This window comes from Streptomyces sp. NPDC050997 (assembly GCF_040660135.1).
Lineage (GTDB): Bacteria > Actinomycetota > Actinomycetes > Streptomycetales > Streptomycetaceae > Streptomyces.
In genome coordinates this window covers 1-45,910 of the sequence record NZ_JBFAGK010000037.1, presented here as the reverse complement: position 1 = coordinate 45,910, position 45,910 = coordinate 1, and the positions used below count along the sequence as shown (strand labels likewise).

49 protein-coding genes, 2 tRNA genes and 2 pseudogenes are annotated in these 45,910 nt (G+C 71.3%); 33 read left to right on the top strand and 20 right to left on the bottom strand.

Translation table 11 applies throughout. The annotated features are described in order from the left end of the window. Positions 1 to 408 precede the first annotated feature (408 nt). From AB0H86_RS42620 to AB0H86_RS42595, 6 genes are all read left to right on the top strand, one after another. Positions 409 to 2,847, top strand: a complete 2,439-nt coding sequence (locus tag AB0H86_RS42620; protein ID WP_362451469.1) for an ATP-binding protein — start codon at positions 409 to 411, stop codon at positions 2,845 to 2,847. 68 nt (positions 2,848 to 2,915) lie between these two features. Beyond that, entirely contained in the window at positions 2,916 to 3,350 is a 435-nt protein-coding gene (locus AB0H86_RS42615) for a roadblock/LC7 domain-containing protein (protein WP_362451467.1), read from the top strand. Positions 3,351 to 3,352: 2 nt separating this feature from the next. Then, positions 3,353 to 3,724, top strand: a complete 372-nt coding sequence (locus AB0H86_RS42610; RefSeq protein ID WP_362451465.1) for a DUF742 domain-containing protein — start codon at positions 3,353 to 3,355, stop codon at positions 3,722 to 3,724. After that, a complete protein-coding gene (locus AB0H86_RS42605; RefSeq protein ID WP_362451462.1) occupies positions 3,702 to 4,301 on the top strand; it encodes an ATP/GTP-binding protein in 600 nt (199 codons plus the stop codon). Before AB0H86_RS42610 ends, AB0H86_RS42605 begins: the two co-directional genes overlap by 23 nt. Positions 4,302 to 4,363: 62 nt before the next feature. Further along, positions 4,364 to 4,945, top strand: coding sequence for a GAF domain-containing protein (locus tag AB0H86_RS42600; protein ID WP_362451460.1), 582 nt, complete (start codon positions 4,364 to 4,366; stop codon positions 4,943 to 4,945). Between the two features lie 57 nt (positions 4,946 to 5,002). After that, positions 5,003 to 5,602 (top strand): TetR/AcrR family transcriptional regulator, encoded by a 600-nt coding sequence (locus tag AB0H86_RS42595; RefSeq protein WP_362451458.1) that lies wholly within the window; start codon positions 5,003 to 5,005, stop codon positions 5,600 to 5,602. 95 nt (positions 5,603 to 5,697) lie between these two features. Here AB0H86_RS42595 and AB0H86_RS42590 read toward each other — a convergent pair whose 3' ends face one another. Genes AB0H86_RS42590 through AB0H86_RS42580 form a run of 3 tightly spaced genes read right to left on the bottom strand, consistent with a single transcriptional unit; the run spans position 5,698 to position 7,857 of the window. After that, a complete protein-coding gene (locus AB0H86_RS42590) occupies positions 5,698 to 6,300 on the bottom strand; it encodes a GPP34 family phosphoprotein (protein WP_362451456.1) in 603 nt (200 codons plus the stop codon). Between the two features lie 13 nt (positions 6,301 to 6,313). After that, positions 6,314 to 7,495, bottom strand: coding sequence for a YbfB/YjiJ family MFS transporter (locus AB0H86_RS42585; RefSeq protein ID WP_362451480.1), 1,182 nt, complete (start codon positions 7,493 to 7,495; stop codon positions 6,314 to 6,316). 59 nt (positions 7,496 to 7,554) lie between these two features. Beyond that, positions 7,555 to 7,857, bottom strand: coding sequence for a muconolactone Delta-isomerase family protein (locus AB0H86_RS42580; RefSeq protein ID WP_362451453.1), 303 nt, complete (start codon positions 7,855 to 7,857; stop codon positions 7,555 to 7,557). Positions 7,858 to 7,982: 125 nt separating this feature from the next. Between AB0H86_RS42580 and AB0H86_RS42575 the strand changes: the two genes are divergently transcribed. From AB0H86_RS42575 to ugpC, 14 genes are all read left to right on the top strand, one after another. Then, positions 7,983 to 8,921, top strand: coding sequence for a LysR family transcriptional regulator (locus tag AB0H86_RS42575; RefSeq protein ID WP_362451451.1), 939 nt, complete (start codon positions 7,983 to 7,985; stop codon positions 8,919 to 8,921). A gap of 152 nt (positions 8,922 to 9,073) precedes the next feature. After that, positions 9,074 to 9,787, top strand: a complete 714-nt coding sequence (locus tag AB0H86_RS42570; protein ID WP_362451449.1) for an SDR family oxidoreductase — start codon at positions 9,074 to 9,076, stop codon at positions 9,785 to 9,787. 39 nt (positions 9,788 to 9,826) lie between these two features. After that, positions 9,827 to 10,204 (top strand): SgcJ/EcaC family oxidoreductase, encoded by a 378-nt coding sequence (locus AB0H86_RS42565; RefSeq protein WP_362451446.1) that lies wholly within the window; start codon positions 9,827 to 9,829, stop codon positions 10,202 to 10,204. A gap of 204 nt (positions 10,205 to 10,408) precedes the next feature. Beyond that, positions 10,409 to 11,437 (top strand): L-threonine 3-dehydrogenase, encoded by a 1,029-nt coding sequence (gene tdh / locus AB0H86_RS42560; protein ID WP_362451443.1) that lies wholly within the window; start codon positions 10,409 to 10,411, stop codon positions 11,435 to 11,437. Between the two features lie 56 nt (positions 11,438 to 11,493). Continuing rightward, positions 11,494 to 12,717 carry a glycine C-acetyltransferase gene (locus AB0H86_RS42555; protein ID WP_362451441.1) on the top strand — a complete coding sequence of 408 codons (1,224 nt, stop codon included), beginning with the start codon at positions 11,494 to 11,496 and terminating at the stop codon, positions 12,715 to 12,717. Positions 12,718 to 12,757: 40 nt separating this feature from the next. Next, on the top strand, positions 12,758 to 13,660 hold the full coding sequence (locus AB0H86_RS42550) for a LysR family transcriptional regulator (protein WP_362451439.1): 903 nt from the start codon (positions 12,758 to 12,760) through the stop codon (positions 13,658 to 13,660). 50 nt (positions 13,661 to 13,710) lie between these two features. Next, positions 13,711 to 14,325 carry an XRE family transcriptional regulator gene (locus tag AB0H86_RS42545; RefSeq protein WP_362451437.1) on the top strand — a complete coding sequence of 205 codons (615 nt, stop codon included), beginning with the start codon at positions 13,711 to 13,713 and terminating at the stop codon, positions 14,323 to 14,325. A gap of 2 nt (positions 14,326 to 14,327) precedes the next feature. Then, entirely contained in the window at positions 14,328 to 14,888 is a 561-nt protein-coding gene (locus AB0H86_RS42540) for a GNAT family N-acetyltransferase (protein ID WP_362451478.1), read from the top strand. Between the two features lie 30 nt (positions 14,889 to 14,918). Next, complete coding sequence (locus AB0H86_RS42535; RefSeq protein WP_362451434.1) at positions 14,919 to 15,275, top strand: MmcQ/YjbR family DNA-binding protein; 357 nt, start codon at positions 14,919 to 14,921, stop codon at positions 15,273 to 15,275. A 206-nt stretch (positions 15,276 to 15,481) separates the two neighbouring features. After that, positions 15,482 to 15,555: transfer RNA gene (locus tag AB0H86_RS42530), tRNA-Pro, on the top strand. Positions 15,556 to 15,895: 340 nt separating this feature from the next. Continuing rightward, a complete protein-coding gene (locus tag AB0H86_RS42525; protein WP_362451432.1) occupies positions 15,896 to 17,206 on the top strand; it encodes an ABC transporter substrate-binding protein in 1,311 nt (436 codons plus the stop codon). Between the two features lie 70 nt (positions 17,207 to 17,276). Further along, complete coding sequence (locus tag AB0H86_RS42520) at positions 17,277 to 18,236, top strand: sugar ABC transporter permease (protein ID WP_362451430.1); 960 nt, start codon at positions 17,277 to 17,279, stop codon at positions 18,234 to 18,236. Beyond that, the gene (locus tag AB0H86_RS42515) at positions 18,236 to 19,069 is read left to right on the top strand and encodes a carbohydrate ABC transporter permease (protein ID WP_362451428.1); all 834 of its coding nucleotides are present in this window, start codon (positions 18,236 to 18,238) and stop codon (positions 19,067 to 19,069) included. The genes AB0H86_RS42520 and AB0H86_RS42515 overlap by 1 nt, the downstream gene beginning before the upstream one ends. A 90-nt stretch (positions 19,070 to 19,159) precedes the next feature. After that, entirely contained in the window at positions 19,160 to 20,347 is a 1,188-nt protein-coding gene (gene ugpC / locus AB0H86_RS42510; protein WP_362451426.1) for a sn-glycerol-3-phosphate ABC transporter ATP-binding protein UgpC, read from the top strand. 171 nt (positions 20,348 to 20,518) lie between these two features. Here the strand turns inward: ugpC and AB0H86_RS42505 are convergent, their stop codons facing one another. Then, entirely contained in the window at positions 20,519 to 20,788 is a 270-nt protein-coding gene (locus AB0H86_RS42505; protein ID WP_362451424.1) for a hypothetical protein, read from the bottom strand. Between the two features lie 366 nt (positions 20,789 to 21,154). Here AB0H86_RS42505 and pdxA point away from each other — a divergent pair, with 366 nt between their 5' ends. The 4 genes and pseudogenes from pdxA to AB0H86_RS42485 all read left to right on the top strand — a co-directional run bounded on the left by pdxA (position 21,155) and on the right by AB0H86_RS42485 (position 24,894). Beyond that, positions 21,155 to 23,464: a 4-hydroxythreonine-4-phosphate dehydrogenase PdxA gene (gene pdxA / locus AB0H86_RS42500; protein ID WP_362451422.1), complete on the top strand. Its 2,310-nt coding sequence runs from the start codon at positions 21,155 to 21,157 to the stop codon at positions 23,462 to 23,464. A 43-nt stretch (positions 23,465 to 23,507) separates the two neighbouring features. Then, positions 23,508 to 24,326, top strand: a complete 819-nt coding sequence (locus AB0H86_RS42495) for a DeoR/GlpR family DNA-binding transcription regulator (RefSeq protein ID WP_362451420.1) — start codon at positions 23,508 to 23,510, stop codon at positions 24,324 to 24,326. A gap of 24 nt (positions 24,327 to 24,350) precedes the next feature. Next, positions 24,351 to 24,557, top strand: a pseudogene (locus tag AB0H86_RS42490) (NAD-dependent epimerase/dehydratase family protein); the annotation flags it as partial. A gap of 82 nt (positions 24,558 to 24,639) precedes the next feature. Next, positions 24,640 to 24,894, top strand: a complete 255-nt coding sequence (locus AB0H86_RS42485; protein WP_362451476.1) for an SDR family oxidoreductase — start codon at positions 24,640 to 24,642, stop codon at positions 24,892 to 24,894. A 159-nt stretch (positions 24,895 to 25,053) separates the two neighbouring features. On the opposite strand, the gene AB0H86_RS42480 is transcribed toward AB0H86_RS42485, so the two are convergent. The 5 genes from AB0H86_RS42480 to AB0H86_RS42460 all read right to left on the bottom strand — a co-directional run bounded on the left by AB0H86_RS42480 (position 25,054) and on the right by AB0H86_RS42460 (position 30,018). Then, on the bottom strand, positions 25,054 to 25,581 hold the full coding sequence (locus AB0H86_RS42480; protein ID WP_362451474.1) for an NUDIX hydrolase family protein: 528 nt from the start codon (positions 25,579 to 25,581) through the stop codon (positions 25,054 to 25,056). Between the two features lie 24 nt (positions 25,582 to 25,605). Then, a complete protein-coding gene (locus AB0H86_RS42475) occupies positions 25,606 to 26,739 on the bottom strand; it encodes an amidohydrolase family protein (protein WP_362451418.1) in 1,134 nt (377 codons plus the stop codon). 1 nt (position 26,740) lies between these two features. Continuing rightward, positions 26,741 to 28,141 carry a glutamine synthetase family protein gene (locus AB0H86_RS42470; protein WP_362451415.1) on the bottom strand — a complete coding sequence of 467 codons (1,401 nt, stop codon included), beginning with the start codon at positions 28,139 to 28,141 and terminating at the stop codon, positions 26,741 to 26,743. A gap of 51 nt (positions 28,142 to 28,192) precedes the next feature. After that, positions 28,193 to 29,023 (bottom strand): SAM-dependent methyltransferase, encoded by an 831-nt coding sequence (locus AB0H86_RS42465; protein WP_362451413.1) that lies wholly within the window; start codon positions 29,021 to 29,023, stop codon positions 28,193 to 28,195. 116 nt (positions 29,024 to 29,139) lie between these two features. After that, entirely contained in the window at positions 29,140 to 30,018 is an 879-nt protein-coding gene (locus AB0H86_RS42460; protein ID WP_362451411.1) for a hypothetical protein, read from the bottom strand. A 258-nt stretch (positions 30,019 to 30,276) separates the two neighbouring features. Between AB0H86_RS42460 and AB0H86_RS42455 the strand changes: the two genes are divergently transcribed. After that, positions 30,277 to 30,732 (top strand): potassium channel family protein, encoded by a 456-nt coding sequence (locus AB0H86_RS42455; RefSeq protein ID WP_362451408.1) that lies wholly within the window; start codon positions 30,277 to 30,279, stop codon positions 30,730 to 30,732. Positions 30,733 to 30,821: 89 nt separating this feature from the next. On the opposite strand, the gene AB0H86_RS42450 is transcribed toward AB0H86_RS42455, so the two are convergent. The 4 genes from AB0H86_RS42450 to AB0H86_RS42435 all read right to left on the bottom strand — a co-directional run bounded on the left by AB0H86_RS42450 (position 30,822) and on the right by AB0H86_RS42435 (position 32,819). After that, entirely contained in the window at positions 30,822 to 31,154 is a 333-nt protein-coding gene (locus tag AB0H86_RS42450; protein WP_362451406.1) for a DUF3140 domain-containing protein, read from the bottom strand. Positions 31,155 to 31,207: 53 nt separating this feature from the next. Continuing rightward, positions 31,208 to 31,690, bottom strand: coding sequence for a DNA starvation/stationary phase protection protein (locus AB0H86_RS42445; RefSeq protein WP_362451404.1), 483 nt, complete (start codon positions 31,688 to 31,690; stop codon positions 31,208 to 31,210). Further along, the gene (locus AB0H86_RS42440; RefSeq protein WP_362451472.1) at positions 31,687 to 31,944 is read right to left on the bottom strand and encodes a WhiB family transcriptional regulator; all 258 of its coding nucleotides are present in this window, start codon (positions 31,942 to 31,944) and stop codon (positions 31,687 to 31,689) included. The genes AB0H86_RS42445 and AB0H86_RS42440 overlap by 4 nt, the downstream gene beginning before the upstream one ends. Before the next feature lie 65 nt (positions 31,945 to 32,009). Next, positions 32,010 to 32,819 (bottom strand): lysophospholipase, encoded by an 810-nt coding sequence (locus AB0H86_RS42435; RefSeq protein WP_362451402.1) that lies wholly within the window; start codon positions 32,817 to 32,819, stop codon positions 32,010 to 32,012. A 279-nt stretch (positions 32,820 to 33,098) separates the two neighbouring features. On the opposite strand from AB0H86_RS42435, the gene AB0H86_RS42430 reads away from it, so the two are divergent. Both AB0H86_RS42430 and AB0H86_RS42425 read left to right on the top strand, forming a co-directional pair. Further along, positions 33,099 to 33,872 carry a sulfite exporter TauE/SafE family protein gene (locus tag AB0H86_RS42430; protein WP_362451399.1) on the top strand — a complete coding sequence of 258 codons (774 nt, stop codon included), beginning with the start codon at positions 33,099 to 33,101 and terminating at the stop codon, positions 33,870 to 33,872. A gap of 52 nt (positions 33,873 to 33,924) precedes the next feature. Further along, a complete protein-coding gene (locus tag AB0H86_RS42425) occupies positions 33,925 to 34,671 on the top strand; it encodes a cobalt-precorrin-6A reductase (protein ID WP_362451396.1) in 747 nt (248 codons plus the stop codon). Positions 34,672 to 34,707: 36 nt separating this feature from the next. Here AB0H86_RS42425 and cobF read toward each other — a convergent pair whose 3' ends face one another. Then, a complete protein-coding gene (gene cobF, locus AB0H86_RS42420; RefSeq protein ID WP_362451394.1) occupies positions 34,708 to 35,478 on the bottom strand; it encodes a precorrin-6A synthase (deacetylating) in 771 nt (256 codons plus the stop codon). A 159-nt stretch (positions 35,479 to 35,637) separates the two neighbouring features. After that, positions 35,638 to 36,159 carry a DUF309 domain-containing protein gene (locus AB0H86_RS42415; protein WP_362451392.1) on the bottom strand — a complete coding sequence of 174 codons (522 nt, stop codon included), beginning with the start codon at positions 36,157 to 36,159 and terminating at the stop codon, positions 35,638 to 35,640. A 125-nt stretch (positions 36,160 to 36,284) separates the two neighbouring features. On the opposite strand from AB0H86_RS42415, the gene AB0H86_RS42410 reads away from it, so the two are divergent. After that, a tRNA-Pro gene (locus AB0H86_RS42410) sits at positions 36,285 to 36,358 on the top strand. Positions 36,359 to 36,522: 164 nt separating this feature from the next. After that, the gene (locus AB0H86_RS42405) at positions 36,523 to 37,257 is read left to right on the top strand and encodes a DinB family protein (protein ID WP_362451390.1); all 735 of its coding nucleotides are present in this window, start codon (positions 36,523 to 36,525) and stop codon (positions 37,255 to 37,257) included. On the opposite strand, the gene AB0H86_RS42400 is transcribed toward AB0H86_RS42405, so the two are convergent. Next, positions 37,251 to 37,901 (bottom strand): TetR/AcrR family transcriptional regulator, encoded by a 651-nt coding sequence (locus AB0H86_RS42400; RefSeq protein WP_362451388.1) that lies wholly within the window; start codon positions 37,899 to 37,901, stop codon positions 37,251 to 37,253. The two genes, AB0H86_RS42405 and AB0H86_RS42400, sit on opposite strands and share 7 nt — an antisense overlap. 60 nt (positions 37,902 to 37,961) lie before the next feature. Here AB0H86_RS42400 and AB0H86_RS42395 point away from each other — a divergent pair, with 60 nt between their 5' ends. From AB0H86_RS42395 to AB0H86_RS42385, 3 genes are all read left to right on the top strand, one after another. Next, positions 37,962 to 38,648 (top strand): class II aldolase/adducin family protein, encoded by a 687-nt coding sequence (locus AB0H86_RS42395; RefSeq protein WP_362451386.1) that lies wholly within the window; start codon positions 37,962 to 37,964, stop codon positions 38,646 to 38,648. Further along, positions 38,645 to 39,598, top strand: coding sequence for a carbohydrate kinase family protein (locus AB0H86_RS42390; RefSeq protein WP_362451383.1), 954 nt, complete (start codon positions 38,645 to 38,647; stop codon positions 39,596 to 39,598). The genes AB0H86_RS42395 and AB0H86_RS42390 overlap by 4 nt, the downstream gene beginning before the upstream one ends. A gap of 124 nt (positions 39,599 to 39,722) precedes the next feature. After that, positions 39,723 to 40,385 (top strand): NUDIX domain-containing protein, encoded by a 663-nt coding sequence (locus tag AB0H86_RS42385; RefSeq protein WP_362451380.1) that lies wholly within the window; start codon positions 39,723 to 39,725, stop codon positions 40,383 to 40,385. 214 nt (positions 40,386 to 40,599) lie between these two features. On the opposite strand, the gene AB0H86_RS42380 is transcribed toward AB0H86_RS42385, so the two are convergent. The 4 genes and pseudogenes from AB0H86_RS42380 to iolC all read right to left on the bottom strand — a co-directional run bounded on the left by AB0H86_RS42380 (position 40,600) and on the right by iolC (position 44,523). Further along, positions 40,600 to 41,385: a GntR family transcriptional regulator gene (locus AB0H86_RS42380; protein ID WP_362451378.1), complete on the bottom strand. Its 786-nt coding sequence runs from the start codon at positions 41,383 to 41,385 to the stop codon at positions 40,600 to 40,602. A gap of 35 nt (positions 41,386 to 41,420) precedes the next feature. After that, positions 41,421 to 43,301: a 3D-(3,5/4)-trihydroxycyclohexane-1,2-dione acylhydrolase (decyclizing) gene (gene iolD / locus AB0H86_RS42375; protein WP_362451375.1), complete on the bottom strand. Its 1,881-nt coding sequence runs from the start codon at positions 43,299 to 43,301 to the stop codon at positions 41,421 to 41,423. Positions 43,302 to 43,309: 8 nt separating this feature from the next. After that, positions 43,310 to 43,441, bottom strand: a pseudogene (locus AB0H86_RS42370) (5-deoxy-glucuronate isomerase); the annotation flags it as partial. A gap of 29 nt (positions 43,442 to 43,470) precedes the next feature. After that, positions 43,471 to 44,523, bottom strand: coding sequence for a 5-dehydro-2-deoxygluconokinase (iolC, locus tag AB0H86_RS42365; protein ID WP_362451372.1), 1,053 nt, complete (start codon positions 44,521 to 44,523; stop codon positions 43,471 to 43,473). 297 nt (positions 44,524 to 44,820) lie between these two features. Here iolC and AB0H86_RS42360 point away from each other — a divergent pair, with 297 nt between their 5' ends. Beyond that, on the top strand, positions 44,821 to 45,840 hold the full coding sequence (locus AB0H86_RS42360) for a sugar ABC transporter substrate-binding protein (protein WP_362451369.1): 1,020 nt from the start codon (positions 44,821 to 44,823) through the stop codon (positions 45,838 to 45,840). Positions 45,841 to 45,910: the final 70 nt, after the last annotated feature.

Genomic DNA, 45,910 nt, shown 5'->3' with positions numbered 1-45,910 from the left:
GGGCCCGCCCCCCGGACCCCCGGACACGGGGGTCCCGGGCTCACGGCGCCCGGGCAACGACCACGCGGCGAGGGCCGGGGAGCACAGCGCTCCCCGGCCCTCGCCGCTTGCTCGTGACCGCTTCTGGCCAGGTGTGATCGAACACTTATCGCTCATCGACCCGTCCTCGCGGAACTTTTCGGTCTGTCGTACGAGGCCTCATACCAGAGCGGGACGCTCCGCGTACGAGTTTGTCAACTGCCCATCGCACATGATGCGCTGCCGACTACTGTCAGTGTCCGTCGGGCGACGCAGGGCCGAAAAGTTCGGTTCTCCCGACTGACGCCCGCATGCGCGTGCCCACGGCACGCATACCGGCATGCGCACCCTGGCAATCAGGACCGACGGACCCGTACGACGAGGACACCGATGTCTCACCTCCGCGCACCGGCCGCCCGCGCAGACCGCCGTGAGGGCGGGCGGCACGGTCGGCCGGCCGCCCGCGCCGTTCCCGCGCTGCCCGAGACCCACATACGGCCTCAGTTGCTGCGTCTTGCCGTGCTGCCGCCCGTCGCCGCCGCCCTCAGCGGCTGCGCCGCGGTCCTGTTCACCGTGCGCTCCACCGGAGCGCGGCCCAGCCTCACCCTGTGGGGCGTGCTCGGCGGCGCGGTCTCGGTGACCTGCGCCGGCATCCTGATCGCCGCCGTGGCCGCCGACCGCGCGGCCCGGTCCGTCAGCGACCGGATCGGCGCGTTGCGCCGCAGCAGCGCGCGCGGCGAGGCCGATCTGCGTGCCCTGGTCGAGGCCCTGCGCCGGGGCGAGGCCCCGCCCCCGCGCAAGCCGCGCGGCGGCCCGCCCGAGGACGCCGACGACTTCGAACTCCTCGCCGCCGATCTGACCCGTGCTCACGACGGGGCCGTCACCGCCGTCGTCCAGGCCGCCCAGCTCTCCAGCCAGGCGGGCAGCGAACAGAAGTTGGAGGTCTTCCTCAACCTCGCTCGCCGACTGCAGTCGCTGGTGCACCGCGAGATCTCGATCCTCGACGAGCTGGAGAACGAGATCGAGGACCCCGACCTCCTCAAGGGCCTCTTCCACGTCGACCACCTCGCCACCCGCATCCGCCGCCACGCCGAGAACCTCGCCGTGCTCGGCGGTGCCGTCTCGCGCCGGCAGTGGAGCAACCCGGTCTCCATGACCGAGGTACTGCGCTCGGCCATCGCCGAGGTCGAGCAGTACTCCCGGGTCAAGCTCGTGCCGCCGATCGACGGGGAGCTGCGCGGTCACGCCGTCGCCGACGTGATCCACCTGCTGGCCGAACTCGTCGAGAACGCCACGGTGTTCTCCGCCCCGCACACCCAGGTGCTGTTGCGCGCCAACCTCGTCACCTCCGGACTCGCCGTCGAGGTCGAGGACCGCGGACTCGGCATGCCCGTGGGCGAGCAGAGCCGGATGAACGCCCTGCTCGCAGACCCCGACCAGGTCAACGTGGCCAGCCTGCTGGCGGACGGCCGCATCGGCCTCTTCGTCGTCTCGCAACTCGCCAAGCGGCACGGCATCCACGTCCGGCTGCAGACCAACATCTACGGCGGGGTCCAGGCCGTCCTCGTCGTGCCGCAGGCCCTTCTGGGCACGATGCCGGGCACGTCCGGAGCCGTACCTCAGCCGCTGGACGGCCCGCCGGGCCCGACCGAGGCCGCGGGCCCGGCGCTGCCGCCGCGGCCCTCCGGGCCCGAGGGGACGCATCGGGGGGCTCCGCACGCAGGGGACGGTATTCCGCCCGCACCGTCCTCGCGGCCGTCCGCGGGGCAGCGCCCGCAGCAGTCCGCCTCGGCGGGGGAGCGGGGGGTGGCCGGGCGGGCCGTGGGGGCGGGCTCGGGCTCGACCTTGGGCGCGGCTTCGGGGGTAGCTTCGGGGCCCGGGACACGATCGGCATCCGGTGCGGGTGCGGGTGCGGCTGCGGGTTCGGGTGCTGGTGGCGGTTCGGTTCCGGGCTCAGGTTCCCTTCCCGTTCCGCGTTCGGGTTCGAACGGCACTAAGCCTGCCCCGCTTCCCGTGCGCGGGGCCCGCAGGGAGCGGCCGACGCCCGCGGAGGCCGTGCCCGGCATCAGGCCCGACGACCGGCCGCTCGTCGCGGAACACACGGCCGCGCCGCCAACTCCGCGTGTCAGCGCGGTACGCGGCACCATGGGCAAGCCCCAACTGCCGCGACGTCGGGCCCAGGAGCACATCGTGCCCCAGCTGCGCGGCGGCCCGGCGCCGCGCCAGGACTCGGAGCACCCGGCCGGCCACGACCCCGGCCTGATGGCGGCCTTCCAGCGCGGTATCGGCCTCGCCGAGGCGCAGCAGCATCTGGAGGCGGCACCCGGCGACACGACGACTTCCATGGCGTCGACCCACATGGCGTCGACCCACATGGCGTCGAGCCACACGGCGTCTAGCTACACGGCGTCTAGCTACATGGGGCCGGTCGACACGGGCACGGCCCACATGGCGCCGACCGACAGACGGCTGACCGAAGTGGGGCTGACCGACGTGGGGCCGGCCCTCAACGAGCTTTCAGGTATGCGGTCCTCCGATATGGGGGCCACCGACATGGGGCCCTCCGACATGGAGTTCGGCCACATGGGTCCAGCCGATGTGGAGCCCCCGCACCACACGGACGGCACCAACATGACTCCGGCGCCCTCCATGGACGTACGGCCCCTGCATCCGCTCCCCACGGACCGGGCCCGCATAGCCGAGGCGCGCCACCCGCACGCGCCGGTGTCCCGCGAGGCGCTTGGCGCACGGGACACCGGGGCCGTGCCCCGTCTCGACCTCGACCTCGATCACCACACCCGGAACGACGGGAGCGCACCCGCCGGATGACCACCCCCGCGTTCACCCCACCCCCCAGCGCTCCCGCAGACCTTCGTACCTCAAGGAGTCGATCCACCATGGCGAGCGAAGCGCCGACCGGCCATGTATCCGATCTCGACTGGCTGATGAGCGGCCTCGTGCAGCGCGTACCGCACACCACCAGCGCGGTACTCCTCTCCTGCGACGGGCTCGTGAAGTCGGTCCACGGCCTCGACCCCGACAGCGCCGACCACATGGCGGCCCTGGCCTCCGGCCTCTACTCCCTGGGCCGCAGCGCCGGAGTCCGCTTCGGCGACGGCGGAGAAGTCCGACAGGTCGTCGTCGAACTCGACTCGACCCTGCTGTTCGTGACCACCGCCGGCTCCGGTACCTGTCTCGCCGTGCTGGCCGGTCGCGAGGCCGACGCGGCGGTGCTCGGCTACGAGATGGCGATGCTGGTCAAGAGCGTCCGCCCCTATCTGATGACCGCACCCCGACAGTACGCCGTCGAACCCACGGCGATGAGGCCTTGAGGGTGGCGGCGGTCGGCGACGGGCCCTGGCTCGACGACGCGGCCGGGCGGCTGGTGCGCCCCTTCACGGTCAGCAACGGCCGTACCCGGCCCAGCATCGCGCTCGACCTCCTGTCGCAGGTGATGGCCACCGGAGCCACCCCCCTCGGTTACCTCGGCCCCGAACACGCCCAGGTACTCGACATGTGCCGCGCACCCGTCTCGGTCGCCGAGGTCGCCGCCCACCTCAAGCTGCCGGCGGTGGTCACCAAGGTGCTGCTGTCGGACCTCGTCGACTGCGGGGCGCTGACCACCAAGCCCCCCGAGTTCCACCACAACCCGACTGACCGGGCCCTTCTGGAGGCAGTGCTCGATGGACTACGACGACAGCTCTGACCCCTTCCCCACCGCACTGAAGATCCTGGTGGCGGGAGGGTTCGGAGTAGGCAAGACGACCTTCGTGGGCGCGGTCAGCGAGATCGCCCCGCTCAGCACGGAGGAACTGCTCACCACGGTCAGCGCCGCGACCGACAGCCTCGACGGCATCGAGAACAAGGTCGAGACGACGGTGGCCATGGACTTCGGCCGCATCACCCTCGACCCGGAACACGTTCTGTATCTGTTCGGCACACCCGGACAGGAGCGGTTCTGGTTCATGTGGGACGAGTTGTCGGAGGGTGCGCTGGGGGCGGTGATCCTCGCCGACACCCGGAGACTGGAGGAATGCTTTGCCGCCGTCGACTTCTTCGAACAACGTGGCCTCGGCTTCATCGTCGCGATCAACGAGTTCGACGGCTCGTACCGCTACGACCCGGAAGAGGTCCGCGCCGCCATCGACCTCGCCCCGGAGATCCCGGTCGTCCGCTGCGACGCCCGGATCTCCAGTTCGGGGGTGCAGACCCTGCTCACCCTGGTACGGCACCTCATCGCCCACAGCCCGGCGCCCGCGCCGAGCCACGGCGCCCACATGTGATCCCCGCACACCCGCCCTGGGAGCCCATATATGCCCTGCGTCCACAGTGACGGAGCCCGCCCATGAGGTACGACCCGTCGCGCCCGGCCGGTCGTCTGCTTCTCACCCCCGAGGACGAGGAGGCCCCCGCTCGGGCCCGGCGCCTGAGCCGACTGGGCCTGGGAGAACACCCGGACCCCGCCCTCGACGCCTACGCGGACCACCTCGCCGAGCTCACCGGGGCGCCGTACGCCATGGTCAACTTCATCGACGAGAACCGGCAGTTCTTCGCGGGCCTGCACCTCCCCGAGGTGGCACCGCGCGTCGTGAAGGCCGACGGCAGCACGCCGGTGCTGGGGCGTCAGCTGGCCCGCGACCACGGCTTCTGCCCCCATGTGGTCGTCCGGCGCAAGGCGCTGGTCCTGGAGGACGTCTGCGACTACCCGCGGTTCGCGGGCAACGCGGTCGTCGACGAGTTCGGCATCCGCTCCTATCTGGGCGCACCGCTGATCGACAGCACACAGATGGTGCTCGGCACCGTGTGCGTCGTCGACGTGGAGCCGCGGCCCTGGGGGAGGGCCGGCCTGGAGGCCATCAAGGCGTCGGCGGCGGAGCTGGTGGCCCGGCTGGAGCGACGCGAGGCCGACGGACTCCCGCTGCTGTGACGGCGGGCACGGCCTCCTCGCCAGCCGACCGGTCTAGTACCGACGTACAGTTGCCTCGTGGGACGAACCAGTGACGCCAGGCAGAAGATCCTCGGTGCCGCACGCTCGCTCATCGAGGGGCGCGGCTACACGGCCCTGGGTGTCGCCGAGATCTGCAAGGCGGCCGGCGTGCCGAAGGGCAGCTTCTACTACTTCTTCGAGTCGAAGGAGGCCCTCGCGCTCACCGTCGTCGACGAGCACTGGGTGGCCCAACAGCGCGACTGGGCGCGGATCCTGGGCGGCGACGCGCAGCCGCTGCAGCGGTTGCGGCAGCTCTTCGAGGAGACGGAGGCCGGCCTGCTCGCCGGCCAGCAGGGCTGCGGCACCGTGGCGGGCTGTCTGTTCGGGAACCTCAGCCTGGAGCTGAGCAACCAGACGGAGGCCGTCCGCGGGCGCCTCCAGGAGATCTTCGACGCGCAGGTCGACATGGTCGAGGCGGTCGTCGCCGAGGCCCAGGACCGCGGCGACGTCACCGTGACCGACAGCGGGGAGGCGGCACGAGCGGTGGTGGCCCAGCTCGAGGGCCAGGTGCTGTTCGCCAAGCTGTACAACAGCACCCAGCGGCTGAGCCCCCTGTGGAACAACTGCCGGGCCCTGCTCGGCGCCACCGGCCCCTGAGAGGTGTCGTTCGGATCACCTCGGGTCCGCGACACCTGGCACGGCACCTCGCCGCGTTGTCGCATCAGCCGAGTACTTCCCCCTAGTACGCCCCCCTAGTAGCCCCGCCACACGTTGTCGAACGCGGCGTCCTCGATCGCCTTTCGCCGGCGTACGGCTTCCAGCTCCATCACCGCGTCGCCGACGGCGGCCAGCACGGTCGTGACCGCGTCGCCCGGGATGTCCTCGGCGCCGTCGGCCGACTCGTCACCGATCCCGGCCGCGGCAGCCAGGGCGGTGAGGACGGGTTCGCCCGCCGCCCAGCGCTCCTCGGCCTCGCGCCGGGCCGTCGAGTCGACCAGTTCCGTCCGCCCGGTCCGCAGCCGGATCCGGCCCCGCGGCCGGGTCGTCAGACTGATCCGCTCCAGGTCGTCGACGTAGGCCGAGGACAGCCCGCGACCCCGGCGCCACAGCCAGTCCTCGACCGACTCGTACGGTTCCTGCCGTACGAGCGCCGAGGCCGCCTCGTCCAGGAGGCGGTCGCCCGTGGGTGCCTGGGCGTTCGGCAGGATGCGATCGCCGTCCAGGACGAGGGCCTGCGCCTCGATGAGGTCGAACACCTCGGCTCCCGCGAGCACGAGCGACAGATCGCCCTGCTCCACCGGCTTGTCGGTCGCCGCGTTCAGGGCGACGATCGCGAGGTCCCGTGCGGTGGTCATGAGCAACTCCACGTCAGTTGGCCGAGTTCGGGGCGAGAGCGTCGGGGCCGGCCGATGCGGTCCGGGCCTCCCCGGTCGATTCTCGCTGCCCTTCCGGGGCTGTGTGTCCTACTACGACCATGTGGTGCGGGAAGCCGATCCGCAGCACGGCGGCGGCCCCGGCCGCGGCGAGGACCACGAGGGCGGCAAGGAGCAGGGCCTGGTGGTAGCCGTGGCGCAGCAGCGGGGCGACGGCCAGTGGGCCGAGGATCTGGCCGACCGAGTACCCGGCGGTCAGCAGGGCGACCGAGCGGGGGAAACGCAGGTGCGCTCCAGCGGCGAGGGCGAGCGTGCTCACGCCGATGAACGTGGCGCCGAACAGTACCGCCGAGCCGAGGGCGGCGGCGGTTCCGCCGACCAGGGCGGGCAGGGCGATGCCGGCCGCCTGGACCACGAGGGCGGTGAGCAGCAGTCCCGGGCGTGACCAGCGGCGCCCCAGCCGGGCCCACAGCGCCGAGGACGGTACGGCGGCCAGCCCCACGAGCACCCAGGCGCCGCTGCCGACCCAGCCGGGGGAGCCCTGCCCGATCGCCGCGACCAGGAAGGTCCCGGCGACGATGTAGCCGACGCCCTCCAGCGTGTAGCTGACGAACAGCGCACCGAACCAGCGGTGTGTGCGGGCCTTCGCCTTGCTCCTGGCCGCCGGGGCGAAAGGCGCGTCCTCCGGCCGCAGGTTCCACGAGGCGCCGGCGAGCACGGCGGCGAGCGCGGCCGCGGCCCACCAGGCCGCCCGCCAGTCGGCGGCGGAGCGCAGGACCAGCACCAGCAGGCCGGACAGCGCGATGCCGCCGCCCACCCCGCCGAACGCCCAGCCGGACAGGTGCGGCGGATGTTCCCGCAGGTGATGGAGGAGGGAGCCGACCGCGACGACGAACACCAGGGCGCTCGCCACCCCGGCCAGCAGCCGCAGCAGGCCCCATACGGTGGTGCTGTGGGTGAGGGGCATCGCGGCGAGCGTCCCGGTCAGCAGGATCAGGGACCCGCGCAGTACGACACGCGACCGGACCAGCGCCGGGAGGAGGATGCCCGCGAGCGCCCCGACGAGATAGCCGACGTAGTTGGCCGTGGCCAGGTCCGCGCCGGCGTCGGCGGACAGGCCCGCCTGGGTGTGCATCAGGGGCAGGATCGGGGTGTAGACGAAGCGGCCGACGCCCATGCCGGCCGCGAGCGCGGCCGCGGCCTGGGCGACATGGGTCCAGGGGGAGGGGGATGCGCTCACCGGGTGCCGTCGGCCCGGCCCGGGTCGCTGGGGTGGGACTCGAGCGGGGTGACGGCGACGGTCATCCACGGGCGCAGCGGCAGCGTGCCGAGCACCTTCTCGTGCAGTTCCTCCTCGTCGGCGGCCCGCCACACGCCGATGCTGCGCAACTCGCCCACGGGGCGCCACAGCCGGGCCAGGTTGCCGGCGGCGGCCAGTTCCCCGGCGCGCACGGCCTCGGCGGCCCGCCGCCGGTCGACCTCGTCCTGGCCGGTGCCCTCGGGGATGGTGGTGGTGATCTCGACCAGGAACTCTCGCATGATCTCTCCGTTGCTCGGTGGCATTCGGAAGTCCGCTACGCACCTCATCCTGCGCCCACCACCAGGACCGATGCCACGACCGGCTTCCTAGCTACTGAGAGGCGCAGCCTCCCAGCGCGCGTACCATGGCGCGCGTGGAACTGCGCCAGCTTCGGTATTTCGTCGCGGTCGCCGAGGAGCTGAACTTCGGCCGGGCCGCCGAGCGGCTCCTGATCGCGGGCCCCTCGCTCTCCCAGCAGATCAAGTCCCTCGAACGGGACCTGGGCGTCCGGCTGTTCGACCGGGACCGTCGCTCGGTCTCCCTCACCCCGGCCGGCGCCGCCCTGCTCCCGCACACCCGCGCGCTGCTGGAGCGGGCCGACGACCTCCAGCGCCGGGCCGGCCGCCTGTCGGGTTCGGAGTCGGTACGGCTCGGCTACGTCAACTGGCTTCCGCCGGACCTGACTTCGCGGACGGCCGCAGTGGCCCAGGTGCATCTCGACGCATGGGTCGCGCCCTCCCACACGCAGGCCGCCCGGGTCGCCGACGGCAGTCTGGACCTCGCCGTGTGCTGGGTGCGGACCGAGGACCTCGACCGGCTCGGGCTGCGGGCCCGGCTGATCGGCGCCGACCGGCTCTACGCCGTCGCCAAGGGCGGCGACACCCATGACGTACCTGAGGTGGCGGCCCAGGACACCGACGTCCTGGTCGACGACGACATCACCTCCTGGGCGTCCTGGAACGTGTACGCCGAAGAGCTGGCGCGGGTCACGGGGGCCCGTACGGTACGCATCTCGGACGGGGCCATCACCGGCCCCGCCTTCTTCGACCACGTACGCCGGTGCCGCCGCCCGGTCCTCAACTCGCCCAAGGGGCAGACCACTCCGCTCCCGCCCGACCTGGTCCGGCGCGAGATCGTCACGCCGAAGCCGTACTGGACCTGGTCCCTGGTCCGGCGTGAGAGCGAGGACCGCGCGGGGGTCCTCGCCACCGTCGACGCCCTGTGCGACGGCGTCGGCGACCTCGGGATCCACACCCCGGACGCCTGGCTGCCCGCCGACGACCCGCACGCCCTCCCGCGCTGATCTGTGCTGCGAGCCTGAGCCTCGCAGGCGGGAGGAAACGAGTCCCGCGAAAACCCCTTCCGGCCTTTGACGGTGCCCTTTCTCCGACCTACGTTTCCAATTAGTCGACCGGTCGGCTAGTAACCGGTCACCTCCTTTCGGAAAAGGTCATCATGAGCACTCAGAACCAGAAGGTCGCGGTCATCACCGGCGCATCGCAGGGCATCGGCGCCGCCCTCGTCGAGGGCTACCGCAAGCTCGGATACGCGGTCGTCGCCACCTCGCGCACGATCGCCCCGGTCGACGACGCCGACGTCCTCACCGTGCGGGGCGACATCGCCGACCCGGCCACCGCGGAGCGCGTGATCACCGCCGCCGTCGAGCGGTACGGCCGTATCGACACCCTGGTCAACAACGCGGGCGTCTTCGTCGCCAAGCCGTTCACCGACTACACGGCCGAGGACTACGCCGCCGTGACGGGCATCAACGTCGCCGGCTTCTTCCACATCACCCAGTCGGCAGTCCCGCATCTGCTCGCCCAGGGCGGCGGGCACATCGTCAACATCACCACCAGCCTGGTCGACAACGCGAACGCCAACGTCCCTTCCGTGCTGGCCTCGTTGACCAAGGGCGGCCTGCAGTCCGCCACCAAGTCCCTCGCCGTCGAGTACGCCACCCGGGGCGTACGCGTCAACGCCGTGTCGCCCGGCACCATCAAGACCCCCATGCACGCCGAGGAGACCCACGAGTTCCTCGCCGCCCTGCACCCGGTGGGCCGTATGGGCGAAGTGAGCGACATCGTCGACGCCGTGCTCTACCTGGAGACGGCCCCGTTCGTCACCGGCGAGATCCTGCACGTCGACGGCGGCATGAGCGCCGGTCACTGAGCGGCCGCCGGACAACCGGAGAAGGATAGGGATGAGGTCATGAACAGCACGACGAAGGACGACGAACTGGTCCTGCGTGACGTCCTCGACCGCTGGAAGGCGGCCGTCGACGCCCACGAGCCGCAGGAGGTCGCGCGGCTCTTCACGGAGGACGCCGTCTTCCAGGGGCTCCACCCCTACAGCGTCGGCAGGCCGGGAGTCGCCGAGTACTACGCCTCCCAGCCGCTCGGAATGACGGCGGCCTACCGCATCCTCGAGACCCGTCGGCTCGCCGGCGACCTCGTACTCGGTTACCTGGACGCCGAGTTCACGTTCACCGACCGGGCCCCGGTGGTCGTCAAGATCTCCGTCCTGGCGAAGCGGCTGGAGGACGGCTGGCACCTCGCCCACTACCAGGTCTCGCGCCTGGAGCAGTGAACAGGGGCGAGGCGGGGACAGGTGTGAGGTGGGGGCAGGGGTGAAGCGGGGACAGGTGTGAAGCGCAGCTGCGGCGCGGCTTAAGAAACTCTCGATGGACGGGAGTGGCGGCGTACGGCAGATTGCTACGCGATTCCCCCTCTCCCCGGCTGCGGGTGCCTTCGGCATGCCAGAACCGGGGTCACACCCACAGGAGCCGTAGCGTTGAAGGCACTGGTCAAGGAGAAGGCGGAGCCGGGGCTGTGGCTCGTGGACGTGCCGGAGCCCGCCGTCGGACCCGGCGACGTACTGATCAAGGTGCTGCGCACCGGCATCTGCGGCACCGACCTGCACATCCGGGCCTGGGACGGCTGGGCGCGGCAGGCGATCCGCACCCCGCTGGTGGTCGGGCACGAGTTCGTCGGCGAGGTCGTCGAGACCGGGCGGGACGTCACCGACATCACGGCGGGCGACCGGGTCAGCGGCGAGGGCCACCTGGTGTGCGGCAAGTGCCGTAACTGCCTCGCCGGTCGGCGGCATCTGTGCCGGGCCACGGTCGGCCTCGGCGTCGGCCGCGACGGGGCGTTCGCCGAGTACGTGGTGCTGCCCGCCGCCAACGTGTGGGTGCACCGCGTCCCGGTCGACCTCGACATCGCCGCGATCTTCGACCCGTTCGGCAACGCCGTGCACACCGCGCTGTCGTTCCCGCTGGTCGGCGAGGACGTCCTGATCACCGGCGCGGGTCCGATCGGGCTGATGGCCGCCGCGGTGGCCCGGCACGCGGGTGCGCGCAACGTGGTGGTCACCGACGTGAGCGAGCGGCGGCTGGAGCTCGCCCGCAAGATCGGCGTGAGTCTCGCGCTCGACGTCTCGCGGGCGACGATCGCCGACGGGCAGCAGGAACTCGGCCTGCGCGAGGGCTTCGACATCGGACTGGAGATGTCGGGCCGCCCCGAGGCCCTGCGCGACATGATCGCCAACATGACGCACGGCGGCCGGATCGCGATGCTGGGCCTGCCGTCCGAGGAGTTCCCGGTCGACTGGGCCCGGATCGTCACCTCGATGATCACCGTCAAGGGGATCTACGGCCGGGAGATGTTCGAGACCTGGTACGCGATGTCGGTCCTGCTCGAAGGCGGGCTGGACCTCGCTCCCGTCATCACGGGCCGGTACGGCCACCGCGACTTCGAGGCGGCGTTCGCCGACGCGGCGAGCGGACGCGGCGGCAAGGTCATCCTCGACTGGACCGCCTGAACGACCTGACGCCCTTCCCGACTCCCCTCCAGCGCGAGCACCCCAGGAGCTTCCCGATGTTCGACTCCGTGCGCGACGATCTGCGCGCCACCCTCGACGAGATCCGCGCCGCCGGTCTGCACAAGCCCGAGCGCGTCATCGACACCCCGCAGTCCGCGACCGTCGGCGTGTCCGGGGGCGGCCGACCCGGCGAGGTCCTCAACTTCTGCGCCAACAACTACCTCGGCCTCGCCGACCACCCCGAGGTGATCGCCGCCGCCCACGCGGCCCTGGACCGCTGGGGCTACGGCATGGCCTCCGTACGGTTCATCTGCGGTACGCAGGAGGTGCACAAGGAACTGGAGGCCCGCCTGGCGTCCTTCCTCGGGCAGGAGGACACGATCCTGTACTCCTCCTGCTTCGACGCCAACGGCGGCGTGTTCGAGACGCTGTTGGGTCCTGAGGACGCGGTCGTCTCCGACGCGTTGAACCACGCGTCGATCATCGACGGCATCCGTCTGTCCAAGGCCCGCCGTTTCCGTTACGCCAACCGCGATCTCGCGGACCTGGAGCGGCAGTTGAAGGAGGCGCAGTCCGCTCGGCGCCGGCTGATCGTCACCGACGGCGTCTTCTCGATGGACGGCTATGTGGCCCCGCTCCGCGAGATCTGCGACCTCGCCGACCGCTACGACGCGATGGTCATGGTCGACGACTCCCATGCCGTCGGTTTCGTCGGCCCCGGCGGGCGTGGCACTCCCGAACTGCACGGGGTGATGGACCGTGTCGACATCATCACCGGCACCCTCGGCAAGGCGCTCGGCGGAGCCTCCGGCGGGTACGTCGCCGCCCGCGCAGAGATCGTCGCGCTGCTGCGCCAGCGCTCTCGGCCGTACCTCTTCTCGAACACCCTGGCCCCGGTGATCGCCGCGGCCTCCCTGAAGGTGCTCGACCTGCTGGAGTCGGCGGACGACCTGCGCGTGCGGCTCGCCGAGAACACCGCGCTGTTCCGCCGCCGGATGGCCGAGGAGGGCTTCGACGTGCTGCCCGGCGACCACGCGATCGCACCCGTGATGATCGGGGACGCGGCGCGGGCCGGACGCCTGGCGGAGCTGCTGCTGGAGCGCGGTGTGTACGTGATCGGCTTCTCCTACCCGGTCGTACCGCACGGGCAGGCCCGCATTCGCGTGCAGTTGTCCGCCGCGCACTCCACGCGGGACGTGAACCGAGCGGTCGACGCGTTCGTGGCGGCGCGGGCGGAGCTGACGGGGGAGCAGGCGGGGGAGAGCGACGGGGAGAGCTGACCGGCGTCGACCGGCCGGACATATTGCGATAATCGTTCGCATGATCGAAGCGCGGCGGCTCCACATCCTTCGTGCGGTGGCCGACCACCGCACGGTGACGGCGGCTGCCGCCGCGCTGTACCTCACCCCGTCGGCGGTCTCGCAGCAGCTGGCGGCCCTGGAGCAGGAGACGGGCCACCGGCTGGTCGAGCGCGGCGCCAAGGGTGTACGGCTGACTCCGCCCGGCGAGATCCTGCTCAGCCACACCCATGCCGTCCTCGCCCAGCTGGAGCGGGCCGAGGCCGAGCTCGCGGCCTACGGCTCGGGTGAGGCCGGCACCGTCACGGTCGCCTCGTTCGCCACCGGCATCGCCCTGGTGGTCGCCCCCGCGCTGGCCCGCCTCGCCGCGACCGCGCCCGGCATCCGTATCCGCGTCCAGGACGCCGAGGGCGACGCCAGCCTGCCGATGGTTCTCGACCGGCAGGTCGATGTCGCCGTCGCGGTCGAGTACCGCGGGGCGCCGCCCGCCGACGACCCCCGCCTGGTCCATGTCCCGCTGTACGCCGAGCCCTTCGACGCCGTCGTCCCGGTCGGCCACCGTCTCGCCGACGCCGAGGAGGTACCCCTCGCCGAACTGGCGAAGGACCCCTGGATCGGCCCCTACCCGGGCAACCCCTGTCACGACGTCGTGGTCCTCGCCTGTGAGAGCGCGGGCTTCCAGCCCCGTCTCGAACACTCCTCGGACGACTTCCGCGCGGTGGTGGCCCTGGCGTCGGCGGACGCGGGCGTCGCCCTCGTCCCCCGCTCCGCGCTGCGCGGCACGGACCTCACGGGCGTGGTGGTACGCCCCGTCGACGGAGTCGCGCCCACCCGCCGGGTGTTCGCGGCGGTACGACAGGGAGCGGAGGGGCATCCGCTGATCCGTCCCGTGCTGGACGCGCTGGCGGACGTGGCTCCGATGTAACCGGCCCGTTTGTAACCTGGTCGTTTCATTTTCGGGATAGCGTCCCTGATATGAAACAAGACGTCGTGGGGAACGGCCCGATCGTGAACCCGGCCGCAGACGCTGCCGCAGACCCGGTCGACACCCGGCTCGGCGCCCGCCTCGCCGAGCTGCGGGCCGAACGCGGCTGGACGCTGGGGGAGTTGGCGGAGCGCAGCGGAGTGAGCCGGTCGACCCTGTCACGGGCCGAGCGGGCGGAGATCAGCCCCACCGCCTCGCTCCTGAACCGGCTGTGCCATGTGTACGGCCGGACCATGTCCCAGCTGCTCAGCGAGGTCGAGGCGGAGCCGGCGCTGCTGGTGCGGGCCGCCGAGCAACCGCTGTGGGAGGACCGGGCCTCCGGGTTCGTACGACGGTCCGTGTCCCCACCGCACTCCGGGCTGCGCGGCGAACTCGTGGAGGGACGGCTAGCCGCGGGCGCCGACATCGGCTACGACCGCCCGCCCGTACCCGGCCTCGAACAGCACATCTGGGTGCTGTCCGGCGAGCTGGACGTGACCACGCGGGACGTCGACCACCACCTCAACACGGGGGACTGCCTGCGGATGCGGGTCTGGGGCCCGACACGCTTCCGATGCGCCGGCCCGGACGAGGCGCGGTACGTGCTGGCGGTGGTGCTGCCGTGATCGTGACCCGGCTGGAGGTGGACCGGCCGAACACGCACCGACTGGACGCGGTCATAGACGAGTTGGCCGACCTGCTGGTCGACACCGTCGACGGCGGTGCCTCGATCGGATTCCTCGCCCCGCTCGACCGGGCGGCCGCCGTCGCCTGGTGGAAGGAGCGCGCCGCCGCGGCCGCCACCGGGCGACTCGCCGTGTGGACGGCACACGACGGGGACCGCGTCGTCGGCACGGTCACGCTGGCGTATCCGGACAAACCCAACAGCCGCTACCGCGCCGAGCTGGTCAAGCTGATGGTGCACCGGGACGCCCGCGGTCAGGGCCTGGGCCGCGCACTGCTGACCGTCGCCGAGCAGGCCGCGATCGAGGAGGGTGTCACCCTCCTCCACCTGGACACCGAGACCGACAGCCCGGCTGAGCGCCTGTACCGTTCGGCGGGCTGGACGAAGGCCGGCGTGATCCCCGACTACGCGGCGAACCCGTCCGGGGCGCTGCGGCCGACGACGCTCTACTACAAGCACGTCGGAGTTCGTCCCGAAGCCTTGGCGACCGTTCTCACCAGGTGATTGTCGGTGGGAGCCGCTACGGTGCCTGTCATGCCGGATGCCGAAGACGTACGACGGATCGCCCTGTCCCTGCCGGACACGACGGAGAAGGTCGCTTGGAACATGCCCACGTTCCGGGTCGCGGGGAAGATGTTCGTCACGCTGCCCGAGGACGAGACCTCCCTCGCGGTGCGCTGCCCCAAGGAGGAGCGCGACGAACTGGTCCTGGCGGAGCCGGAGAAGTTCTGGATTGCCGATCACGAGGCGCAGTTCGCCTGGGTGCGGGCCCGCCTCTCGGCCCTGGACGAGGACGAGCTACGGGACATCCTCGCCGACTCCTGGCGCCAGGCGGCGCCCTCCCGACTCCTGGACGCCTACCCCGAGTTGGGGCTGCCGGCCGGGGGCTGAAGACTCCTCGGGCGTTGTCAGTGCCGCGTGGCATGCTCCGGGACGAGCGTGGTAGCCGGGGCGGAGGGGGCTTCGGCTACCACGGCCGTATCAAGCGGGATTCAGGTCAAGAGTGTCGCGGACAAACGGGTGCGCGACCACGGACCCGAGTGCGGTATTGTTTCCATGCACGCTCGACCAGGGGAAACCCCAGGTCAGACGGGCATCGGGACGTGGCGCAGCTTGGTAGCGCACTTGACTGGGGGTCAAGGGGTCGCAGGTTCAAATCCTGTCGTCCCGACTTGCGAAGTAGCAGGTCGGAGGTCATTTCCGGTTCATCGGAAGTGGCCTCTTCGTCGTTCTCGGGGCCAGATGGGGATCGAGCGCTATCGGGCGGTTGTATAACGCCCTTGACTCGGTCGAGGTGCGTCACCGGGGCGATCGTCAAAGGTTCTGACCTGCACGAACATTTCCCTTCCATGCCTGCGGGTTCGCCGAGTCGGCCCCACTCATGGGACGAAACGGGCGATTAGATGCGATATGTGCTTGATCTTGCCTTATGTGGTCTTTAGTGTTCGGCGGGAGGGAACGCTGTGAGGTCCTAGTCCCGTGCCACCGTCCGGAAGCGAGGTGTGGAGCGCATGCACGCGAGGTGCGGCTACCGGCCCGTTTCGGGTCAGAAGGGACGTCCCAGAGGGACGCGATGGCTGCGGGCGTTCGCCGTACTGCCGTTGCTGGCGTCGGCGCTGTCAGCTTGTGGCAGTGACGAGGGCTCCGGTACGCCCACCCTCAACTGGTACAACTTCCCCGACGACTCCGGTGCGCTCCAGAAGGCGGCCGACCGGTGCAGCAAGGCGTCGGGCGGCCGCTACAAGATCAGCTACAACAAGCTCCCGCGAGCCGCGGACGGCCAGCGCCAGCAGATGGTCCGCAGGCTCGCCGCCGAGGACGACTCGCTCGACATCCTGGGCCTGGACGTCACCTGGGCGGCGGAGTTCGCCGAGGCACGCTGGATCCGGGAGTGGACGGGGGCGGCGAAGCGGCGGGCCGTAGCGGGCACCCTGCGCGTACCTCTGCAGACCTCGATCTGGAAAGGCAAGCTGTACGCCGTTCCGTACAACACCAACACCCAGCTCATGTGGTACCGCAAGGACCTGGTGCCCACTCCACCCAGGACCTGGTCCGAGATGCTGGCCATGGCCGGCGCCCTCGCCCGGCAGGGCAAACCGCACTTCGTGGAGATCCAGGGCGCCCAGTACGAGGGCCTGACCGTCTGGTTCAACACGCTGATCAACAGCGCGGGCGGCTCCATCCTCAACGCGAGCGCGACCGAGCCTTCCCTCGGTGCTCCTGCCGTGCGGGCCGCCGGAGTCATGCGTGAGCTGGCGAACTCCCCGGCCGCGGACCCCTCCCTGCCCAACCAGATGGAGGACCAGAACCGCCTCGCCATGGAGTCGGGGACGGCGGCGTTCGAGCTCAACTACCCGTTCGTCTATCCGTCGATGAAGGCGAACAACCCCGCACTGTTCAAGAGCTTCCGCTGGGCTCCGTACCCCCGGGTCGACCCGAACCGCCCGGCGCGGCCCACCATCGGCGGCATCGATCTGGCCGTGAGCGCCTTCTCCCGCCACCCGGACCTGGCCTTCGAGGCGGCCCTGTGCCTGCGCAACCGGGAGAACCAGCTCACCGCGGCGATCGAGGGCGGTCTGCCGCCCACTCTGCGCGCCCTGTACGACGAGCCCGCCTTCATGAAGGCGTACCCCTTCTCCCGGGAGGTGCTGGCCGCCCTGCAGTCGGCGAGCGTGCGCCCGATCACTCCGGCCTACCAGAACGTGTCGATCGCGGTCTCCCACACGCTGTCTCCGCCGTCCGGGATCAAACCGGTGAGCTCGGTCAACACCATCAGGGACCAGATCGACGATGCCCTGCGATCCGAGGGTGTGATCCCGTGAACCACCACCTCCCGCACCACTTGGTCAGCCGGCGCCGCAGCGCGCGGGCCTCGTCCCCGGGCGGTCCGCGATGAGCACGCAGGCGCAACCGGCCGGAGCCCCTCCGCCCCCCGACGCGGAGACGGAACAGGCAGCGCCGGACCGGGCGGCGCTCTCGGCGGGCGCCAGGCAGGAGCGGCGGCTCGGCTGGCTGCTCTGCGCGCCCGCCGTCGTCGTCATGATCGCCGTGACCGCCTACCCCATCGGGTACGCCATCTATCTGTCCCTCCAGCGGTACGACCTTCGCTTCCCCGGACAGGCGAAGTTCGTGGGCCTGAGCAACTACGGGTCGGTGCTGTCCTCCCCGTTCTGGTGGGACGCCTTCTGGGTCACGCTGTTCATCACCGCCGTGTCCGTGGCGATCGAACTGGTCCTCGGCATGGCGCTAGCCCTGGTGATGCACCGCACGATCTTCTGGCGCGGCACCGTACGCACCTCGGTCCTCATTCCGTACGGCATCGTCACCGTCGTCGCCGCCTTCTCCTGGCAGTACGCCTGGACCCCGGAACTCGGATACCTCGCCGGGCTGCTGCCCAGCGGAGACGCCCCCCTGACCGAGCAATGGCCCGCCCTCTGGCTGATCATCCTCGCCGAGGTGTGGAAAACGACGCCGTTCATGGCGCTGCTCCTGCTCGCGGGCCTCGCGCTCGTCCCCGAGGAGACTCTGAAGGCGGCCATGGTGGACGGTGCCACTTCCTGGCAGCGCTTCACCAAGATCATGCTGCCGCTCATGAAACCGGCCGTCCTGGTGGCACTGCTCTTCCGCACACTGGACGCGTTCCGGATCTTCGACAACATCTACATCCTGACCGCCGGCGCCCAGGACACGGGCTCCCTGTCGATCCTCGGGTACGACAACCTGTTCACCGCGCTGAACCTGGGCATCGGGTCGGCGATCTCGGTCCTGATCTTCATCTGCGTCGCGATCATCGCCTTCGCCTTCGTCAAACTGTTCGGTGCCGCCGCACCCGGAGCGGAGGTGAAGCGCTGATGGCCGAGGTAGGAAAGACGCATGCCGCCCGCTGGGGCATCGTGAACGTGGTGGTGGTGTTGTACGCCCTGTTCCCGGTGTGGTGGATCGCCGCGCTGTCGTTCAAGGACCCCAGCACCCTCACGGACGGCGACTACATCCCCAGGGACTGGACCCTGGAGAACTACCGGGGCATCTTCGAGACATCCGAGTTCACCCGCGCACTGATCAACTCGATCGGTATCGCCCTGATCGCCACGGTGATCGCGGTGGCACTGGGCACCATGGCCGCCTACGCGGTGGCCAGGCTGCGCTTCCCCGGCAAGCGGGTGCTCATCGGGATGTCACTGCTGATCGCCATGTTCCCCCCGATTTCCCTGGTGTCACCGCTGTTCAACATCGAGCGGATCATCGGGATCTTCGACACCTGGGTCGGGCTGATCATCCCGTACATGACCTTCTCCCTGCCGCTCGCGATCTACACCCTGTCGGCCTTCTTCCGGGAGATCCCCTGGGATCTGGAGAAGGCCGCCAAGGTCGACGGGGCGACGCCCGCACAGGCCTTCCAAAGAGTCATCGTGCCGCTGGCCGCGCCGGGCGTGTTCACCACGGCCATTCTCGTGTTCATCTTCTGCTGGAACGACTTCCTGTTCGCGATCTCGCTGACGTCCACCGAGTCCGCGCGCACAGTGCCGGCCGCGATCGCGTTCTTCACCGGGAGCTCCCAGTTCCAGCAGCCCACGGGGTCGATCGCCGCCGCCGCTGTGGTCATCACCATCCCGATCATCGTTTTCGTCCTGTTCTTCCAGCGGCGGATCGTCGCCGGACTGACCTCCGGGGCAGTCAAGGGGTGAACGGGCCGACCGCGGCAGACAGGCCACCGGTCCGAGACACCGACCGCAGTGCTCGGACCCGGAAGGCATGAAGGCAAGGAGGCACCAGCCATGGCCGAGATCATCCTTGAGGGAGTCACCAAGCGCTTCCCCGACGGGGCACTCGCCGTGAAGGACGTGGACCTCGAGATCGCCGACGGCGAGTTCGTGATCCTGGTAGGTCCGTCGGGATGCGGCAAGTCCACCACCCTGAACATGATCGCCGGACTCGAGGACATCACCGAGGGGACCCTGCGCATCGGAGACCGAGTCGTCAACGACCTGGCTCCCAAGCAACGCGACGTCGCCATGGTGTTCCAGAGCTACGCCCTGTACCCGCACATGAACGTGCGGGAGAACATGGGCTTCCCACTGCGCCTGGCCAAGGTGGACAAGGACATCATCAACGCCAAGGTGACGGAAGCCGCCCGGATCCTTGACCTCACCGACCACCTGGAACGCAAGCCCGCCAACCTCTCGGGCGGTCAGCGCCAGCGGGTGGCCATGGGGCGGGCGATCGTCCGTGATCCCAAGGCGTTCCTGATGGACGAGCCGCTGTCCAACCTGGACGCCAAACTCCGGGTACAGATGCGTACTCAGATCTCCCGGCTGCAGCGGCGCCTCGGCACGACCACCGTGTACGTCACCCACGACCAGACCGAGGCGATGACGCTCGGCGACCGCGTCGTCGTCATGAGACAGGGCCTGGTCCAGCAGATCGGCACACCCGCCGAGCTGTACGACTTCCCGCGCAACATCTTCGTCGCCGGCTTCATCGGCTCCCCGGCGATGAACTTCCTCAACGCCACCCTGGAGAACGGTGCCCTGCGCTCGCCCCTGGGCGACCTGCCCCTCGAGGACCGTACGAGGCAGTCGCTGCAACGGCAGAACGCACCCCGCGAGGTCATCCTCGGGCTGCGACCGGAGGCATTCGAGGACGCGGCCCTGTCGCACGACCGGGGGCGGACGGGCCCGGTCTTCACCGCCACCGTGGAGGTACTGGAGTCGCTGGGCTCCGATGTGTATGTCTACTTCACCGCGGAGGGCGGGCCCGCGACGACCACCGAACTGGAGGAGCTCGCCAAGGACTCGGGCATGCGCGACACCGGCGCCGACACCCATCAGATCGTGGCCCGCCTGGACGCCGCCACGCGTGCCCGTGAGGGCGAACCGGTAGAGCTGCAGGTCGACATGGCCAAGGCTCACGTGTTCGACCCGGCGACCGGAGCGAACCTTACGCATCCCGTGAGGATGGAATGACGATGCACCGCACAGCGCGCGATCCGCATCCATGTACCCGGCGACTCAAGAAGCGGCTGGTCCTTGTCGACTGCGCAGGCGTCCCGGAACTGGTGTGTTCCCTGTAGAGATGGCCTCTGTCGTCTCGACGGTGCGAAGGGCCTTCGCAGGCGAGAGCCTGCGGGGCCCTTTTCAGTGGCCGTCGCCGGTCACGAGGTCGGCGCGCTGCGGCCAGTTGAGCCCACCGTCGGACGAGAGGGCGAGGCTGGGCGGCGCGCGCGGGGCACGCCAGAACGCGGTCGAGGGAGCCTGCCGTACCGCCGTGGTCGCCGAGCCGCCCGGGGCCTTGCCGTCGGCGAGTCCGCCCGTGTCGTCGATCTCGTCGTAGAGGGAGACACGGCGGGCGGTCGCGTCGGCGGCGCTGCTGTGGTTGTAGACGAGGGCCAGGCGGCTGTCGGCCAACGGGACGAATTGCGGTTCAGCGCGAGCGTGAGGGTGCCGGGGCCGGTGGGGCCGGCGCAGGCGGCCAGCGGGGAGAGAGCGAGACCGTGCCGCCCGCGGCGCCCCAGCGCAGCAGGGTGCGACGGCTGGGCGTCTCACTCGAAGGAGTTCGGGTCATCGTCGACCTCTCGGGGTTTCTGTACGGCGACCGGCTCGGGACGGGGGCCCGGTCCCGCAGGACTCCGTCGGTTTCTGTCGCGCCGGAAACCGTTCCACTGTTGCGCGAACCACGCAAGAAGTATCGCGCAGATCGCGCAGACTGTGTCATCATCGAGCGACGAGGCCGCCTCGCGTGCCTCTCTTCGACTACCGGTCCAGGAGGATGAAGTGCCTTTCCCCTCCCCCTCCCCTTCCGCGTTCCGCGACGAGCGGGGACCGCGACGTGTCCTCGCCCTCGCCGACGACCTGTCCGGGGCGGCGGAGACCGCGGTGGCGCTCGGTGTGCCGGGCCGGATCGTGCTCGGTCCCGCCTCCTTGGACCCGCAGCCCGACGGCGAGGCCGTCGTGGTCGACCTCGACTGCCGGTGCCTGCCCGCGGCCGACGCGGCCCGGCGCGTACGCGAGGCCCTGCGGGCGGTGCCCTCGGACGTTCTGGTGCTGAAGAAGGTCGACTCGCTCCTGCGGGGCAACCTCGCCGCAGAGGCGGCCGCCTGTGCCGACGGCGCCGAGGGCGTCGTGGTCGCCACCGCGCTGCCCGTCATCGGCCGCACGGTCCGCGGCGGTGTCGTCCATCTCGACGGCGTCCCCCTGCACACCACGGACGCCTGGCGCGCGGAGGGCGCCGCGCCCCCGCCGTCGGTCTCCGCCGCGCTCGGGGACCGCCGTACGACGCTCGTTCCGCTGGAGGCGGTACGGGGCGACGCGTTGATCGCCGCACTGCGCGCGGCGATCGCCCTCGGACACCTTCCGGTGTGCGACGCCGAGACGGATGCTGACCTGGACCTGATCGCCGGGGCGGCGCTCGCGTGCGGGCCTGGCGTCCGGCTGATGGGCACGAGCGGCCTCGCCGCGTCGGTCGGCCGCCTGCTGAGGAGTGCCGAGCGGATGCCGGCACCGACCACGGCGGGACACCGGGCTCCGGCTCAGGCCGGGCGGCGCCGGCAACGGCCCCTCCTGGTCGTCGTCGGCACCGCGGATCCCTCCGTGCCTGCGCAGATCGCGCAACTCACGGAACTCGGGGCACGCCATGTACAGGTGCACCCCGACACCCTGAACCCCGACGTTCTGTCACCCCCCGGCGTACCGGATCCGCTTGACGACGCGTCGGACGGTGTCACCGTCCTCAGTATCGACAGCGGCCCGGGCATCCGGCCCGGTTCGGCGGGCCGTCTGGTGACCGGACTCGCCCGCCTCGCCGCCGACCGCGCGGGCGACGCCGACCTCGTCCTGACGGGCGGTGAGACCGCCCGCCGCGTCCTCGACGCGCTGGGTGTTCCGCACCTGGCGCCGCTCGGCCAGATCCACCACGGCGCCGTCCACGCACTCACACCCGACGGACGCCATGTCGTCACCCGGCCCGGCAGCTTCGGCGACACCGATTCCCTGCTGCGGATCGCCACGGCGCTCCGGCCGGACCTTCCCCACCTCCCACCGCAAGGAGACCTCCCGGTGAACGTGACCCCGACCGCCGACAACCACCGCTCGCTGCCGCTCATCGCGGTGACCATGGGGGACGGCGCGGGCATCGGCCCCGAGGTGATCGTCCCGGCGCTCATGCACCCGGACACCCTCGCCCGCTGCCGTCCCGTCGTCATCGGAGATGCCGAACGGCTGCGGCAGGCCGCCGCGATCCAGGGCACCGACTGCGACATCGTCTCCGTGGCCACCCCGGGCGAGGCCGAGTTCCCGCCGGGCCGGGTCAACGTCGTGGACCTGGATCTGCTCCCCGCCGACCTGCCCTGGGGCGAACTGTCCGCCGCCGCCGGCGAGGCCGCCTACCAGTACGTACGGGTGGCCGCGGACCTCGCGATGAAGGGCGCCGTGCAAGGCATCTGCACCGCGCCGCTCAACAAGGAGGCCCTGCACTCCGCCGGGCACAACTACCCGGGCCACACCGAGCTGCTGGCCCACCTCACCGGTGTGGAGGAGGTGTCGATGATGCTGTCCACACCCAAGGTGAAGGTCATTCACGTCACCACCCACATCGGCCTGATCGACGCCGTACGGCGCATCGAGCCGGGCCTGGTCGAGCGCACGGTGCGCCGCGGTCACGAGGCGATGGTCCGGGCCGGCGTCGCGAATCCGGTCATCGGCGTCTGCGGCATCAACCCGCACGCGGGCGAGAACGGACTGTTCGGCTACGGCGAGGAGGAGGAGAAGATCGTCCCCGCTCTCGAGATACTGCGCGCGGACGGCATCGACGCCCGCGGTCCCCTCCCGGCGGACACGGCCTTCTTCCTCGCCGGGCGCGGCGACTACGACCTGATCGTCGCGATGTACCACGACCAGGGGCACGGCCCGGTGAAGGTGCTGGGCATCGAGGCGGGCGTCAACCTGACCGTGGGACTGCCCGTCATCCGCACCTCGGTGGACCACGGAACGGCTTTCGACATCGCGGGCAAGGGCGTGGCCGAGGCCGGTAGCATGGTCGAGGCCTTGCGCCAGGCAGCCGAGATGTCGTCCGTACAGGTCCGCTGAGACCGCCGCTTCGCAGTCCGCGCAGAAAAGGACTCCACGACAGATGTCTCCCATCGGATCCAAGGCCCGGCGTGAACGCATCCTGCACGTGGCCACCACGACCGGTCTCACCAGCGTCGAGGAGCTGTCGCAGCGCTTCGGCGTCACGGCCTCCACGATCCGCCGGGACCTCGCCAGGCTGACCGCCGACGGCCGCCTGGCCCGAACCTACGGCGGCGCCATGGCGCTGACCGCCCACCCCGAGGCGTCGCTCAGGCAGCGCACGGGCGAGGCGTTCGAGGCGAAGCGCGCCATCGCACGCCGGGCCGCCGCCGAGGTGCGTGCTGGTGAAACCGTGCTGCTGGACGCCGGATCGACCGTGGGCGCCCTCGCCCACGAACTGCGCTCGGCGAAGGAACTGACGGTCGCGACCACAGGGCTGACGGCCCTGCAGGAACTCTCCGACGTCGAGACGGTGCACGTCGAGTGTCTCGGCGGCACTCTGCGGCCCCTGAGTCAGGGCTTCGTCGGTCCGCTGACCGAGGCCGCACTGGAACGGATGACCTTCGACCGGGTCTTCCTCGGCACCGACGGTATCTCGCCCGAGCACGGCATCTGCGAGGCCGACCTGCGCCAGACGCGGCTGAAGGAACTGATGGCCCGCCGCGCCGACCATGTGTACGTCCTCGCGCACGCGGCGAAACTCGGCCGCCGCCCCTTCCACGCCTGGGCCAAGCTCCCGGCCGACTGGACCCTCGTCACCGACGACGGCGCCGACCCGTCGATCGTGGACGAATTGCGCGGGCGCGGCGTCGAGGTGGTCCTGACCGAGGTGGTCCTGACCGAGGTGGCGCATTCCACCGAGCCGGAGCACACGGCGTGAGCCTGTGCCGCACCCGGTTGTGTCATGACTGAGGAGCGGCGCGCCCTGGTCACCGGGATCAGCCGCCGCCGTCCGGTGCCCGCGCCGGGGCTGACCTGGCTTCGGGCGGATCTGGCCGAGCCCACCGCGCTGGTCCGGATCCTCGACGGCGTACCCGACCCCGACGCGGTCGTGCATGCGGCCGGGCTCCAGCGTTCGGCACCACTGGGCGAACTGTCCGCCGACGACGGCGAGTTGATGTGGCGGGTGCACGTCCAGGCCGCCACGGTCCTCGTCGACACGCTCGCCGACCGGCTGCCCGACGGGGCCCGCGCTGCCCGCGCTCGCGCGCTCCTGGGCCGCCGAGCCGGCCGGCCGCGGCATCACCGTCAACGTGATCGCGCCGGGCCCGACGGACACGCCGATGCTGTCCGACCCTGGCCGTGCCCGCACGCCTCCGGCGCATCCGCCCCTCGGCCGGTTCGTCTCCCCCGACGAGGTCGCCGGCCTGACCGCGTTCCTCCTCGGTCCGGACGGCGGCACGATCACCGGCCAGCAGCTCGTCCAGTGCGCGGGGGCTTCACTGTGACGGCCTGATGCGTCGAGCCGGCCGTCAGGCATCACGGCTGGCCGTCAGGCATCACGGCCCGGTGCGGAACGCGGCGAGGCGGCTCGGGTCGTCCCAAGCCTGGCCCCTGCCGTCGGGACGGGGCGCGCCGATGCCCCGCCCTTCGAAGGACGGCGGGCCTCAGAGCACGCAGCCCACATGCGCCAGCGCCTGCTTGAGCAGGACCCCGTGGCCGCCCGGCATCTCGCTCTGCACCGCAGGGGACAGGGCCTCCTGCGGGCTGAACCAGACCAGGTCCAGGGCGTCCTGCCGGGGGCGGCAGTCGCCGGTGACCGGGACCACGTAGGCGAGCGACACCGCGTGCTGGCGCGGGTCGTGGTACGGCGTGACGCCGTGGGTCGGGAAGTACTCGGCCACGGTGAAGGGCTGCAGGGAGGCCGGCACATGCGGGAGGGCGACCGGGCCGAGGTCCTTCTCCAGGTGGCGCAGCAGGGCGTCCCGGACGCGCTCGTGGTGCATCACCCGACCGGACACCAGGGTCCGGCTGACCGTCCCGTCCGGACCGATGCGGAGCAGCACTCCGATGCTGGTGACTTCGCCGCTGTCGTCGACGCGCACGGGCACGGCCTCGACGTACAGGATCGGCATGCGGGCGCGCGTCATTTCGAGCTCGTCGGAGCTCAGCCAACCGGGCGTGGTATCGGTCATGTCAGACATTGCTTGATCATACTTTCAGGAGGTGGCGGGAAGGCGGTAGACCTGGTGAGCATTGTCCCCACCGGCCCAGGAGGCGATCCGCAGGGCGTCCGGCAGACTCAGCTCGTCGGCGTCCACCCGATCCTGGAGCAGACCGGCGAGGCCCTGCCGGAAGGCCAGCGCGCCGAGGTGGTAGAACTCGGCCACACCGTAGGCGTCGGAGCTGTACAGCAGTTTGCGGAATGGGGTGATCTCCAGCGCCTCCGCCAGGATCGCCCGGGCGCGGGCGGGGCCGACATGGTGCAGGGTGAGACCCACGTCGAGGTACACCTGCTCGAACACCGCCGACAGATAGGCCGCCTGCCGCTGGTAGGGCCAGCAGTGCAGCAGCAGCACGGGGATCGTGCCGGTGGTCAGGTGCAGCCAGTCCGTCAGGTGGGTGGGGTCCACCCGGTGCAGACGGATGTCGGCGTCGCCGAACCCGGTGTGCAGCTGGAGCGGCAGCCCCAGGTCCACGGCGGTCCACAGCAGATGCCGTACGAGAACCGGATCGGCCAGCCGGCCCCCGCCCGCGAGCCAGCGCCGGGCCGCCTCGGTGACGGCCGGGGCCGAGGGACGTACGGGATCCAGGTCGAAGCCGGTGCGGTAGGCGGCGACCGACTTCACCGCCACCACACCCGGCCGTCGCACGGCCCGCTCCGCCGCCGCGCGGAACGTCTCGGCGTACGCGTCCGGTTCGACTCCGTCGGCGGCCACGGTCTCGGCGACGCTCTCCAGCCGTACCACCTCGTACGCGGTGGCGTCGGCGGCCCGCGCCAGCAGCTGTGGCGTGCTGAGGGGGACCGGGGTGTAGCCGGTGTCCACGCAGAACACGCCGGTGCCCGCGGCGGCCAGGAAGCGCCGGTTCACCTCGGTGGCGCCGAGTTCGGCCCGGCGGGCGAGGTACACGTCGGCGGGGGAGTGGCGCGGCAGGTCGAGGAGGGGAGCACAGTGGCGGCGCACGGCCACCCCGACCGGACTGTCGAAGGGCGAGATCCCCGGCCAGGGCTCTCCCTCGGTGAGCAGCGACTCGAACGACGGACGGTCCAGGTCGTCCGTCACCACCCCGTGGCAGTGGTGGTCCACCAGCCGCACGGCGGCGAGCCTCTCGTGGACGGGCCCCGCGCTCACGTCAGTACTTCCATCGGTACGCCGCCGCCACCCGCTCGTCGTCCAGCCCGTGGACGGCGGCCATCTCCCCGAGCCGTACGGCGGTCACGGCGTCGGCGAGGACCGGGCCCAGCGCGTCCCGCAGCCGGGTGTTCTCGCGGAACTCCTCGACGGCCTCCTCCAGCGAGGTCGGCAGTCGGCGCACACCGCGGGCCGCCGCCTCCGCGGCGTCGAACCGGGCCGGGTCCCCGGTGATCTCCTCGGGCAGCGGGGCCGAGGACGTCACCCCGTCCAGGCCGACGGCGATCAGGCAGGTCAGTGCGAGATACGGGTTGGCGGCCAGGTCGACCGGCTTCACCTCCAGGTTCGCGGCCTCGTCGCGCACGCCCGACATCCCGGTGATCACCCGTACCGCCGCCTCCCGGGTCTCGCGGCCCCAGGCGGTGAACACCCCGGCCCACTGTGACGGCTTGAGCCGGAGGTAGCTCGCCGGGCTCGGCGCCGTCACGGCGGTGAGAGCGGGCAGATGGGCGAGAACTCCCGCCGTGAACGACTCGGCCTCCGCCGTCATGCCGTGCCGGCCCGAGCCCCCGGAGTGCAGGTTTACACCGTCACGCCAGGCGGAGAGGTGGATGTGGCCGCCGTTGCCGACACCCTGGGCGAAGACCGCCGGAGAGAAGGAGACGGCGAGGCCGTGACGGGCCGCCACCGCGCGGACGGTCTGCCGCACCAGCACGCTCCGGTCGGCCGCCGCCACCGGATCGAGCGCGCCCACGGACACCTCGAACTGCCCGGCCGCGTACTCGGGATGGAGCTGCTCGACCTCGACGCCCTGCGCGGCGAACGCGGCCAGCAGGTCGGCGGTGTAGTCGCTGAGCTCGACCTGCCGGGTGGCGCTGTACGCCGGTCCCGTCGTCGCCGGCACGAAGTCCCCGCCGGACGGCCCCTGGCCCACGGACCACTCGACCTCGATGCCCGCCCGGAAGGTGAGGCCGTGTTGTTCGGCCGCCTCCCGGACGATCCGGCGCAGGACGGTCCGGCCGCATCCCGGATGAGGCTCGCCCTCCTGGGTGATCCGGTCCACGGGCGCCCACGCCCAGCCCGGCTGCCCGACCAGCACCACCAGGTGGTCCAGGTCGGGATACAGCCGCAGATCGCCGTCCGGGGAACCGAGCACGTCCGTGGTGACGATCGAGTCGTTCGCCAGGAAGGTGTCGAACACCGGGGACATGCCGACACCCCAGGCCGCCGCGGCGGCGAGCCGGGCCGTCGGGACGGTCTTCACCCGGGTGACGCCCGCGGTGTCGACGTAGCCGAGGACGATCCCGTGCACGCCCCGCCCGGACAGCTCCCCGACGAGCGCCGCGGCCCGTTCGACGTCCCCGGGACGTCCGCCGGGGACGGGGTCGGCAAGCGTGGTCATAGGTCCTCCTCGACGAGCCCGGCCGGACCCGTGGCCGGGTCGGCGCCTGCGTCAGGGTTTCACGGCCACCGCGCCGAACTGCGGTACCACGACGGGGGAGTCGGGCTCGGCACGCCACCGCGAACACGACACCAGCCCCGGCTCCAGCAGCTCCAGGCCCTCGAAGTAGGCGGCGATGTCCGCGCGGCCGCGGGCGGTGATCGGCGGTGTGGCGTTCTCGTTCCAGAACTTCATCGCCGGGATCTGGCCCTCGCCGCCGAGGTCCGCGTCGAAGGTGGGGTGCGTGAGAGCCAGGTAGCTGCCGGCCGGCATCGCCGCCATCACCCGGCGGGCGATGTCCTGGGCCTTCTCGGCGTCCAGGACGAAGTTGAGGATGCCCAGCATCATCACCGCGACCGGCTTGTCGAAGTCCAGGGTCTTCGCGGCGCGTTCGAGGATGGCGTCCGGGTCGTGCACATCGGCGTCGATGTAGTCGGTGACGCCGCCGGCGGTGCTGGTGAGCAGGGTGCGGGCGTGGACCAGCACGATCGGGTCGTTGTCGACGTAGACGATCCGCGACTCCGGTGCGATCCGCTGCGCGATCTCGTGGGTGTTGTCGACCGTCGGCAGCCCGGTGCCGATGTCGAGGAACTGCCGTACGCCCCGCTCCTCGGCCAGGAACCGCACCGCGCGGCCCAGGAACCAGCGGTCGGCGCGGGCGATGTCCCGGATGATCGGGAACATTCCGGCGACCTGCTCGCCGACCTGCTGGTCGACCTCGTAGTTGTCCTTGCCGCCGATCCAGTAGTTCCAGACGCGCGCGTTGTGCGCCACACCGGTGTTCAGCCGCGCCGACGTGCCTGCGGGGGCCGACGTGCCTGCGGGGGTGTGGCTGTCGCTCACGTCTGTGCTCCTTCTCGCGCCTGCGGCCTTCGCCGCCATTGTGCCGTCCGGTGATCAGCTCTGTCCCGGGAACGGCCGGAGCGGTGGGAGGTGGACGGGCACGGTGCGGGAGGCGGTCAGTCGACCTCACTCGGGTCCGCGGCCGGTGTCCGGCCGGCCAGCACGTCCTTCAGACGCGGGGTGCCCTGCTGCACCGCCCGCTCGACGGAGTCGCCCTCGCCGCCGGCGGGGCCGCCGCCGGTCACGGTGATCGCGTCGGCGCCGACGCGTACGACGGCGACGTCCAGGGTGAGCGTGGTGGGTGTGCCGTCCGCGGTGCCCTGCACGACCACCAGCAGTCCCTGCCGGACGTCGCCCTCCTTCGGCACCGGGTTCTCGGTCACCTGGACCGTGCGCTTGTCGCCCGCCGAGTCGGTCGCGGTGAACTCGTCGCACTTCGTCGGCAGGGACTTCAGCCAGTCCAGGGAGTCGTCCAGAGCGGCCCGGTCGTAGGCGGCGACCTGGTAGAGCAGCCGGGAGTCGCCCTCCTCGAAGCCGGTCAGCGCGGACGCCCCCGACGGCTTGCCCAGCAGATCCTCGTCGTAGAGCGAGTCGAGCAGCTTCTGACAGTCCGCGGCGTCGGCCTTGGCGGTGAGGAAGTCGGCGACGTCCACCGTTCCGACCAGCAGCTTGTCGCGCCAGGACGCGGCGTCGGCGACCTTCGTCCAGTCGCCCTCGATGTCGGCCTCGGTGATCAGCGCGGCCCGCGCACCGGCATCGGTGAGACCGTCTCCGGCCGAGGGGGTGGGTGACTTCGCGACGAGCGGGGAGGCGGCCCGCGACCCGTCCGCGGCGGGCGACGCGACGACGTCCGATCCCTGACCACCACTGTCGTCGTCCGAACAGGCCGACGTGGTCAGCAGCACGCCCGCCGCCAGGGCCGACGCGAGGAACCGGACGGCGGGGGTACCTCCCATGGCGTTGCCGCGACGGGGGAGGGACGGACGAGCGGTCATGACGGGACGCCTCCAGAGGATCGACAGACGCCCCCAGCCGATCACCGGCCCTCGCGGCACACCAGCGCACGGGCCTGTTCGGGTGAGCGGACCGCCCCCGACGGCGGCGACTCGAACGCCCCTCCCGGCATGCCCGACCGCGCCCCCGCGACAACACTGTCCGACAGAGGGCACCGTCCGCACCCGGCTCCGGCCGCACACGACACAGTCCACACACGACACCGTCCGCACACTGCCCCCGGACCCCAAGGAGCGGTCATGCTGCCCGGATTCCTCGCCAGGGCGTTCGAGGCGCTGCTCGACCGCGAGGGACGCTCCCTCCACCTGCGGGCGGCCGGTGGCGCGCTGCTCGTCCTCGTGGTCGTGATGCTCACCGGTTCGTGGGCCGTGATCGCCGCCGAACAGGGCGCGAGCCGCGCCAATCTGACGACCTATCCGAGAGCCCTGTGGTGGTCGGTCGAGACCGCGACCACCGTCGGATACGGCGACTTCTACCCGGTGACCCTGTGGGGCCGGATGGTCGGCGCGGTGATGATGGTCGTCGGCATCACGACGTACGGCATAGTCACCGCGGCCCTGGCCACCTGGTTCGTGGGCAGGGAGGGCAAGCGCCGCGGCCGGATCGCCCGCGAGGTCGGTACGGACGTCCACGCCCTGCACGAGCGCTTCGACCGGCTGGAACGGCTGCTCGCGAGCCGGCCGAAGGACGACTGAGGTCACGTCGGCTCGGCCGGGCGTGCCCGCCCCGACGGTGAAGGGCAGGCTGCGCACCCTGCCCTTCACGGCTCACGTCAAGGCTCACGTCACGGCCTGAGCGGATCGTGGCCGATCGTCATCAGGCGCTGTCGGCGGCGCGTCTCCTCGGCCTCCGGCTCGTTCTCCACGTCCGTCTGCTCGGCGACGGTGTCCACGACCTCGTACATCACGCGGACGTCGTCGTCGGTGAGATCCGTGCGCCGCTTCTGGAGGATCGCCAGGACGTGCTCCCCCGTGGGCGTGCCCGCGTGTTCGGGCAGTGGCTCCGCGCTCTCGTCGGCGTCACGCACCCGCAGCCAGGCGGCCAGCTCCTGCGAGGTCATGTTCACCGCGCGGTGGAAGTCCTCCCACAGCGCGTCCATTTCGAGGGCGTCGGTCATCAAGTGCCCCTTCTGTGCATACGAGTTCGGACCGGGTCGGGACCGGGCTCCGGTCAGTCGCCCTTGGGCCAGTTCTCCGCGTCGAACATCCAGCGCTGCTTCTCCAGCTCGGCGGTGACGGTGATCAGCAGGTCCTGGGTGACCGGGTCGGCCTTGTCGGTCGCCTCGATACGCTCGCGCAGTCGCCCGATGGCCGCCTCCAGGGCCTCGACCAGCACCCGGACGACGTCGGTGTCCCGCACCCAGCCCTCCTTCGGGCTCGGCAGGGTGAACGCCGACGCGATGGTCTCCGGCCGGCCGTCCGGCGGCAGACCGAGCGCCGCCGCGCGCTCCGCCACGGTGTCGGAGAACTCGCGCGCGGCCGTCACCACCTCGTCGAGCTGCAGGTGGATCGACCTGAAGCGGGGCCCCACGAGGTTCCAGTGGGCCTGCTTCCCGATCAGGGAGAGTCCTATAAGGTCCACCAGAGTGCTCTGCAGCGCCTCCCCGACCACCTGACGGGCGGATTCGGGAATCGTGCTCTTCACGACAGTCATACGATGCTTCCCCTTCTGGCGTCTTCTCCGGCCGCACGGAGCAGCGCGTCCCGTTCCTCCTCGCAGGTCCCGGCCCACACGCCCGAGGTCTGCCCGCAGTCCAGCGCGAACGCCAGACACTCGGGGATCACCGGGCAGCGGGCGCACACCAGCTTGGCGGCCGCGATGTCTCGCAGCGCAGGTCCGGTCGTGCCCACGGGAAAGAACAACTCGGGGTCCTCTCCCACGCAGGCAGCACTGCGCAACCACTCCATGGCAGCGCGGGTGCCCAGTGCGAACTGGTGCAAACACCTCGTGGCGTCGCCTCACGTGTGCTGTCTCAGCTCGTGAGCACCTCGTCCACGAAGCGAGTCACCTCCGCGAAGACCGTCGCCCGGTCCGTCTCGTGGAACACCTCGTGCCGGGCACCCGGGCGGATCCGCTCGGTCAGCCGGCCGCCGCTCAGCTCCTTGACGCCGACCCGGCTCCCGGCGAGCGGCACCAGCCGGTCCTCCTCGCCGTGCAGCCACAGCAGCGGGAGCCGTCCCACGTCACCAGCCTTGGACACGGTCTCCAGGGTCCGCCCGAACGCCTCCAGCGTCGGCCGTTTCATCGGCCCGTGCCACACCAGCGGATCCGCCGCGTAGGCCGCCCCGACCGCCGGGTCACGGGAGAGGGCGGCCGGGCTGATCGGCGTGTCGGGGATCTCGTCCAGGGCCAGCAGCCGCCCCGGCAGCTCCCACGTACCGATCACCGGCCCGGACAGCACCAGCGCGGCGAGCGTGTCGCCGTGGCGCTGCGCGTAGCGGGCCGCGATGAGGCCGCCCATGGAATGCCCGACCATCACCACCGGTGCGTCCGGATACGCGGTCCGGGCCGCCCCGGCCACGGTGTGCACGTCGGTGACCACGTCCTCGAACTCCTCGATCAGTACGCGCTCGCCCGCCGACCTTCCGTGACCGACGTGGTCCGGCCCGAACACGGCTGCTCCGTGCCCCACCAGGACCTCGGCGAGCTCCTCGTAACGGCCGATGTGCTCGCCGTACCCGTGGACGAGGAGCGCGACATACCGGGGGCGCCCGGCCGGCCACTCCCGCGCGCTGATCGTGCCCCGGGTCCCTGGCAGGACGTGCTCGCGGGAGTCGGTCATGTCTCCTCCGGAGGGGTCGGCGCGGCTCCCCGGGATCTTCCCAGGAGCCGACGGACGGGTCCATACGACGCTGCCGTACCGGACGTACGGCGCTGCCGTACCGGACGCGGCGGAACGGGGCGCGCGAGGATCAGCCACGACGGGCGTGCGAACAGCCGTAGTTCCGGGGGCAGTCCGCGCCGACACCGGCACCTGCCACCGGGAGCCGCGCGGACACCGGCCACCTGGCGAGACGCTCCTTACGAGCCCAGGTTCCTTGCACATAGCATCGGTGTTCGCATGAACACGATGACCCTTTGGCACATAACCGGCTGGGAGTTCGCCGCCCTCGCCTCCGCCGCCCTGCTCGTCGGCTTCTCCAAGACCGCCGTCAGCGGGGCCAACACCGTCAGCCTGGCGATCTTCGCCGCCGTCCTGCCCGCCCGCGCCTCCACCGGCGTCCTGCTGCCGGTGCTGATCGCCGGCGACGTGCTCGCCGTGCTCACCTACCGTCGGCACGCCCACTGGCCCACGCTGTGGCGGCTGTTCCCGGCGGTCGCCGTGGGCGTGGTCGCCGGCACGCTGTTCCTGGTGTGGGCGGACGACGGGATCGTCCGGACGTCGATCGGAGCGATCCTGCTGCTGATGGCCGGGGTGACGGTGTGGCGCCGGCGCACGGCCGACGCGCAGGAGGAACCGGACGCCGTCGGCAGCCGGGCGGGCCGCCTCAAGGCCCGCTCGTACGGCGTCCTCGGCGGCTTCACCACGATGGTCGCCAACGCCGGCGGCCCCGTGATGTCGATGTATCTCCTTTCCGCGGGCTTCCGCAAGCTCGGCTTCCTCGGGACCTCCGCCTTCTTCTTCCTGATCGTCAACGTGTCCAAGGTGCCCTTCAGCGTCGGCCTCGGCCTGATCGACGGCCACTCGCTGCTCCTCGACGCGGCGCTCGCCGTGTTCGTCGTGCCCGGGGCGTTCATCGGCAAATGGGCTGTGAACAGGATCAACCAGCGATTGTTCGAACAACTGGTGATCGGGGCGACGATCCTGGGCGGCCTGCAACTGCTGCTCCGCTAGCCGCGCCGGCGGAGACGTACAGCCCCGCGCCGGGACCTCGTAGGCTCTCGCCATGTCCACGCACGTCCTCATTCTCGGTGGCACCGCCGAGGCCCGTGAACTGGCCGCCGCCCTGGTGGCGCGCCGCGATGTCCGTGTCACGACCTCGCTCGCCGGGCGCGTGGCGCGTCCGGGGGCGATCACGGGAGAGGTCCGGATCGGAGGCTTCGGCGGGGCGGACGGGCTGGCCGACTGGCTGCGCGAGCAGCGCGTGGACGCACTGGTCGACGCCACCCACCCCTTCGCCGAGTCGATCACGGCGAACGGGGCGCGGGCCGCGGCGGCGACCGGTGTCCCGGAGCTGGTGCTGCGCCGCCCGGGCTGGCTCCCCGACCCCGAGGACCGCTGGCACCCGGTCACGTCCCTGGCCGAGGCCGCGGACCTGCTGCCCCGACTGGGCCGACGGGTGTTCCTGACCACCGGCCGTCTGGGCCTGGCGGCCTTCGCCCACCTCACGGACCTGCATTTCGTCGTGCGGTCGGTGGAACTGCCTCAGTCCCCGATGCCGCCGCACACCGAAGTCCTCCTGGCCCGTGGACCGTTCACCGTGGCGGACGAGACGGCCCTGCTGAACGACCACTGCGTCGACGTCCTCGTGACCAAGGACAGCGGGGGACGGGCCACGGCCGCCAAGCTCACCGCCGCACGCGAGCTGCGCCTGCCGGTCGTGGTCGTACAGCGACCGCCACTGCCGGAAGCCGTGAGCACCGTGCCCGATGTGGCGGGGGTACTGGCGTGGCTGGGCCTCGACCCGCCGTGAGCGATGGGAGCTTGTGCGGGACCTCCGGAGCGGTCGTCAGTCCCGGGGACGCCTGCGCAACAGATACGTGTCCATGATCCAGCCCTTGCGCTCCCGGGCCTCGGCGCGCAGTCGCTCGATACGGGGCGCGGCCTCGGCGATCGGGCCGGCGACGAGGATCTCGTCCGGTGTGCCTATGTAGGCGCCCCAGTAGATGTCGATGTCCTGGTCGGCGTACTGCCGGAAGGTCTGGCGGGCGTCGAGCATCACGACCACGTCGTCCACGTTCTCCGGGAAACCCTCGGCGAGCCGCCGGCCGGTGGTGATCTGCACGGGCCGGGCGACCCGGTTCAGTCCGGTGCGGTGCCGGGCGACCAGCGCCGAGACGCTGCTGATCCCGGGCACGACGTCGTACGCGAAGTCCACCGTGCCCCGGTCGAGGATCTCGTCCAGGATCCCGATCGTGCTGTCGTACAGCGCGGGGTCGCCCCACACCAGGAACGCGCCGCTCTCGTCCTCGCCCAACTCCTCGGCGATCAGCCGCGCGTAGATCTCCGCGCGGGCGCTGCGCCAGTCCCCGACGGCCGGGGAGTACGCGGCGCCGCCCGCGGCCCGGTCGCGCTCCGGGTCACGCGCCTCGACCACGCGGTACGTCCCCTGCGGCACATGCGCGTCGAGCATGCCCCGGCGCAGCCCCACGAGGTCCGCCTTCACCTCGCCCTTGTCCAGGACGAAGAACACGTCCGTGCCGCGCAGCGCCTTGACCGCCTGCAGGGTGAGCTGGTCGGGGTCGCCCGCGCCGATACCGATGACATGAATCTTTCGCACGTCCCGAGTCTGCCCCACCCCACTGACACCGCGGACACCGCGTCCACGCCACTGCCCGCGGCGCGGTGGCGGGCGGTCGAAGGCCGGTGGCCGGGTGACCGCTTCCGAGCCAGGCGTCCGCGCAGCCCACCCCCGGGGCCGGTGACGCCGGTGCGGTGGCTACGGCGCCCCCCGCAGCCGGGGTGCCCGATCCCGCGCGTCCACGCTGTCACCGTCCCGCTCCACGGCCTCCGCCAGCTCCCGTGCCCATGCCGTCAGCCCCGGCAGGTCCATGTCGTACGGTCGTCGGCGCCCGGTGACCGACGCCCACTCCGCCAGCGCGTCCGCGCCGCGCCGCAGCAGCCGGGCGCCGCCCGTCACATTGCCCCGGGCGGCGTGGGTGAGCCCCACGGCGAGCTGGGCGAGGGCCCGCCACAACGCGCGTTCCTCCTCGGGGCCCGACTTCCAGGCGTCCTCGAACACCTCGTGCGCGTGGAACGGCTTTCCCGCGTCCAACAGCAGCTGCGCCTCCGCGACGCTCTTCTCCGGGGCCCGGACAACGCCCTCGGGCTGCCGGGCGACACCGTCCGCGCCGTACGGCAACGGCCGCCCCAGCCCGTCCCGGGGACGGGCGTTGCGCGCCCGCCCCTCGTCGTCCCGGTCCCGCGCGCCATCCTGCCGTCCTGCGGATGCACTGCCCATACGTCGATTGTCGCGCGCCGGGCACCGACGGCCGCGACCGCCCCGCACCCTCCCCCTCAAGGAGCCCCCCGACGTGCGGTAAAGTTCTGTCCGCGCCGTCCCGCAGCTCACCGTGGGAGGCGCATCGGGACGTGGCGCAGCTTGGTAGCGCACTTGACTGGGGGTCAAGGGGTCGCAGGTTCAAATCCTGTCGTCCCGACTTGCGGGGATGCGAGTCGGAGGCCGTTGTCTCGGGAACGAGGCGCCGGCCTTCTTCATGTCTACAGCTCCTCCGCGAGGAAATCGGTCGCGCCCTGTGAGGTGAGCCGTTAGCTTCCGCCTGAGCGCAGTGAGGTACCAGACGCGACGGCGAGGGAGCCAGGCATGGACACCGAGGGCATACGGACCGACCGTTCGGGCTTACTGCTCGACCAGTTCGACCACGCCAGGGAGATGGCCCAGGTGCGGCTGACGGGGCTCGGCGACGAGGAGTACCTGTGGGAGCCGGTGCCCGACTGCTGGTCGATCCGGCGCCGGGACGAGGCGGCGACGCCCAGGGCGTTCGGGCCGGGCGAGTGGGTGCTCGACCTGGGCGCCGCGGACATCCCGGCAAGCGAGTACGCCGAGGTCGCCAGGCAGGCGGCCGGCGGCATGACCGTCGCCAAGATCGCCGACGACTGGAGCGTGAGCGTCGAGCGGGTCGAGCAGATCCTCGCCGACACCGGCGCGCCGGAGGCCGACGTGGTGCCGTTCACGACCCTCGCGTGGCGGCTGGGGCACCTGCACGTCGAGTTCGCGGGCAGATGGGAGTGGACCTTCGGTGAAAAGCGGCAGGATCCGAAGCTGATGGTCGACTTCAGCCCCTCCGCCGCGCTGACCCTTGACCGGTTCTGGGCGGTGATCGACCGCTGGCGCGACAGCGTCGCCGCCGTCACCGAGGAGCAGCTCGACACGTTCGGCTTCTCGCGGTACCCCTATGGCTCCGACCCCGACGACCCGTTCATCGGCGTGCTGGCGGGAGCCAACCTCGAATTCATCCATCACATGGCCGAGATCGCGATGCTCCGCGACCTGTGGCGGGCCCGCCTCACCGCCGGCGGACAGACCAAGGCTCAGTAGCGTGCCGTGACAGCCGTCAGATAGCCGCGCAGCATGGTCTTCGCCTCGTCGAGGAGGGCCGCGTCGCCCTCCGTGTCGCGGCGGAACGCCTCCTGGGCGAGCGCGTCGGCGGTGAGGATCGCGGCGTGGCAGGCCCGGGCGAGCGCCTCGTCGTCGGTGGCGAGGTCGAGGCCGAGCAGGATCCGGCGGATCCCGTCGGCCATCCGGCGCTTGTGCTCGCGGTCCGCGGCCCGGGTCCGCTCGGTCAGGCCGCTGCCGAACCAGAGGGCGCGGAAGCCGTGTTCGGTGCGGTAGATCTCGGCGTACGCGTCGACGAGGACGCCGACCGGGTCGTTCCAGCGCTCGGCGGTCGCGGCCCGGACGAGGTCGTCCATCGCGGCTTCGAGCTTCGCGAAGTAGCCGGCCGCCAGTGCCTCGATGATCGCGCCCCGGTCGGGAAGGTACTGGTACAGCGACCCCACCGACACCCTCGCCTGAGCCGCGATCCGGGTGGTGGTGAGCGCCTCGACCCCCTCGTCGACCAGCACCCGCTCGGCGGTCTCCAGAACCCGGGCCAGGCGCGCCCTGCTGCGTGCCTGCTGGGGCGTACGCCGGAGGGAGGCGAGACCCGCCGCCCGATCGAGGTCCAGGGTCGGCTCGTTCACGCGACAAGACCTCCAAATGTGAACGTGACATTGTTTCATGTTTAGGTTAGCGTCGCGCGCATGACCGACTCAAGCTCGGCGCTGGGCGAGGAGCGGGCCGCCGTGGCCGCCGTGTGTCGCCGGCTGGGAGCCGAGGGCCTGCTCATCGGTACGGCGGGGAACGTCAGCGTGCGTGCGGGGGAGCGGGTCGCGATCACCGCCACCGGCGCGGCGCTCGCCGGGCTCACCCCGGACCAGGTGACCGTCGTCGATCTCGACGGAAAGGTCGTGGCCGGCACCCTGCGCCCGACCTCGGAGCTGGACCTGCACCTGGGTGTCTACCACCGCTACGGTGCCGGCGCGGTCGTGCACACCCACGCCCCCATGGCCACCGCCCTGTCCTGCGTTCTCGACGAACTCCCCTGCGTCCACTACCAGTTGCTCACCCTTGGCGGCACCGTACGGGTGGCGCCGTACGCCACCTTCGGCACCCCGGAACTCGCCGAATCGGTGCTCGCGGCACTTGAGGGGCGCAGCGCCGCACTGATGGCCAACCACGGCTCGCTCACCCACGCGCCGACGCTCGACAAGGCGGTCGAGCACGCGCTGCTGCTGGAGTGGGCCTGCGGTGTCTACCAGCGCGCGGCGGCCCTGGGCCCGCCCCGCGTCCTCGACGAACAGCAGCAGCTCGCGGTGATCGAGGCCGCGCTCGCAAGGAACTACGGCACCACCCAACCCGTACCACCCGAGCAGGAGGGGCCCCGATGAAGGTCGTCACGATGGGCGTGCACGTGCTGGACGTACTGGTGCGGCCGGTGGAGGAGATACCCGAGGGACAGGGCGCGACGCTGGTGGACGACATCCGGATGACCGCCGCCGGAACGGCCGGCGGCACCGCCCTCACCCTCGCCAAGCTGGGCGCCTCGGTCCGCACCGCCGGCGCGATCGGTACCGACCCCACCGGTGACCTGCTGGTGCAGCTGCTCAACAGGGCGGGAATCGACACCGAGTTGCTGGTCCGCCGCTCCGACACCTCCACCTCCGCGAGCGTCCTGCCCATCCGCCCCAACGGCGACCGGCCCTCCCTCCACCTGCTCGGCGCCAACATCACCTACGGCCTCGACGACGTGCCCTGGGACGCCATCGCCAAGGCCACGCATCTGCACCTCGGCGGCCCCGAGCTGATCGGCGTCGACGTCGCCGCGCGCATCCTGTCGTACGCCAAGGAGCACGGTGTGGTCACCTCCGTGGACCTGCTCGCGCCCGGTGTGCTCGGCAGCTTCGACCAGATCGAGGAGGCGCTGCCGTACGTCGACCATCTGCTGCCCAACGACGACCAACTCCTCGGCTTCACCGGCGAGGACGACCTGATGGCAGGCGCGCAGAAGCTTCTGGCCGCCGGTGTCGGCGTGGTCGCGGTGACCCGCGGCGGCGACGGCGCGCTGCTCGTGACCGCCCAGGGCACCGAGACGGTCCCCGCCTTCGCGGTCGACGTCGTCGACACCACCGGGTGCGGCGACGCGTTCTCCGCGGGCTTCCTGCGCGGGATCAGCCTGGGCCGCACACCCCGCGAGGCGGCCGTCCTCGGCTGTGCGGCGGCGGCGCTGGTGGCGCAGGGGCTCGGCAGTGACCACGGGGACTTCGACCTCGCCGAGGCCGACGAGTTCTCCATGATTCAGAAGACCACTCCTGAGCCGCCCCTGACTCCTGGCCGCTGACCTCGACCCCTGGCCCGGGCGTGCGGGACACGGAAACCACAGGGTGACCCCCGAGCGCCCGGCCCGCGATGGTAGAAGCGGGCATGAGCAATTCGTACTCCGCCTCCCTCCCGGCAGGCCCCCGATGACCGCCGGTATCGACACCCCCGACAGCCGGGGCCGCACCGGACTCGACCGCACCGGCCGGGACTTGACCGGCAACCCGCGCGTCAAGGTGCGGGACGTGACCCTGCTGTCCAGCCACTGGTACGTGGAGCGCGCCACCACCTTCGACTACCAGCACGCCGACGGCACCTGGAGGACCCAGCAGCGCGAGACGCACGACCGCGGCAACGGCGCCACCATGCTGCTGTACGACACCGAACGCGAGACCGTGCTGCTCACCCGGCAGTTCCGTTTCCCGGTGTACGTCAACGGACATCCCGACGGCATGCTGGTCGAGACCCCCGGCGGGCTCCTCGACGACGAGGACGAGCACCCGGAGATCGCCGTACGACGGGAGGTCGTGGAGGAGACCGGGCACACCATCGGCGAGGTCCGGCACGTCTTCGACGTCTACATGAGCCCGGGTTCGGTCACCGAGCGCGTCAGCTTCTACGCCGCCGCCTACGGGCCCTCGACCCGCACCCACGAAGGGGGCGGCCTGGACGAGGAGGGCGAGGACATCGAGATCCTCGAACTGCCTTTCCGCCGCGCCCTGGAGATGATCCGGACCGGGGAGATCGCCGACGCCAAGACGATCATGCTGCTGCAATGGGCCGCTCTGGAGGGGCCGTTCGCCGACTGAGCCTGCCGTGAGTCTCCCAACTCCCCGCGCACACCCTTGACTTGAAGTGCGCTCCAGGACGAAGACTCCCGTTCGTGCCCCGACCGCGGGCGCGAACGGGAGGGACCCTCATGAAGTACCGCACCCCCCCCCGCGACCCCCTGCACACCGCCCGCGCGGCCGAGGTCACCTCGCTGTGGCGGCTGACCGTGCGGTGACGTCGAGGGACGAGCGTTCAGGGTCTGACCAGCAGCTGGAAGTCGAAGGCGTACCGGGACGCGCGGTAGATGTGTGTCCCGTACTCGACCGGGCGGCCCGTGTCGTCGTACGCGGTGCGGTGCATGGTCAACAGGGCGGTGCCCTCGGGTTCGTCGAGGAGGTGGGCCTCCTCGGCGGTGGCGCGGCGGGCGCCTATGGTCTGGCGGGCGCTGTGCAGGGTGATGCCGGCGGTGCGCAGCATGCGGTAGAGGCCGGTCGACTCCAGGCGGGCGGTGTCGAGGTCGATCAGGCCCGCGGGCAGGTAGTTGCACAGGTAGGCCACGGGCTGGCCGTGCGTGGAGCGCAGCCGCTCCAGGCATGTGACCTCGCTGCCCTCGGTGACCCCGAGGGCGGCGGCCACCTCGGCCGACGCGGCGACGCCCTCGTTGCGCACCACCCGGGTCGCGGGTCCCTGTCCGGCCGCCTCCAGGTCGTCGTAGAGGCTGCTGAGTTCGAGCGGGCGCTTGACCTGGCTGTGCACCACCTGGGTGCCGACCCCGCGGCGGCGCACCAGCAGTCCCTTGTCGACCAGAGTCTGGATGGCCTGGCGGACCGTCGGACGGGACAGGCCGAGGCGTACCGACAGGTCGATCTCGTTGCCCAGGAGGTTGCCGGGGGCGAGGACACCGTGCTCGATCGCCGCCTCCAGCTGCTGGGCGAGCTGGTAGTACAGCGGCACCGGACTGCCGCGGTCCAGCGCGAAGTCCAGGGAGCTGAGCGCGGAGGCGGTCACGGCACGTGGGCCGTCGCCGGTCTTGGCCATGGACGTACCTCCCTCGAAGGGTCGGGAGCGGGGCATCACAGGTGGTGGCGGCGGGTGGCGACCTCGCGGTCGTACTCCTCGCGGGCCCGTACGGCGGCAGGGCGGGACGCGGTCTCCGCAACCGGCACGTCCCACCAGGCCTCGGCCGGGGGAGCGCCCGGGCCGGCGGTGCCGGTCTCGACGTACACACACGTCGGACGGTCCGAGGCGCGGGCCAGGCCCAGCGCCTCGCGGAGCTCCCGCACGGTCTTGGCGCGCAGTACGTCCATGCCGAGGCTGGCCGCGTTCGCGGCGAGGTCGACGGGCAGCGGGGCGCCGGAGAAGGTGCCGTCGGCGGCCCGGTAGCGGTAGGCGGTGCCGAAACGCTCACCGCCCACCGACTCGGAGAGGCCGCCGATGGAGGCGTAGCCGTGGTTCTGGATCAGGACCAGGTTGACCGGCAGGCCCTCCTGGACGGCGGTGACGATCTCCGTCGGCATCATCAGATACGTGCCGTCGCCGACCAGCGCCCACACGGGAGTGCCGGGCGCGGCCTGCTGGACGCCGATCGCGGCCGGGATCTCGTAGCCCATGCAGGAGTAGCCGTACTCCAGGTGGTACTGGCGTGGGCCGCGGGCCCGCCACAGCTTGTGCAGGTCGCCGGGGAGCGAGCCGGCCGCGTTGATCACCACGTCGTCGTCGCCGACGACCGCGTCCAGCGCGCCGAGCAACTGGGTCTGGGTCGGTACGGCGTGCTCGTCGTCGGCACGGTAGGCGGCTGCCACGACCTGCTCCCAGCGCTCCTTGCCGGCGCTGTACTCGGCCTCGTACGCGGGATCCACCCGGTGGCCGTCGAGGGCCGCGGCGAGCGCTTCCAGGCCGGCCCTCGCGTCGCAGACGAGCGTCCTGGCCGCCAGCTTGTGGGCGTCGAACGCGGTGATGTTGAGGTTCAGGAAGCGGACGCCCGGCCGCTGGAAGAGCGTGCCGGAGGCGGTGGTGAAGTCGCTGTAGCGGGTACCGACGCCGATCACCAGGTCCGCGGTGCGGGCGATGTCGTCGCACACCGCGGTACCGGTGTGGCCGATGCCGCCGAGGTCGGCGGGATGGTCGTGGCGCAGCGCGCCCTTGCCCGCCTGGGTGGAGGCGACCGGGATGCCGGTGGCGTCCACCAGGGCCCGCAGCGCGGTCTCGGCCTCGCTGTGGTGCACGCCGCCGCCCGCGACGATCAGCGGGCGTTCGGCGGCCCGGATCGCGCGTACCGCCTCGGCCAGTTCGACCGGATCGGGCCCGGGACGCCGTACGTGCCACACCCGGTCGGCGAAGAACTCCGCCGGCCAGTCGTACGCCTCCGCCTGCACGTCCTGCGGCAGGGCGAGGGTGACCGCGCCGGTCTCGGCGGGGTCCGCCAGCACCCGCATGGCGTTCAGCGCCGAGGGGATCAGGGCCTCGGGCCGGGTGACGCGGTCGAAGTAGCGCGAGACCGGGCGCAGGGTGTCGTTGACGGACACGTCGGCCTCGGTCGGGTGCTCCAGCTGCTGGAGCAGCGGGTCGGCGGCGCGGGTGGCGAAGTAGTCGCCGGGCAGGAGCAGCACCGGCAGGCGGTTGACGGTGGCGAGGGCCGCGCCGGTGACGAGGTTCGTCGCGCCCGGCCCGATGGAGGTGGTCACCGCCTGCGTGGAGAGGCGGTTGAGCTGGCGGGCGTGGCCCACCGCCGCGTGCACCATGGCCTGTTCGTTGCGGCCCTGGTGGAACGGCATCGTGTCCTCGCCCGCCTCCAGGAGAGCCTGGCCGACACCCGCCACGTTGCCGTGGCCGAAGATGCCCCAGGTACCGGCGATCAGCCGGTGCCGTACGCCGTCCCGCTCGGTGTACTGGACGGACAGGAACCGCACCAGCGCCTGGGCGACGGTCAGGCGGACGCTCGTGGGTCGGGTCATCGGGGTCCTCACTGGGAAGGGGTGGTGCGAAGGGGCGGACGGGGGTCGACGGGCTGCTTGGACCAGGTGTAGCGGATCCGGGCGTGGTCGTGGTGGTCGTGGTGGTCGCGGATCAGCCGGGCCCGCTCGGGCTCCGGTCCCGGATGCTGGTGATCATGACAGGATCCGGTCAGGCCGTCGCGCCCTGGGCCGTGGCGCCCGGGCCCGCGGGGTGCGGCTGGGCGGGGAGCCGCTGTGTGGCACGCGGTTCCGGTATGCCGGCGAGCAGGTCCTCGACCTCGGGCCCGGTCGGCATCGCGGAGGAGCAGGTGAGGCGGGAGGCGACCAGGGCGCCTGCCGCGTTGGCGTACCGCATGACCTTCGCCAACTCCCAGTCAGACAGCAGCCCGTGGCACAGCGCCCCGCCGAACGCGTCGCCCGCGCCGAGCCCGTTGACCACCTCGACCGGAATCGGTGGGGCCTCGACAGCCGTCCCGTCCCGGTGCACGGCGAGCACGCCCTTCGTACCCTGTTTCACCACGGCCAGTTCGACGCCCGCCGCGAGCAACGCCTCGGCGCACGCCCACGGTTCGCGGACTGAGGTGGCGATCTCGCACTCGTCGAGATCGCCGACGGCGACGGTGGCGTGCCGCAGGGCCTCGACGTAGTACGGGCGGGCCTCCTCGGGATCGGCCCAGGCGGTATCGCTCCACAGCGCCGGCCGCCAGTCCAGGTCGAAGACGGTCGTCCCGGCCCTGCCGCGGGCCTTGAGGGCGGCGAGGGTGGCCGACCGGCTCGGTTCCGCGCTCAGACCGGTGCCGGTGATCCAGAGGATCCGTGCCGACCGGATGGCGAAGTAGTCCAGCTCGTCGGTGCGGATCCACAGGTCGGGGGCGCTCGGCCGGCGGTAGAAGTACAGCGGGAAGTCGTCCGGCGGGAAGAGCTCGCAGAACGTCACCGGGGTCGGCAGTCCGTCCACCGGCGTCACCCAGCGGTCGTCGACGCCGAACTCCGTGAGTGCCTGGTGGAGATAGGCGCCGAAGGGGTCGTCGCCGGTGCGGGTGATCACGGCGGCGCGGCGGCCGAGCCGGGCGGCGGCGACCGCCACGTTCGCGGCCGACCCCCCGAGGAACTTCCCGAAGGTCTTGACGCGTGCCAACGGCACTCCGGTCCGCTGCGGGTAGAGATCAACTCCGATACGGCCCATACTGATCACGTCGAAGTGCTGGGCTGAATCTGCCATGCGCGACGCTCCTCGGTCCGGGCTGGGGAAGCGGGTCCCACAGGATCCGTAGCCCCCAGGTGTAGGACTCGAAGGGTGACACTGTCAATACTTTGTACTTACATTCGGACCTGCTTGTGAAATGATGTCTTAACAAAGTATTGACAGCGGCCGTGTCAAGGGATTGGATCCCGTCCCAGCGCAGTAGTCGCTTTTCGCGGCGCACGACCCGGAACTCTCCAGGTCCCGGGCCCCTCGGATCCCCGTGATCCCTTCCCTTTCCGACGTTCTCCCGTCGCACAGTGAGGTGCAGGAAAGATGGACCGCTCTTCTCGCTTCCGTTCCCGCAGAGTCGTACCCGTCGTGGCGGTGGCCGCGGCCGCGGCCCTCACCCTCGCAGGCTGCTCCAGCAGCTCCGGTGGCAAGAAGGCCGAGGACAGTGGGTCGGGTGCCTCCGCGGGCAAGGCCAACACTCCCCGGATGACCGTCGCGCTGGTCACCCACCAGGCGCCCGGCGACACCTTCTGGGACATCGTCCGCAAGGGTGCCGAGGCCGCCGCCGCCAAGGACAACATCAAGCTGGTCTACTCGGCCGACCCGAACGCCGGTAACCAGGCCAACCTGGTGCAGAACGCGATCGACCAGAAGGTCGACGGCATAGCCATCACCCTCGCCAAGCCGGACGCCATGAAGGACGTCGTGAGCAAGGCGACCGCCGCGAACATACCCGTGGTCGGCCTCAACTCCGGTGTGAGCGACTGGAAGAAGCTCGGCCTGATGGAGTTCTTCGGCCAGGACGAGACCGTCGCGGGCGAGGCCCTCGGCAAGCGCCTGAACGAGGCCGGCGCCAAGAGCACCGTCTGTGTCATCCAGGAGCAGGGCAACATCGGCCTCACCCAGCGCTGCGACGGCGTGAAGAAGACGTTCAAGGGCAAGACCCAGACGCTCTTCGTCAACGGCTCCGACATGCCGTCCGTGAAGTCGACGATCACCGCCAAGCTCAGCCAGGACAAGTCCATCGACTACGTGGTGACCCTGGGCGCCCCCTTCGCGCTGACCTCGGTGCAGTCGGTGTCCGAGTCGGGCAGCAAGGCGAAGATCGCCACCTTCGACCTCAACAAGGAACTGACCGGAGCCATCGACAAGGGAACCATCCAGTTCGCCGTCGACCAGCAGCCCTACCTCCAGGGCTACCTCGCCGTCGACTCCCTGTGGCTCTACAAGAACAACGGCAACTACAGCGGCGGCGGTGAGGCACCCGTGCTGACCGGGCCGGCCTTCGTCGACAAGACCAACGTCGACAAGGTCGCCGCGTTCGCTGCGAAGGGCACTCGGTGAGCGGTATGACCCAGCAGGCTGAGCCGGCGGTGACCACACCGCCGGCCCCCGGCCCGAAGCAGCCCGACGG

What these genes read in the sequence shown, in the direction of transcription:
- AB0H86_RS42555 (WP_362451441.1), top strand. Translation starts at nt 11,494, where the DNA reads ATGTTCGACTCCGTGCGCGACGATCTGCGCGCCACCCTCGACGAGATC.
- AB0H86_RS42620 (WP_362451469.1), top strand. Translation starts at nt 409, where the DNA reads ATGTCTCACCTCCGCGCACCGGCCGCCCGCGCAGACCGCCGTGAGGGC.
- AB0H86_RS42600 (WP_362451460.1), top strand. Translation starts at nt 4,364, where the DNA reads ATGAGGTACGACCCGTCGCGCCCGGCCGGTCGTCTGCTTCTCACCCCC.
- AB0H86_RS42395 (WP_362451386.1), top strand. Translation starts at nt 37,962, where the DNA reads ATGACCGACTCAAGCTCGGCGCTGGGCGAGGAGCGGGCCGCCGTGGCC.
- AB0H86_RS42480 (WP_362451474.1), bottom strand. Translation starts at nt 25,581, where the DNA reads ATGACCGATACCACGCCCGGTTGGCTGAGCTCCGACGAGCTCGAAATG.
- AB0H86_RS42470 (WP_362451415.1), bottom strand. Translation starts at nt 28,141, where the DNA reads ATGACCACGCTTGCCGACCCCGTCCCCGGCGGACGTCCCGGGGACGTC.
- AB0H86_RS42565 (WP_362451446.1), top strand. Translation starts at nt 9,827, where the DNA reads ATGAACAGCACGACGAAGGACGACGAACTGGTCCTGCGTGACGTCCTC.
- AB0H86_RS42495 (WP_362451420.1), top strand. Translation starts at nt 23,508, where the DNA reads ATGTCTCCCATCGGATCCAAGGCCCGGCGTGAACGCATCCTGCACGTG.
- AB0H86_RS42575 (WP_362451451.1), top strand. Translation starts at nt 7,983, where the DNA reads ATGGCGCGCGTGGAACTGCGCCAGCTTCGGTATTTCGTCGCGGTCGCC.
- AB0H86_RS42405 (WP_362451390.1), top strand. Translation starts at nt 36,523, where the DNA reads ATGGACACCGAGGGCATACGGACCGACCGTTCGGGCTTACTGCTCGAC.
- AB0H86_RS42385 (WP_362451380.1), top strand. Translation starts at nt 39,723, where the DNA reads ATGACCGCCGGTATCGACACCCCCGACAGCCGGGGCCGCACCGGACTC.
- iolC (WP_362451372.1), bottom strand. Translation starts at nt 44,523, where the DNA reads ATGGCAGATTCAGCCCAGCACTTCGACGTGATCAGTATGGGCCGTATC.
- AB0H86_RS42570 (WP_362451449.1), top strand. Translation starts at nt 9,074, where the DNA reads ATGAGCACTCAGAACCAGAAGGTCGCGGTCATCACCGGCGCATCGCAG.
- AB0H86_RS42380 (WP_362451378.1), bottom strand. Translation starts at nt 41,385, where the DNA reads ATGGCCAAGACCGGCGACGGCCCACGTGCCGTGACCGCCTCCGCGCTC.
- AB0H86_RS42430 (WP_362451399.1), top strand. Translation starts at nt 33,099, where the DNA reads ATGAACACGATGACCCTTTGGCACATAACCGGCTGGGAGTTCGCCGCC.
- AB0H86_RS42525 (WP_362451432.1), top strand. Translation starts at nt 15,896, where the DNA reads ATGCACGCGAGGTGCGGCTACCGGCCCGTTTCGGGTCAGAAGGGACGT.
- AB0H86_RS42515 (WP_362451428.1), top strand. Translation starts at nt 18,236, where the DNA reads ATGGCCGAGGTAGGAAAGACGCATGCCGCCCGCTGGGGCATCGTGAAC.
- AB0H86_RS42425 (WP_362451396.1), top strand. Translation starts at nt 33,925, where the DNA reads ATGTCCACGCACGTCCTCATTCTCGGTGGCACCGCCGAGGCCCGTGAA.
- AB0H86_RS42460 (WP_362451411.1), bottom strand. Translation starts at nt 30,018, where the DNA reads ATGACCGCTCGTCCGTCCCTCCCCCGTCGCGGCAACGCCATGGGAGGT.
- AB0H86_RS42520 (WP_362451430.1), top strand. Translation starts at nt 17,277, where the DNA reads ATGAGCACGCAGGCGCAACCGGCCGGAGCCCCTCCGCCCCCCGACGCG.
- AB0H86_RS42585 (WP_362451480.1), bottom strand. Translation starts at nt 7,495, where the DNA reads ATGGGCGTCGGCCGCTTCGTCTACACCCCGATCCTGCCCCTGATGCAC.
- AB0H86_RS42440 (WP_362451472.1), bottom strand. Translation starts at nt 31,944, where the DNA reads ATGGAGTGGTTGCGCAGTGCTGCCTGCGTGGGAGAGGACCCCGAGTTG.
- AB0H86_RS42390 (WP_362451383.1), top strand. Translation starts at nt 38,645, where the DNA reads ATGAAGGTCGTCACGATGGGCGTGCACGTGCTGGACGTACTGGTGCGG.
- AB0H86_RS42605 (WP_362451462.1), top strand. Translation starts at nt 3,702, where the DNA reads ATGGACTACGACGACAGCTCTGACCCCTTCCCCACCGCACTGAAGATC.
- AB0H86_RS42435 (WP_362451402.1), bottom strand. Translation starts at nt 32,819, where the DNA reads ATGACCGACTCCCGCGAGCACGTCCTGCCAGGGACCCGGGGCACGATC.
- AB0H86_RS42535 (WP_362451434.1), top strand. Translation starts at nt 14,919, where the DNA reads ATGCCGGATGCCGAAGACGTACGACGGATCGCCCTGTCCCTGCCGGAC.
- AB0H86_RS42580 (WP_362451453.1), bottom strand. Translation starts at nt 7,857, where the DNA reads ATGCGAGAGTTCCTGGTCGAGATCACCACCACCATCCCCGAGGGCACC.
- AB0H86_RS42615 (WP_362451467.1), top strand. Translation starts at nt 2,916, where the DNA reads ATGGCGAGCGAAGCGCCGACCGGCCATGTATCCGATCTCGACTGGCTG.
- AB0H86_RS42445 (WP_362451404.1), bottom strand. Translation starts at nt 31,690, where the DNA reads ATGACTGTCGTGAAGAGCACGATTCCCGAATCCGCCCGTCAGGTGGTC.
- AB0H86_RS42415 (WP_362451392.1), bottom strand. Translation starts at nt 36,159, where the DNA reads ATGGGCAGTGCATCCGCAGGACGGCAGGATGGCGCGCGGGACCGGGAC.
- AB0H86_RS42360 (WP_362451369.1), top strand. Translation starts at nt 44,821, where the DNA reads ATGGACCGCTCTTCTCGCTTCCGTTCCCGCAGAGTCGTACCCGTCGTG.
- AB0H86_RS42550 (WP_362451439.1), top strand. Translation starts at nt 12,758, where the DNA reads ATGATCGAAGCGCGGCGGCTCCACATCCTTCGTGCGGTGGCCGACCAC.
- AB0H86_RS42455 (WP_362451408.1), top strand. Translation starts at nt 30,277, where the DNA reads ATGCTGCCCGGATTCCTCGCCAGGGCGTTCGAGGCGCTGCTCGACCGC.
- AB0H86_RS42590 (WP_362451456.1), bottom strand. Translation starts at nt 6,300, where the DNA reads ATGACCACCGCACGGGACCTCGCGATCGTCGCCCTGAACGCGGCGACC.
- ugpC (WP_362451426.1), top strand. Translation starts at nt 19,160, where the DNA reads ATGGCCGAGATCATCCTTGAGGGAGTCACCAAGCGCTTCCCCGACGGG.
- AB0H86_RS42545 (WP_362451437.1), top strand. Translation starts at nt 13,711, where the DNA reads ATGAAACAAGACGTCGTGGGGAACGGCCCGATCGTGAACCCGGCCGCA.
- AB0H86_RS42450 (WP_362451406.1), bottom strand. Translation starts at nt 31,154, where the DNA reads ATGACCGACGCCCTCGAAATGGACGCGCTGTGGGAGGACTTCCACCGC.
- iolD (WP_362451375.1), bottom strand. Translation starts at nt 43,301, where the DNA reads ATGACCCGACCCACGAGCGTCCGCCTGACCGTCGCCCAGGCGCTGGTG.